The sequence below is a fragment of the Ensifer sp. SL37 genome (assembly GCF_026672675.1).
Classification (GTDB): domain Bacteria; phylum Pseudomonadota; class Alphaproteobacteria; order Rhizobiales; family Rhizobiaceae; genus Ensifer; species Ensifer adhaerens.
On record NZ_JAPPRN010000006.1, the window covers coordinates 612338 to 670008 of the forward strand.

Below are 57671 nucleotides of genomic sequence, written 5' to 3' on the forward strand. Positions count from 1 at the left end.
AGGGCATCATGCCGAGCAGGTTCGCCGTCAGGATGAACATGAACAGCGAGAACACCATCGGGAAGAACTTCATGCCGCCGCTGCCGGCACCTTCGCGCAGCATCGAGGCGATGAATTCGTAGGACATTTCCGAGACCGACTGCATGCGGGTCGGGATAAGACCGCGCTGCGACGTCGTCAGATAAAGAAAGCCTGCGGCAACACCCACGGTCGCAACCATGAACAGCGACGCATTGGTGAAGGAAAAGTCCATTCCGCCAATTTCGATCGGGACAATCTTATTGACCAGGAACTGGTGGGTCGGATCGTTTGACACCGCGCTTCTCTTTCGTTCTACCCGCCCGAGAGCGGAAACCGTTTTCTTCGGGGCAACGCCTCAGCGGGCGTCGCCGTCCTTCTTGTCATTCCCAGAACCGCCTCTTCCGGCTTCCGGTGTCGCCACCATACCGGCCGAGCGCAGCACATTCAGCACGCCAGCGCAGAAGCCGAGAAGCAGGAAGATAATCAATCCCCACGGCCCTGTACCCGCAAAGTGGTCCAAAAGATAGCCCAGAAACGCCCCGACAACGATGCCGGCGATGAACTCGCTCGAGAGCTTCATCGCCGCCGCATAACCTTTACGGCTTTCGGCGGCCCTGGCTTCCGCTACATCAGGCGTATTGGGCCTCTTGGCCTCAATCTTGTCGCCGAGCTGCTTCAGCCGCGCTTCCAGACTTTCTTCAGGTTTCTCCGCCACGTGGCTACTCCCTTGTCGTCCTTATCGGGTCTCAGACCGCGATTTCGGTCATACAATAGGCCTTCGCACAAGCCACGTTTCGGCCCCATTTGAAGTCGCGCGCAACATAGTTTTAGGCACCCGCATAGTCAAGGCGTGCAGGTCGCTTGATCGTGGACAATGTTTTCCATGAAATTCAATGGGTTAAGCACACGTTCATCGATCTTCGACAAGGTCGCGGCAGGATTCCGGCCGGAGACCGGCGGGAATCCCCCTTCCGCGTGTGCGCAGGAAAGGCGGCGGAATCGCGTCGGGCGCGGATCAGCTCCAGCCGCCGCCATAGGTGCGATAGAATATATGCATGCCGATCTTACCGACCCGCTTCATCGTCTTCGCCCACGGCGGATTGACGTAGGTTGCGTGGTAATGGGTGGCAGAGCCCACTTCCGGCAGCCAGATCTTGCCGGCGGTGACGGCCATGGCGACTTCCTTGGCGGTCTTCCAGTGCGAGCGGGAATAAATAAGGTCGCGGATCATGTCGCAGGCGAAGGAAAACTGGCAACGGTTGCGCCAGGCCTTGTTCTGATAAACAACGCCGCAGATGGTCTTCGGATAGGTGGGATTGCGCACGCGATTGAGAATCACTTGCGCGACGGCCGCCTGACCCTTGAGCGGCTCGCTACGGGCTTCGAAGTAGATGCCTTCAGCCAGGCAGGTCTGCTCTTCCTTGCTGAAGACCGACCCCGGCAATGCGGTGGCGGCCCAGGCGTGGTCGTCCGGCGCAATCTCGGGAATGAAGCGACCGGCGTTCCTGTCTTCGCGCAGGATCGAATCGAAGGGCGATTCACGCGCGTAGTCCGGCTCGAGCCGGACGTAAGCAGTCGCAAGAATGTCGGGGCGATCGTTGGTAACGAGCTTGGCCAGCATCGGCGAAACGCCGGGCTCCGCCTTTGGCGGCGTCTTCCGGTAGAAGGCGGTGGCGATCTCGATCTCCTTGCCTTCGATGCGGGACTTGGCGAAGACCATCTTCTCCCCCTCCCCCAGGCTTGGCTCTATCAGGGAGCTGGTGCGCTGCAGGATGGAGCCGGCGGAGAAATCCTTCGGCGGCGTTACGGGGGTCACGGCAACGACGCGACCCTTCTTGGCCTGACGGTTGACGCGGTCTTCGTCGGGCGTGCCCGAGTGCTTGGTTTCCGCGGTCAGCGCGACGCGGCTGCCGTCCGGCATGGTGATGCCGGCGCCGCCGTCAAGCGCGCCCGTGGTGACCGGATCGGCAAACACCATTTCGGCTTCGTGGATCGAGCCGGCCGGCGACGGCGTCATATACATGCGCCAGCGCTCGCCGCCCCGGTTGATGCCGGACAGGAAGGTCGCGAGGTCGGCATAGGCCGCAGACGAGGGAAAGCCGAGATAAAGCGCAAGGCCGATGATCGCGGGCGCCATCCAGGCGGACGGGTTCAGGCGAGACTTTAGACGTAGGTTCCGACTCTTACGCACCAACCGACTCCACGCAACGCTATCAGGCGGCACGGCTTCGCCCGCGCCGGCTATGCGCCAGCGTCGAGAATTCCGCGCGGGAAGATTAGACAATCAAGCAGCCGGACACTTCGCCGGGACTGCTCCGTTCGTGCTTTGAAAATGAAGCATTAACCTTGATGTTTGGTTAATGCGCGGTCGCTGAAAGGTGGATGCCCCCACAACGCAACGAAGCCGCCTCCCCATCGGAAGGCGGCTTCGTTGCGTTGTATATCCGGCCCATCCCGCGGCCCGGCCAAGGACCGGGCAAACGTCAGATGATCACGTGCGAGCCGAGTTCGACCACGCGGTTGGTCGGCAGGCGGAAGTAGTCCGACGGATCGATTGCCGCATTCGCAAGCGCGATGAACAACCGGTCCTGCCAGTGCGGCATGCCGCTCTCGGCATCGGGCACGAGCTTGCGGCGGCCGAGATAGAAGGACGTCGACATGATGTCGAACTTCAGACCCGACTTGCGGAAGAGACCGAGCGCCTGCGAGACGTTCTGCGTTTCCATGAAGCCGAAGCGCATTTCGAGCAATGTGAACCGGTCCGACAACGGCTGCATGCTCACCCGTTCCGACTTCGGCACCTTCGGCGTATTGGCCGTGCGGATCGTCAGGATGAAGTTCTGATTGTGCAGCACGTGGTTGTGCTTGATGTTGTGGAGCAGTGCGGCCGGCGTCGATTCCGGATCGCTCGTCAGGAACACGGCGGTTCCAGGCACGGCCACGGGCGCATGTTCGCTCTTGCGCTCGATCGACTTGATGAAGCTCGCCAGCGGAATGTCGATGTGGCGGGTCTTGGCGTGCAGGATTTCGGTGCCGCGCCGCCAGGTCCACATGATGATGATGAAGGTGGCGGCGATCAGCACCGGAACATAGCCGCCGTCGTGGATCTTCAGCATGTTGGCGCCGAGGAAGATGAACTCCAGCGCGAAGAGCGGCAACAGCACAGCGGCGGCCGCAAGCGCCGACCAGTTCCAGCGCATGCGCAGGAACTCGAAGGAAAGCACCGTCGTCACCACCATCGCGCCGGTCACCGAGATGCCGTAGGCGGTCGCCAGCGATTCGGACGAACCGAAGACGAAGACCAGCGCCATGACGCCGAACATCAGGAGCGTGTTGACGTTCGGCAGGTAGATCTGGCCCGTATGGGTCTCGGACGTATGGAAGATCGCCATGCGCGGCAGGAAGCCGAGGTGGATCGCCTGGCGCGTCAGCGAGAAGGCACCGGTTATCACCGCCTGGCTGGCGATGATGGTTGCCGCCGTCGCCAGAATGACCACTGGCAGCAGTGCCCATTTCGGGAACATCAGGAAGAACGGGTCGGACATCGCTTCCGGGTTCTTCAGGACGAAGGCGCCCTGGCCGAGATAATTGAGGGTCAATGCCGGAAAGACGATCAGGAACCAGGCCCACTGGATCGGCCGGCGGCCGAAATGGCCAAGGTCGGCGTAGAGCGCCTCTGCACCGGTCACCGTCAGGAAGACGGCGCCGAGCACGATGATGCCGACATAGCCTTCGCTGAGCATGAAGCTCACGGCGTAGTAGGGATTGAAGGCCTTGAAGATCGATAAGTCGTCGGAGATGTGCACGAAACCGATGCCGCCCATCACCAGGAACCAGACGAGCGTGATCGGACCGAAGAAGTTCGAGACCGCCGCGGTTCCCTTCGACTGCACCGCAAAGAGCATCAACAGGATGACCACCGCGATCGGCACGACATATTCCGACAGCGCCGGCGTCACCAGCTTCAGACCTTCGACCGCTGAAAGAACCGACAGCGCCGGCGTGATCATCGCGTCGCCGATAAAGAGCGCGGCACCGGCGATGCCCATGAAGAAGAGGATGGCGGCGTGGCCGTTGGCGGACTTCATCAACAGGGCAAGCAGCGACAGCGTACCGCCCTCTCCCTGGTTGTCAGCGCGCAGAAGAAACAGCACGTATTTGATCGTGACGATGATCGTCAGCGTCCAGATCATCAGCGAGATCAGGCCGATGATCTCCGCATCGGTCACACCGTCATGGGAAACCGGGCGCAACGCTTCGCGAAAGGCATAGAGCGGGCTGGTGCCGATATCGCCATAGACGACACCGATCGAACCAAGCCCGAGGACCAGCAGACGGCGCAGGTCCTTCGGCTCATGAGTGGAAGGGGCATGCGATTGGGTCATGCAAACCTACTGGCGTTCAAAGCCAGCCTTTCCAGCGGAAAAAGAAAAAGGGGATCACGGCCGATATCACCATCGCCGCGATCGCCCAGGGATAACCGAATTGCCATTCCAGCTCGGGCATGACGCGGAAGTTCATGCCGTAGACCGAGGCGACCAGCGTCGGTGGCAGAAGCACGACCGACGCGATCGAGAAGATCTTGATGATGGCGTTCTGCTCGACGTTGATCAGGCCGAGCGATGCATCGAGCAGGAAGGTAATGTTGCCGGAAATGAACCCGGCATGTTCGGACAGCGATTGGATGTCGCGCGAAATCGAGCGGCAGAGTTCGCGCGTTTCCTTGTCGTCCTGCACCTGCGGAACGGTGTAGACGAATGTCAGCAGGCGCGAGAGCGAGGCGAGGCTGTCGCGGGTCTTGGCGACCAGACGATGATGCCCGGCAACGTCGCGCAGGCGCGCCTCGAGAAAATGCGGCGGGCGGCGCTTGCCGGCGGCCTTGTCGCCGAAGACGGCGATCGACAGATCGTCGATCTTGGTCACGGCCTCTTCGAGAATTTCGGCGGTCCGGTCGGCGATCGTTTCCAGGAGCCGGGTCAAAACCACCGCGCCGTCTCGGCAATTTCCGGGGAAGCGGTGCATCGACGCCTTGAAGAGGGCGAAGGATCGGGGCTCGGCATAGCGGATGGTGACGAGCCGGCTACCCGCCAGGATAAAGCCGATGTCAGTCAGGCCGGGTATCTCCGTGTCCGAACGAAACACCAGTGACGCCGTCATGAACACGGCGTTCTCCTCGATATAGAGACGGCTCGAAGGCTCGATGTCCTTGAGGTCGTCGCGCGTCGGGATGGAAATGCCGAGCAGCTTTTCCATCATCAGATCTTCCGCCTTGTTCGGCTCGACCAGATCCAGCCAGATGAGGTCCGAACGCAAACTCTCGGGCGGATCGGCGGGCGTCAGGACGACGGCCGTGCCATCGGCGCAATAGCCGGTGATCATGCGAGCGTCCTCGTCATGCCAACCTTAGGGTCGAATGGAAGAGGCGAAAGGTCGTGCGCCACAAAATACCCACAATAGAGATCCATCGGATGGGACGTTCCGCCAGTCAGGACAAAGTCTTCAACTCAGTCATCGCGAGAGGCCAAGATCTCGGGCGAGAGGGCGTCAAGTTGGGCACCTTCGCAAGTGCGGCAAGGCATATGGCGCAACGCAAACGCAAAATCAATGCCCTCTTGCAATCCGGCACGCGGGCATGCGCCGCCAGTTCGGCGCCACCCTATAGCATGTTTGCTTAAATCAAAACCGAATCAAGGGCAAAACGATTCGTGCCCGGCAGCCGGGCAGAACCGCTTCGAGACAAACTACTCGAACACGATGTTCGGCGCGGCGCGGCTTTTGTCCTGCTGCGTGGCTGATACCTGTTCCCAGACCTTGGTCGCGATATCGCGGTAGACGCGCGCGACCTCGCCTGCCGGGTCGGAGGCGACCAGCGGCGTTCCCGCATCCGACGTCTCGCGAATTCCCATCGTCAGCGGCACTTCGCCGAGGAAGGGCACGCCGATGCGTTCTGCCTCCTTGCGGGCGCCGCCGTGCCCGAAGATGTCGTAGCGGTTTCCGGTGTCGGGCGCGACGAAGTAGCTCATGTTCTCGACGATGCCGAGCACCGGGACTTCCACCTTGCGGAACATGGCAAGCCCCTTGCGCGCATCGATCAGCGCCAGGTCCTGCGGCGTCGAGACGATGACGGCACCGGCAAGCGGCACCTGCTGGGCCATGGTGAGCTGGGCATCGCCCGTGCCCGGCGGCATGTCGACCACGAGCACGTCAAGATCGCCCCAGGCGACCTCGCGCAACATCTGCAGAAGCGCCGACTGGATCATCGGTCCGCGCCAGATCATCGCCACTTCCTCATCGACGAGGAAACCCATGGACATGACCTTGAGGCCGTAATTTTCCATCGGGCGGATGAGCCGGCCCTCGATCTGCTGCGGCCGGCCGGAAATCTTCAGCAGCCGCGGCATCGAGGGGCCGTAGATATCGGCATCGAGCAGACCGACTTTCAGGCCGTTTGCCTGGAGTGCCAGCGCCAGATTGACCGACGTGGTCGACTTGCCGACACCGCCCTTGCCCGAAGCGACGGCGATAATCGCGCCGACGCCGGGGATCCCCGCCTTGGCGGGCGGTCCGCCAGCCGGACGCGGGGCGTGGGAGTGGCCTGCATGGGACGGTGCCTGCGGCTGCGGGCGCTGCACCGGCGCGCTGCCTGCGGCCGCCTTGCGGTCGGCCGTCAGAGCGACCATTGCCGCGGTGATCCCGGGAATGTCACGCACCACGCGCTCGGCTGCAGCCCGCATCGGCTCCAGCTCCTTGGCGCGTTCGGCCGGCACGGTGATCGAGAAATAGGCCTTGCCGTCGGAGATGAAGACATCAGACACGAGCCCGAGGTCGACGATATTGCCTTCCATGCCCGGGCCACGCACCGTGCGCAACTTTTCAAGCACCACTTCTTTCGTGACTTCCGGCATCGCGCCCTCTCATTCTTTTGTTATCTCTTAGATAGTCGAGGCGGGGCGCTTCGCCAATGCGACATAACGGAAAAAGGAAGGGCCACCACCCGCCTCGGTGTCCGTACATCCGGGATCACCTTCAAGGCGGGCAGTGGCCCTTTCGGTCGCGACCTTCTTGGGCGCTGTCTTCTTTTTAGTCCCCTCTGGACATGCCAATAGAAATGCAGGATGCGTGCCAGTTTCAGATCTGGCGGAAATAAGCAGCAATTTCAAAAAGATAATCTCGACCGCCATGCATCGGCCGGCGATGGCATATGCCCAGTTTCTGAGCAACCGTCTGCAAATCGTCCAAGGATGGAGCAGATCGCCCAGATGACGGAACCTTGGCGACAGCATGCCGGGCTTCCCCAAGCTTCTTTCGATCGCATCAGGTCGAGGACATTCAGGAAGAGGCTTGCGGCGCAGGGCCGACTTGGGGCTAGCTGATGTAGCCCTTCTTCATCGCCTTCACGACCGCCTGGGTACGGTTGACGGCGTCGAGCTTCTTGGTCACGTGGTTGAGGTAGTGGTTGACCGTATGCTCGGAGAGCCCGAGGATGCCGGCGATCTCGGCGCTGGTCTTTCCGGCAGCCGTCCAGCTCAAACACTGGATCTCGCGCTCCGAAAGTGCTGCGCCGCTGCTCTTCCACACGGAGCCGATTTCGGCGAGGCGGTTATAGACATGGATTGCAATCATCTGCAGTTCCATGGTGACGGTCATCGGCAGTTCGACCAGCGGGCCCATCAGGATGACCGCGCCGCGGCCGCCCTCGGCGTCATGAACCGGGAAGTAGCTTGCCTGGAAGATACCGTTTTCGCGCAGCATCTCGATGTATTCGGCCGCAGATTCCGGTTTGCCGCCCTCTCCCTCCCAGGCTGCAAGCGTCACCTGGAACGGCGTCGTCGTCTCGCGCAGGCGGCGCACGCCGGTGCTGAAGCGCAGCATCGACAGGCTGTCATACTTGTTCAGCAGCTCGGCCGGCATGTTGGAGATGACGGTGCTCGCGGCGAGGCGCTCCACGTCGATCGAGGGGATCGAGCAGATCAGAAACGTCTTGAAGCCAAAAACCTGCGTGATCCGCCGCATATAGCGGATGATATCGAACTGGGTCTCAAGCTTTGCGATCTCGGACGCGAAATCGCCGCCCCGGGGCAGATCTGCGTCAGTCATCCCGGTCGTCATCGTATCCTGCATTCGCGCGTTCCATGGCATTCATCACGTATCAAATAGACCGAGCCGCCTGCCAATGCCAACAGATGATCGAAAATCCCTGCCGCTTCGACCCAAAAGTCTGTGTATTTCCCCTCGTGAAGGCCGATATTGCCATCAGCTCGCGCACGACGCGTGCCGGCGATCAGTTGATCAACCCGGCGCGCACGGCCTTTGCAACGGTCTGAACGCGATTGACCGAATCCAGCTTGCGCGTTGCCCGGTTGAGGTAGTGGTTGACGGTATATTCGGACAGCGCCAGAATTTTCGCCATTTCACTGGTGGTCTTGCCGGCGGCCGCCCAGCGCAGGCACTCGACCTCGCGGCGTGAAAGGCTTCCCGCACCGCGCTTGTCGCGATCGCGCACCTCCATGTATTTGCTGTAGAGCACGCCGGCCCAAAGGTTGAGCTCCTGAAGCTCGTCATTGGAAACCACGGGGCGGTCGCCGCCAAAGGCGATCGCGGCGCGGTGGCCGCTCGCATCGTGCACCGGCAGATAGAGGCCGCGCGGCATGTTCGCCTGCTCGAAGACGCAGACCGCCGCATCGCCCTTGCCGTCGGCTCGGCGGCGCGCAAGCTGGTGCGCGTCGTAGGTAAAGGGGATGGTGCTGCGCCGAAGCCGCTGGATCACCGGGCTGCCATTGATCAAGCCGGCACTGTCATAGCCTTTGAGAAAGGCGGCCGGGTAGTTCGTCATCAAGGCGTTGACGGACAGGCTGTTGCTCTCCGTTTCCGGAATGGCAAGCACCAGGAAACCACGGAAACCGTAGGAATCCGCAACCTGGGCGATCACGCGCCTGATATCCTCTTCGCAACAAATCGGCCCACGGATGGTTCGCCCATCAGGAAGCGCCAACGCCGACAAATTCGCGCTGAAATCGATCATCTTCCGCCCTTCTCCACATCCGGTTCCATGCGGGAACCGGCCGCTGACGCCGCATGAAGATCACGTCAAAAATTTATACCAATACCAAAAACGAACCAGACTAAGACCATCCACGAACCTGAGTCTGATATATTAAAGCTATCGAGCGAGACGCGCCACGTCCAGTCGATGTTTCTAATTTACCGTAAAGTGAATTCAAGGTCCACCACGGCCGGGCCCAAGACGGATCGCCGCGTCCTCGCCAACCGCTTGCGCCGCTGCCCGAACCGCTGCCGCCCAGGCCGACAATTGTTCCATGGTCACCCGATAGGCAGGCCCGGTTACCGACAGGCCGGCCGCAAGTTCGCTGCCGGGAATGAGGATAGGTGCTGCAACGCAGCGGATCTCCGTCTCATGTTCCTCGCGGTCGAAAGCGTGGCCGTCGCGCCGGATTTCCTCGATCTCCGCCAGCAAGGCGGCAGCCGAGCGATGGGTGTGCGGCGTGAAGGCGTGAAACTCGGTTCGGGCCAAAATACCTTCCAACTCCGGCTGTCCAAGCAAGGACAGCGCCGCCTTGCCGATGCCGGTGCAATAGGCCGGCGACGCCTTGCCGATCTGCGAACTCATGCGCACCGTCTGGCGACTCTCCACCTTGTCGACATAGACGATCTCGGTCTCGCGCAGGATGCCGAGATGCACGGTCTCGCCGGTCAGTTCGTGCAATCGCTGCAGGTGCGGCTCGGCAACATCGCGAAAGCGATTGGCGGACCAGGAGCGATAGGCCAGCGTCAGCAGCCGAAGGCCAGGCTCATAGGAGAGGTCGCGGCGCTGGATCAGCAGTCCTTCCTCGACCAGATGGCTGAGCAGCCGGTACAACGTGCCGCGCGGCTGGCCGGACCGGGCGAGAATATCGGTAAAACGCTGCGGGCCATCGGCGGTGACCACCGCTTCCAGGGCGGTGATTGCCTTGCCGAGCGTGCCCGTGCCAGCCTCCGCACGCACTTCGTCCCCTCCGCCTGCCGCTTCACCCGTCATCGTCGCTCGCTTGTTTGTTTCCGATTGCAGTCGCGCGATCGGGCGCGCGACCTTGACAAGGTAGACGCTTCGACGTGATAATTCCATATAATAAAATCAAGTTCCAAATAATGGAACAATTCTTCGCCATAGGACTGATCGGGGATACAGGAATATGCCGGTGCCGAAGGCACAATTTCATGATCTCAAAGACCGCGCGGTGCTGGTCACCGGTGGCGGTTCCGGCATTGGCGCAGCGCTTGTCGAGGGCTTCGTCGACCAGGGTGCACGGGTGGCCTTCGTCGATATCGACGAAAGGGCAAGCCTCGACCTCGTCGAACGGCTCGCCATCAAGGCAAGCACGGCACCGGTCTATATTCCCGCCGACTTGCGCGACATCGAAGCGGTAAAAAAGGCCGCGCAGACTGCGGCGGCCGCTCTCGGCGCGATCCACGTGCTCGTCAACAATGCGGCGCGCGACGATCGCCAGCCACTGGAAAGCGTGACCGAAGAGAGCTGGGACGAGAGCCAGGCGGTCAACCTCAGGCACCTCTTCTTCATGAGCCAGGCGGTTGCACCGCATATGCGCGAAGCCGGCGGCGGGTCGATCGTCAATTTCTCGTCGATCGCCTATCTGCTCAACATGGCCGAAATCCCGGCCTATGCGACGGCGAAAGCCGCGATCGTCGGCCTGACCAAATCGCTCGCCGGAAAGCTCGGCCAGGACAACATCCGCGTCAACGCGATCCTGCCCGGCATGATCGTCACCGAGCGCCAGAAACGGCTGTGGCTGAGCGACGCGGCAATCGCCGGCATGCAGGAACGGCAGTGCCTGAAGCGCAGCCTCACCGCCGACGATCTCGTCGACCCTTGCCTTTTTCTCGCGTCGGCGTGCTCGTCGGGCATGACCGCGCAAACAATGATCATCGATGGAGGCGCACTTTGATGACGGCAGCCTATTATGCCGCGGTCGACTGGGGAACCACGAGTTTCCGGCTGTGGATCATCGGCGAGGATGGCTCGGTGCTCGCCGAACGCCGAAGCGGCGAAGGCATGACCACGGCCAACAAGGCCGGGTTCCATGCGATCCTCGAAAAGCACCTGGCCGCCGTCGATGCGCCAGGCCACCTGCCGGCGATCATCTGCGGCATGGCCGGCGCCAAGCAGGGCTGGGTCGAGGCCGGCTATCTCGATACGCCGGCCGCGCTCGCCGATATCGCCTCCCATGCCGTGGCAGTGCCGGATCTCGATCGCGACATCCGTATCCTGCCGGGTCTGGCGCAGCGTGATCGGCGGCACCCGGATGTGATGCGCGGCGAGGAGACGCAATTGCTCGGCGCGGCAAGCGACCTCGGTCGCGGCCGGCATCTCGTCTGCATGCCGGGCACGCACAGCAAATGGGTGCGGCTCGAAGACGGCGCCGTCAGCGGCTTTTCCACCTTCATGACCGGCGAATTGTTCGACGTGATCTCCAAGCACTCGATCCTCAGCCACTCGATCGCCGACGCGCACGCGTTTACCGGCGATCATCCCGCCTTTGCGGCGGCGGTGGCCGAGGCACGCACAAATCCGGCGCTCGCCACCAGCCTGATCTTCGGCGCGCGCTCAGGCCAATTGCTGCACGGCGCAAGCGCGACCGACGCCAAGGCATTGCTGTCGGGCACGCTGATCGGCCTGGAGATCGCCGGCGCGCTGGCTTCAGCCAAGACGATCGACAGCATCTGCCTCGTCGCCTCCGGATCCCTTGGCACGCTTTATCAGGCCGCGCTCGAAAGCCTCGACTGCCCTCTTCAGGTGGTCGATGCCGACACGGCCGTCCGCTCCGGCCTTTCGACCGCCGCCCAGGCGATCTGGCCCCTCTGAACGAAAGACACGCTCATGACCCGCATTCCCTTTCCGTCGATGAAGTATCCGCTGATCGCGATCCTGCGCGGCCTCAAGCCCGAGGAAACCGCAGGCGTCGTCGGTGCCCTGATCGAGACCGGCTTCTCCGCGATCGAGATCCCGCTGAATTCGCCCGATCCGTTCCGCTCGATCGAGACGGCCGTGAAGATGGCGCCCGAGGGATGCCTGATCGGCGCCGGCACGGTGCTGACGACGGCACAGGTGGAACAACTCGCCGATGTCGGCGGCCGCCTGATGGTGAGCCCCAATGTCGAGCCGGCGGTGATTTCTCTCGCCGCCAAGAAGGGCATGGTGACCATGCCCGGCGTGCTCACCCCGACCGAGGCGCTTTCGGCCGCGGCGGCGGGCGCCACCGGCCTCAAGTTCTTCCCGGCAAGCGTGCTCGGCCCGTCCGGCATCACCGCGATCCGCGCGATCCTGCCGCCGGAGCTAGAAATCGCTGCCGTCGGTGGCGTTTCGGACGCGAATTTCGGCGACTATGCCAAGGCCGGTATCCGCAGCTTCGGTCTTGGTTCCAGCCTCTACAAGCCCGGCATGAGCGCGGCTGAAGTGCGCGAGCGCGCCGTTGCCACCATCAAGGCCTACAACGCCGTCTACGGAGCGCGCTGATGAGCGACACCATCCCCTTTTCCGGCAGCATTCTCTGCGAAGCGACGTCGATCCTCGGCGAAGGTCCGACCTATGACCCGGCCACCGGCACCGCTTGGTGGTTCAACATCAAGGGCCAGGAACTGCATGAACTGCACCTCGAAAGCGGGCGCAAGACCGTGCACGCCCTACCCTTCCTCGGCAGCGTGCTCGCCGTCATCGATCCGACCCGGCAGCTGATCGCCTCCGACCAGGGCCTCTTCATCAGGGATACGCGGACCGGTGCCTTCAGCCTGCTGACCACGCTTGAGGACGAACCCATCAATCGCTCGAACGACGGCCGGGTTCATGCGTCCGGTTCGCTCTGGATCGGCACCATGGGCCGCAGCGCCGAAAAGGGCTCCGGCGCGATCTATCACGTCGCCGGCAGCAAGGTGACGAAGCTCTATGCCGCCATCACCATTCCCAACAGCATCTGCTTCTCGCCGGATGGAACCGTCGCCTATTTCGTCGATACCGACATCAATCACCTGATGCGCGTCGATATCGACGCCGCAACCGGGCTGCCGAAAGGCGAACCGAGCCTGCTCGTCGACGGCAGTGGCGAAGCCGGCGGCATCGACGGCTCCGTGTGCGATGCCGACGGCCTGATCTGGAACGCCCGCTGGGGCAGCGGCTCAGTCGATGTCTACCGCCCCGACGGCGCGCGCATCGCGCGCTACGCCGTGCCGACGGGCCAGCCGAGCTGCACCGCCTTCATCGGAGCGAAGGCCAACCGCATGCTGGTGACATCCGCCTGGCAGGACATGGACGAGGCAACGCGTGCGGCGGACCCGCATGCCGGCAAGGCCTTCGATCTCGGCGTCAGTGTCAAGGGCCGGTTCGAACCGTCTTTCCGTCTCTGACCGGAAATTCTTGGCCGAGTAACTCTTGGCGAAGCGCCAATAAAAAGTCATACAATTCAGCCACGCGTTTGATCGCATGGTGAGGAGGAAGCTCGCATGAGCGACAAGAAGAAAGAACTGCGCAGCCGTCACTGGTACGGCGGCACCGACAAGGATGGGTTTATCCATCGCTCCTGGATGAAGAACCAGGGATTTCCGGACCACGTTTTCGACGGCCGCCCGATTATCGGCATTTGCAACACCTGGTCGGAACTCACGCCCTGCAACAGCCATCTGCGCATTCTGGCAGAGGGCGTGAAGCGTGGCGTGTGGGAGGCCGGCGGTTTCCCGGTCGAGTTCCCGGTGTCTTCGCTCGGCGAGACGCAGATGCGCCCGACCGCGATGCTCTTTCGCAATCTGCTCGCCATGGATGTCGAAGAGGCGATCCGTGCCTATGGCATCGACGGCGTGGTGCTGCTCGGCGGCTGCGACAAGACAACCCCCGGCCAGTTGATGGGTGCGGCGTCGGTCGACCTGCCGACGATCGTCGTCTCCTCCGGCCCGATGCTGAACGGCAAGTGGAAGGGCAAGGACATCGGCTCCGGCACGGATGTCTGGAAGTTCTCCGAGGCCGTACGCGCCGGTGATATGAGCATGCAGGAATTCATGGCGGCAGAAAGCGGCATGTCGCGCTCACCGGGTGTGTGCATGACCATGGGCACCGCCACCACCATGGCGTCGATCGTCGAGGCTATGGGCCTGTCGCTGCCGACCAATGCCGCGCTGCCGGCCGTCGACGCCCGCCGCATGGCACTGTCGCACATGACCGGCAAACGCATCGTCGAGATGGTGCATGAAGACCTGCGCCTGTCGAAGGTGCTGACCAAGAAGAATTTCGAGAACGGCATCATTGCCAACGCCGCCGTCGGCGGTTCGACCAATGCCGTCGTGCACATGCTGGCGATCGCCGGCCGCGCCGGCGTTGATCTCTGTCTTGAGGATTTCGACCGCGTCGGCAGCCAGGTGCCGTGCATCGTCAACTGCATGCCGTCCGGCAAGTATCTGATCGAAGACCTCGCCTATGCCGGCGGCCTGCCGGCGGTGATGAACCGCATCCAGCATCTGCTGCATGCCGACGCGCCGACGGTCTTCGGCGTGCCGATCAGCAAATACTGGGAAGATGCCGAAGTCTACAACGACGACGTCATCCGCCCGCTCGACAATCCGCTGCGGGCTGCCGCCGGCATTCGCGTGCTCAAGGGCAACCTTGCCCCGAACGGCGCCGTCATCAAGCCGTCGGCCGCAAGCGAGCATCTCCTCGTCCATGAAGGTCCGGCCTATGTCTTCGAGACGATCGAGGAGCTGAAGGCGAAGATTGACGATCCGGACCTGCCGGTGACCGAGGACACGATCCTTGTGCTCAAGGGCTGCGGACCCAAGGGCTATCCGGGAATGGCCGAGGTCGGCAACATGCCGATCCCGCGGCGCCTCGTCGAAAAGGGCGTGCGCGACATGGTGCGCGTGTCCGACGCCCGCATGTCCGGTACCGCCTTCGGCACCGTGGTCCTGCATGTCAGCCCGGAATCGAATGCCGGCGGGCCGCTCGCCATCGTCAAGACCGGCGACCGCATCCGCCTCGACGCGATGAAGGGCGAGCTCAACCTGATGATCAGCGAGGAAGAGTTTGCGACGCGCATGGCCGCCTGGCAGGCGCCGCCGCAGAAATGGACCCGCGGCTACTACAAGCTCTACCAGGACACGGTGCTGCAGGCCGACAAGGGTGCGGACCTCGACTTCCTCGTCGGCGGCAGCGGCAGCGAAGTGCTGCGCGAAAGCCACTGACGGCTTCGGACGCAGTTCGAGGCAGACGCGTTTCAAATACCCCGCCCGTCAGGCGGGGTATTTTTATCCGGCCAGGGAACGGGAGCCCAACGGCGAAAGCCTTGCGGCCGGCGAACGCAGTCGCGACCAGGTTTCAAAGCCGTAGATGGCGAGCCCGAGCGCAATGAAAAACTCCTTGTACTCGGTCGGGTCCCAAAGGCGCACGAGCGTGGAAGCCTGGAGAATGAACAGCTCCTGGATCGCGACGATCAGAATGGCGCCTGCCGTCAGCACGATGAACTCGCGCCAGTGCCCCGCCCTCAGCGCGATATCGGCGATCACCAGCAGTATGATCACGGTATCATCACCATCATCTGCGTCGGCAGCATGCTCCAGTTGTCGCTGTTGAAGGCGGCCATCGGGGCGCTTGCCGCCAGCACCAGCACGCTCGGGGCGAAAGCATCGAGCCGGCCAAGGCTGATGCTCTTGCGCAGATAGAGCCAGACGAAGGGCGCCAGCGTCAAAAGGAAGAAGCTGCCGGTGTAGTAGAGCAGTTCCGAGAAGCCGGTGGAGATGTTGTGCAGGTTCAATTCCTGCTGCTTGTTGAGCGCGAGCAGGCCCTCCGGCGTGGCGATACCGAAGACGCGCTGCATCCAGGATATCTCCTCCATGCCGACCACGAAGAAGCAAAGCGCCAGAAGCGCTGCAAAAGCCGCGGCCATCCAGGCGCGACGTCCCGTTCCTGAACGGGCCACGCGCAGTTGCCCGACGGCAGCAAACGCAAAGAAACCGCTGGCGATGAAGATCAGCAGGGCAGAGGCCCATTCGACCAGGCCGTCTTCACGCGCCAGAAGGCTGAAACCGAGGGGATCGGCAACGAACACCAGCGCCATCAGCACGGCGAGCATCCAGCCGGCGACACAAAGCCCAAGCTCGCGGCCGGACGCCAGCCGCAGCTCCGGCGCGCCCAGCCAGGCGGCATCGCGGGTAAAGCCCTGAACCGCCGCGAGTGACAGGCTCAGCGCCACCCAGGCATGCCAGAGATTGTAGGGCTCGACGCCAGGAACCCGTTCCGAAAAATAGCGCAGCCCAAAAAGATTGCGCTCGATCAGAACGAGGCCGGCCATCGCCAGAACGGAGAGCAAGGAAACAGAAAGAAAGCGGCGCGGCAAAAACATCGTGAAAACCATCCCGGGATAACAGGGTGACGACGCTGCGCGCTATTTCCTGCCATCTGCCAAGTATCGACAAGAACGCTCAAGAATTCATGAATGGCCCAAAGTACATAATTGATCACTAAAATACATATATTCGAAAAACAAAATACATGTCCGCGCGAGATTGCCGATAATCCTTGGAAAATCGCGGCGGAGGGTCACGTTCAGCGGCAACGGACCTTTCGACCTGAAACTTTGACTAATTTTTCCGGAACCGTTCGGGCTCCCGGGCGTTGACACCATATCACCGGCGCGGTCGACCTGGCGGCAGAAGCCAGGCCCGCGCCCTGATCGAAACGTCAAGGAAAGGCAGTTTGAGATGATCAAGAAACTCGTAACAACCGTCGCGGCCGGCGCGCTCTTCGCGGGTCTTACTGTCGCCCCGGTGGCTTTCGCGCAGGACGCAACCAAGCCGATGGAACAGCCGCAGACGATGCAGCCGGCGCAGCCCGCCCCGGACGCCATGGCTCCGGCCGATCAGGCTGAAACGAAGCCGCCGATCACGGAAACCAAGACCGCTGATATGGCGCAATCGGACGCCACCTATCTGACCGAGCAGGCAAGCGACCAGATCGCAGCCAGCACCTATATCGGCCAGAGCGTGTACAATGCCGGTGACGAAAGCATCGGCGAGATCAATGACCTGATCATGAAGAAGGATGGCGGCGTGGAAGCGGCCGTAATCGGTGTCGGCGGCTTCCTGGGTCTCGGTGAAAAGGACGTAGCGGTTCCGTTTGATCGCATCACGATCGCCGAGCAGCCCAACACGGACAAGCTGAAGCTGACGACCACCGAAACCGCCGATACGCTGAAGGCGGCTCCGGAGTTCAAGACGAAGGCGCAGCAGGTTGCCGAACAGAACGCCAACCAGCCGGTTGACACGTCGACGACCTCTTCGACCACGACTACTGCACCGGCGCAGCCGATGCAGCAGGGTACCGAACAGCCGCAGCAGTAACGTCGTAGCATTCCAAGCTGTTCAGTACGCCTTCCAACGGGCGGCGGTGCCAGGCACCGCCGCCTTGGCTTTGCGTCAGACGAGCACTCTGTCGCGTAGGGCATCGTAAATGCCCGCGTGGATGTTGCGGCTGGCGACGGCATCGCCGATGCGGAACATGTCGAAGCGGGCATCGAGGTTTTCTGCGGGGTGGTGTTCTCGCCGCGAAGCAGCGCCTTGTAATCGACGCCCCCCAGCTTCCGAGAAAGCAGCTCGAGTTCACGACAGAGGTCGTCCATCGGCACCGTGCCATGCTCGACCACCAGTGGCGCGACACGCCCCTTGATCGTTGCCTTGTCCGAAAAATCGGAACCGAGCGTCGCAACAAGGCCATTGCACTCCCGCCGAACGGATTTCACCCGCGTGTTGATCGTCACCCGGACATTGTGTTCGGCAAAGGCGGTCGCATAGGGCACATGGTTCATGCCCGCGACCTCGGGCGCGAACATGCGCTCGGGCGAGACGATCTGCTCGCCGCCGCCTCGCGCGATCAGCTCGGCCGCCATCATGCCGCTATAGGCGCCGTTGTCGTCATAGAGCGGCACCGGCCCCTCCGGCTTCACCGTCCCGGCGATGATATCCCAGCTCGACACGACGAGGTGGTCGGCTCAGGCGGTAAGACTGCAGCAGCGGATCTTTCGACGATGTCGTTTCCTGTTCCTTGAAAGGCGACCGAGAATGCCGGCTTCGTCAGTACCAAGCATCCGCCATGCTCTCCTTGCGGCGCGTGACATAATCGATCAGCGCCTCGTCGAGCGCCACATCCAGCGGCGGCGCTTCATATTCGGCAAGCGTCTTCTTCCAGGCGCGGTTGGCACGCGTCGCCATGTCGGTCTCGCCCTCCTCAACCCATTTCTCGAAGGGCTCGTTGTCCGAAAGGGCCGAATCCCAGAAGGCGGTCTGGTAGTTGCGCATGGTGTGGTCGCAGCCGAGGAAATGGCTGCCGGGACCGACCTGCAGGAAGGCGTCCATGGCCAGCGTGTTGTCGTCGACGACCACGCCGGCAAGATAGGCATGCAGCGCGCCGCAGAAGTCGGTGTCCATAACGAACTTCTCGTAGGACATGGCGAGCAGCCCATCGACGAAGCCGGCGGAATGCAGGATGAAATTCGCGCCACAATGCACCGCCGAGAGCATCGACATCGCGCCTTCCTGCATCGCCTGTGCATCCGGCAGCTTCGAATTGGAGAAATTGCCGGCACAGCGCAGCGGCAGGCCGAGCCGGCGCGCAAGCTGGCCGACGACCATGCTGCCGATCGCCGGTTCCGGCGTGCCGAAGGTGGGCGAGCCCGAGCGCAGCGACATGGACGACAGGAAGTTGCCGAAAATGACCGGGGTGCCCTTGCGCTCTAGCTGGGTCAGCGCACAGCCGGCAAGCGTCTCGGCATAGGACTGGGCGATGGCGCCGGCATTGGTGACCGGCCCCATGGCGCCGCCAAGGATGAAGGGCACAATGACCGCGGCCTGGTTTGCCCGCGCATAGGCGCGTAGCGACTTCGTCATCGTCCCGTCCCAGACGAGCGGCGAATTGACGTTGACGTTGCCGAGGATGACGCAGTTGCGATCGACGAAATCGCGACCAAAGAGAATGCGCGCCATCTCGATCGAATCTTCGGCACGGTCTTCCGCCGTGATCGAACCCATGAAGGCGCGGTCGGAATATTTGATATGGCTGTAGACCATGTCGAGGTGGCGCTTGTTGACCGGCACGTCGACCGGCTCGCAGATCGTGCCGCCGGAATGGTGCAGCCAGGGGCTCGACTGCGCCAGCTTGATCAGATTGCGGAAGTCCTCGATCGTGCCGTAGCGCCGGCCCTTGTCGAGGTCCATGACGAAGGGCGAGCCATAGGCCGGCGAGAAGACGACGTTGTTGCCGCCGATCTCGACATTGCGCGCCGGATTGCGGGCATGCTGGGTAAACTGGTGCGGCGCCGAGGCGACGATTTCCTTCAGCATGCCCGGTTCGAAGGTCACCCGGACGCCGTCGACCTTCGCGCCGGCCCTTCGCCAGTGATCGAGAGAAACCGGGTCGTCGCGAAACTCGATGCCGACTTCGGCAAGGATTCGATCGGCAATCGCCTCGATCCGAAGCAGGCTTTCCTCGCCGAGGATATCATAAGTCGGAATGTTTCTGGTGATGTAGGGAGCACCGAGGCTGCGTCCTGCGCCCTCGCGTCGGTTCGGCCGTGTGCCGCGTATCCGTCTCGGTGCCGCCGCGTCCGTTGCCAGTGCCGTCTCCATGCCTATATCCTCCCATCATCTCAGATGATGCTATGGGCGAAAAATTCCACTGTAACGCTGGAAAAATTCGATCCATGCTATAAGCGTGATTTATGGAAAACCTGCGCCGCCTGCTCCCGTCCGCCGCAAGCCTCATCGTGTTCGAGGCAGCCGGCCGCCACCAGAACTTCACCCGTGCCGCCAACGAGCTCGGCATGACCCAGGCTGCAGTCTCCTACGCCGTGCGCGGTCTTGAGGAACAGCTGGGCGTGCCGCTGTTTCATCGCGTGCACCGCGCGGTCGAGCTGACGGAAGCGGGCGAGAAGTTTCATGCCGACGTCTCCGTCGGCCTGTCGCGCATCCAGAAGTCGGCCGAAGACATTCGCGCCAAGGGCCGCGAGACCAACGTGACGCTCGCGGCCTCCACCGCCTTTGCCTCGATGTGGATGCTGCCGCGCCTCAACCGCATGCGCGAGGACCTGCCGGAAATCGATCTCCGGATCCAGACCAGCGTGCGCGACCTCGATCTGGAAGAAGAGCCGATCCCGCTCGGCATCCGCGGCGGCGACCCAAGCCATTGGCCGCGTTACCATGCCGCCCTGCTCGCCGACGAGGTGGTCAACGCGGTCGCCACACCCGCCTATATCGAGCGGCACGGCTTGCCGAAAACAGCCGCCGACCTGCCCCGGCACAACCTCATCCATCTGGAAGAGCCGGTCCGACGCGCCTGCGACTGGACCGAGTGGTTTGCGAGCGCCGGCCTTGCCTATCCCAAACAGGCCCGTCGGCTTTCGATCAACGACTATGTCCTGGTGATCCAGGCGGTGCTATCCGGCGAAGGCGTGGCGCTCGGCTGGGAACACTTGATCTATCCGCAGATCCGCTCGGGCGCGCTGGTTCCGGTCGCCGGACACGTGCTGAAGACGGGCCTTGCCTTCTACGTCGTCTGGCCGCGATCGCGCGAACTGAATGCGCAGGCCAAAAGGGTGCGTGACTGGCTGCTGGATGAGGGGCGGCGCGACCGTGCAGCGATGCCCGGCGCCGAGGACTAACCCGGATCAGGCCTGGGCGGGAAGATCGCGGTAGCGATCGGCAAGATAGCGCATCGTCGCCACCGCATCGGCGGGCTTTCCGTAGAAGTAGCCCTGCCCCAGTCCGCAGCCGAGCGCCTTCAGTTTCAGGGCTTCGGAAAAATCCTCGATGCCTTCGGCGACGACTTCGAGCTCAAGCCCCTCGCACATCGACACGATCGCCTTGATGATATGCTCCGAGGCACGATCGGCAGAAATGCGCGAGACGAAGGCCCGGTCGATCTTGACCTTGTCGAAGGAGAAGTCGCGTAGCCGGCCAAGGCTCGACTGGCCCGTGCCGAAGTCGTCGAGCGAGACGCGGACGCCGGCGGCGCGCAGTTCCGCAACGATCTTCTGGGCGATATCCGCATCGGCCATGACGGCCGTTTCGGTGATCTCCAGCTCCAGGCGCCGCGGGTCGAGGCCGATCTGGCTGATGATCGACAGCAGGCGCCGGCTGGTGGTCGGATCCGTGAGCTGCGCCGAGGAGAGATTGAAGGAGAGGAAGAGCTCCTTCGGCCAGGAAAGCGCGGCATGGGCTGCCTTGCGCAGCAGGACCTCGGCGAGCGAATCGATGAAACCACGCTCTTCGGCGAGCGGCACGAACACCGCCGGCGAGACATAGCCGAGATCGGCATCGCACCAGCGCGCCAAGGCCTCGAAGCCGACAACCGCGTCGTTGCGCAGATCGACGATCGGCTGGAAGTGCACGTCAACCTCGTTGGCGATGATGGCGTTGCGCAGCGCTTGCTCAAGCTGCGTCGCGCGCTTCATCTCCTGGGCGATCTCCTGCGAGTAGACGGTGATCTGCCCGCGGCCGCGGCGCTTCGAGCGATAAAGCGCGGTATCGGCGCTTTTCAGGAGGTCCTCGAATACCTCTCCGGCAAAGGGATAAACGGCGAAACCGAAGGAGGCGGACAGACGAACGTGACGGTCGCCGAGATCGAAGGGGGCCGACAGCACCTCCTTCAGCATCTGTCCGATCTTCTCGGCGCCCTTGCGCTCGAAGATCAGCGGCAACACGAAGGCAAATTCATCGCTGTCGAAACGGATGATCGTGGCGCCCTCGGGCGCGCAGGCCTTCAGGCGATAGGCCACCTGGCAGAGAATCTCGTCGCCCGCTTCCGGTCCGAACAGGTCATTGATCGGCTTGAAACCATCGATATTGGCAAGGCCGATGGTGAACGGGGCCGGGTCGCTGGCACGCTCCTCGGCGAGATCAAGGACACACTGGCGCAGGCAACGGGCGTTGCCGAGCCCCGTCAGTTGATCGACATCACCCCGGGCCGCAGGCGCCTCGCGGCCAACACGGTGGTAAGGAGTTTCCGCTGTCATCATCGCCGTCCCCCACTCATCTGGCAGGGATGGCGTGCGATCGAGCCTGCCGCCAGCGTGCGCCACGACGCAAACCGGCTGTGTCTTTCCGACACGACCGGGGCTTGGGCAACGAGGTGGATGCGAGGCATACGGATGGGGCTCTACACTTTAGCGGCAATTCGGGGCAGACGATCGCAATCGGCGGTTAACAATCCGATATCGTGCCGCTCCAAGATTTGCCATTGGCCTCCCCAATTCTAGCGAGTTGACACGCCTTTTACTCAACCTGCCGTTCGTACTGCCTTCACCGGCATGAATTTTCTCAACACCGCCTCGATCATATCGGGGCTCACCGGCTTCATGATGTGGTCGTCCATGCCGCATGCCTTGCATTGCTGCAGGTCGATATCCAAGGCCTGGGCGGTAACCCCGATGATCGGGGTTTTCTGTGCGCGTCCCTTTTCAGCCGACCGGATTGCGACGGTTGCGTCGAAGCCGTTCATGACCGGCATCGACACATCCATCAGAACAAGGGCCGGTTGCAGTTCGTGCCAGAGTTCGACGGCCTCGCGACCGTTGGCGGCGATCCGGTGCGAAACGCCGAGCCCCTCGAGGATCTGGGTGAAGACGAACTGGTTGATCTGGTTGTCTTCGGCAACGAGCACGTCGACCTGCGGAGCCGGCGGCGGCGGCGCGATCTCTTCGGCCTCGAACGACAGCGACCATTCCGGTTGCGGCGCGGCACCCGCGCGCTCGGAACAAACACGGAAGACTTCCGCAAGCACCGCCGCCCCGTCCTGATCGGCGGACACCGGGAGGATCGGGCTGTCGCGCCAGCCGGTAGCGATCTTCTGCCGCTCGGGGAAAGCCGCGTCGAGCAGCAGGATGTCGAGTTTCAGCCCCGCCTCGTCGACAGCAGCGCAGAAGGCGTGCAATTCGTCGACATCGCGAACGGCGCAGGCGTCGAGCCCGGAGCCGCGCAGCCGGGCGACAAGCCGCTCCTCCAGCGCTCGGTCGTCGGTCGCCAGAAGCACCCGCAGGCCGCGCGCCGGCAAGGTCTCGATCATCGACCCCGCCTCGACGAGCTGCTGGACATTCAGCGCCCGGAAAGGATCGTAGAAATTCTGCGCCGCGGCAAAAATGCTGTAGTCGCGGATCTGCAGGGCGACCTCGCCCGAGGGCTCCTCGCCGCCCTGATACCAGACGGCAATATCGGTCACGTCGTTCATGCAGGTGACGACGAAATGGCGGCCGGGCATGCCGACGCGGTACTTGCGGGTCAGCACCCAGAGGTCGCTACCGTCGGCACGCACGATGTGCTCGGCCTGCGAAAACGGTTTGCCGGTTTCAAGCACCATGCGATCGGACTGTTCGAAGCGCTCCGCCAGGTCGCTCTCGACCAGGTCCCAGGCTGAGCGGCCGAGGATGGCGTCCTGCGCCAGGTCATGGATCAGGCAGAAGGCCTTGTTGACTGCGATGTAATTGAGATTGCGATCCTTGACGCAGATGGGATTGGGCTGCGCGTCGAGGATCTGCTCGGTCAGTTCCACCCGCTCCAGGTCGGTCTGAAGCTGTTCGTCGCGCTTCTTCTGGTCGGAGACGTCGCTGATCGACAGGATGCCCATGCCGCTCGACAGGCGGCGCTTGCGCATCGAAACCCAGCGGGTGCGGCCGGCGCGCTCTACGCTCTCGTAGCGCTCGCGCCAATGCAGCGCCATGTGCTCGGCAATCCATTCCTCGCGGTTGGTGCGTCGGCGGCTGTTTTCCGGGACGGTGCCCGGACGGACACCGGTGTCATAGACGGCACCGAGGAAGTCCCTGAGCCGCGCGCCCGGCATCAGGGCTTCCGCTGGCACCGGGAAAAATTGCAGCATCGTGCGGCTGGCAAAGAGAATGGTATCGTCCCGGCTGCAGACAAGCACAGCGATGCCGAGTGCGTCGCAACTCGACTCAAGAATGACCCTGTTGATGTCCGCGCCGTTCGGCGCCCCATCGCTCATCGCACTGTCCTCACTCGCCTACCGCATGTGTCCCTGGATCGTCAGATCAGGGGGAACAGGCGGCCATCCAAAGTGCCACAACGGCCTGCCGCGTCTTCATAATGACGCGCGGCGCTGCAACGGCGGTTTCATTTCGGGACATGCTGGGGTGGCCTTGGCAGGCGTCTCTTCGAGCGGCGGGAGTGCGGCGTCCAGCTACGCCGCAAGGCTCAAAAGACAAAACCCGTGATCATTCAGGTTGTTGTGGAAAATCGCAGCAGAGTGTTAAGGGCCGATTAAACCCTCGATCATTTTTCAAGGGTAACGGCACCAAGCGCTCGCGACCGGGGACGAGATACCGTCCCCTCTTCCGTTTCCGCGGCGAATCCCGGAAAATGGGCCATGGCCATCAAGCAGCTTTCAGAAACCCTCATCAACCAGATCGCCGCCGGCGAAGTGATCGAACGTCCGGCCAGCGCCGCCAAGGAGCTGATCGAGAATGCGCTCGACGCCGGCGCGACCCGCATCGAGATCGCGACCGCCGGCGGCGGCAAGACGCTGCTGCGGGTCACCGACAACGGCTCGGGCATGGCACCTGGCGACCTCGAACTTGCGGTTCGAAGGCACTGCACGTCGAAGCTCGACGACAGCCTCTTCGACATCCGCACCCTCGGCTTTCGCGGCGAGGCCCTGCCTTCGATCGGCTCGGTCGCCCGGCTGTCGATCACGACGCGCACGGCCGGCGCCAGCGAAGGCGCGGTCATTGCGGTTACCGGCGGCAAAACCGAGGCGGTCCGCCCGTCGCCCGCCAACACCGGCACGGTCGTCGAAGTGCGCGATCTGTTCTTCGCCACCCCGGCCCGACTGAAGTTCATGAAGACCGAGAAGGCGGAAGCGGCGGCCATTTCGGAAGTGGTGCGCCGCATGGCGATCGCGTTTCCGGCGGTCCGTTTCGTGCTCTCCGGCAGCGACCGCTCGACGCTCGAATTCCCGGCAACCGGCGACGACCGGCTGGCGCGCATGGCGCAAGTGCTTGGCAAGGATTTTCGCGACAATGCGATCGAGATCGATGCGGCGCGGGAAGACGTCGAACTGACCGGCTTTGCCGGCGTGCCGACTTACAATCGCGGCAACTCGCTGCAGCAATATGTCTTCGTCAATGGCCGCCCCGTGCAGGACAAGTTGCTGCTGTCGGCGATCCGTGCCGCCTATTCCGAGACGATCCCGAGCGGCCGCTATCCGGTCGCCGTGCTGTCGATCACGCTCGACCCGGCGCTCGTCGACGTCAACGTGCATCCGGCGAAGTCTGACGTGCGCTTCCGCGACCCCGGCCTGATCCGCGGGCTGATCATCGGCGCGATCCGTCAGGCGCTGACGCGCGACGGCGACCGCGCCGCAACGACGGGCGCCCGCGGCATGATGCAGGCGTTCCGCTCTGGCGATTACCGCCCGCAGCCCTGGAGCGCCGAGACGTCGCCTTCCCGGCCGACACAATTCGACGCGATGCTGCGCCACCTCGGCGAGCAGCCGCAGGCAAGCTTTGCGGCATTTTCCGCCCCTTCGGCGCGCGTTGCCACCCCGTTCGAGCGGGAAATGCCCGTGCCGGCGCCGGAGGCCCAGCAACCGCCGCCGCCGCAATCGTTCCCGCTCGGCGCCGTGCGCGCCCAACTGCACGAAAACTACATCGTCGCCCAGACTGATGACGGCCTCGTCATCGTCGACCAGCATGCCGCGCACGAGCGGCTGGTGTTCGAGGCGATGCGTACGGCGCTGCATTCGCGGCCGGTCGCCGCCCAGGCGCTACTGATCCCGGAGATCGTCGACCTGCCCGAAGACGATTGCCACCGATTGATGGCCCATGCGGAGGAGTTCTCCCGCCTGGGTCTCGCGATCGAGCGCTTCGGCCCGGGCGCGATTGCGGTGCGCGAAACGCCGGCCATGCTCGGCGAAATGGATGCCGTCGGTCTCGTGCGCCAGCTCGCCGACGAGCTTGCCGAATGGGATACGGCAAGCGGGCTGACGAGCCGGCTCGAATATCTCGCCGCGACCATGGCCTGCCACGGATCGGTGCGCTCGGGACGACGCATGCGCACCGAGGAGATGAACGCGCTTTTGAGGCAAATGGAGGCGACGCCCGGCTCCGGCCAGTGCAATCACGGCCGGCCGACCTATATCGAACTCAAGCTCTCCGATATCGAACGGCTGTTCGGCCGGAGCTGATCTTCACGCCTGGCGAAATGCGACTGGCATTTTTCCGGACGGCGAGCTAGACCAGAGAACCAATAACGAAGACGGAAACAGGCGCCGAGCATGATGAACCGGTTTGAAGGAAGCGCTTCGCGCGAAGCGAAGATCCGTTATCTCGACGGCGACTTTCAGATCGTGCTCGCGGGTTCGCACGTGGTCTGCGCGATGACCGGCAAGATCATCCCCGTCGACGAACTGCGTTACTGGAGCGTCGCCCGGCAGGAGCCCTATGTCGACGCGGAAGCCTCGCTCGAGGCGGAAAAGCGCGCAGGCGCGCTGCCCAACCAGCGCCGCTAATCAAGCCCGGACACCAACAACGGCACTCCGGCGCCACGACCCGCAGGGCGCCGTTACTTAGCCGCGCCTTCGCGCAGCTTGCGGGCACGCGCCGCGGCAAGCGCCGTCTCGATGATCTTCTTCGGCGCCATCGGGTCGTCGAAGCGCACATCGATCTCGATCACCCTGCTCGCTGCGGCGAGTTCGGCGGCGCGGCCGTGGCCGGGCTCGAGGCGCACCAGATCCTTGGCGGTGGTAACGAGCTGGCAGCCGAGCGTTGCAGCCTGGTCGAGCAGATCGGCGATTTCGTCCTCGGAGAAATGGTGGTGGTCGGGAAAACTGCGGGTTTCCTCGATGACGGCGCCCGTCTCCCGAACGGTGCGGTAAAACTTCTCCGGATCGGCAATGCCCGCCCAGGCAAGCACCTTGACGCCATTTAGCGATCCGTCGTCGTGCCTTATGACGTCGGCTTCGTAGATCTGCTTGCCGGCGCGGGCGGCGCGACGGATCAGGGCGTCGGCCTCGGTGCCGTCACCGATCTTGAGCAGGGCCGTGGCGTGGCGGAGTTGGTTCGACAGTGGCGCCCGCACCGGGCCCGCCGGCACCAGATAGCCGTTGCCGATGCCGCGGCGGGAATCGATCACCAAAAGCGCGAAGTCGAAGGCCAGCCGCGCGCTCTGGAAACCGTCGTCCATGATGATGATGTCGACGCCTTCCTTCACCAGCCGACGAGCCCCATCGACGCGGCGGCGGCAGACGACGGTCAAGGCCTCCTTCGCCAGAAGCAACGGTTCGTCGCCGACGTCGCGGGCGCGATGATGTTCCAGATCGACGACGGTCGTCACGTCGAGCGAGCCGCCATAACCGCGGCTGAGGAATCCGGGCTTCAGCCCCTTTTCGCGGATGACGCGCGCAAGCGCGATGGAGGTCGGCGTCTTGCCGGCGCCGCCGACGGTGAAATTGCCGATGCAGATGACCGGGACCGGCACCGAGGCGCGCTGCGCGCGATCCATGCGCATGCCGGCAATCCGTCCGTAAACCCATGAGAACGGCCACAACGCGCGCGCACGCCAATCCGCCTTGGTCCACCAAAATGGCGGCGCTTCCGATACCATCTTCGTTCCGTGGCCTCCCGGCCGCTCAGGTCCTTCCGTTTCCGGGAGGGACGGTTTGTTCGCCGGTCGAAACCGGCAGATTGCGACAAAAAACGTCAGAACGGGAAAAAACACAAGCTATGGAGACCGATACGGCCACGGCAGGGGCGCTGAACCGGGCCGATCACGATGCAAAACTGAAGGCAATCGCGGCAAGCCGCTGCCGCAACTCGATCTAGAGGACAGCTTCGAGTTCGGTGATGTCCGAGAGGCAATGGTCGGAAGCCGCCGCAAGCGACTGGCGCGAGCCGGTACCCGTCAGGACGGCGACCGTCATGCCGACGCCGGCGCTGCGGCCCATGTGCATGTCGTGATTGTTGTCACCGACGACGACCACCTGCCGCGGCTCAAGGCCGGTCGCAGCACAAAAGCCAAGCACCATGCCCGGCTCCGGCTTGACGCCGTAGCCGCTGTCATAGCCCGCCACATAGTGTAGGTAATCCTCGAAGCCGAAGCGCTTTGCCGTTTCGCGGATCGAACGCTCGTTGTCGCTCGAGGCGACACCGAGGCGGTAGCCCTTGGCGTGCAGCCCGGCGAAGAAGGCGCCGAGATCGGTCACCGGCACGGCATATTCAGCCGAGCGCGCAAACAGGCCGTCAAGCAGGGTCGTCAGTTCGGCAATCGTGAAGGGCGCGCCCGCGCCGACGAAGCCGGTCGCGATCTCGACCGTGTTGCCTGCAGCAAGCAGGCTGTCGGGCAGCACGTGGCCGGTGTCGGCGTCCATGCCACCGGCTGCAAGCAGCGTGCGGGCCAGGGCCTCATCACCCTTTGCCGCGAGCCGCGCCAGTTCGTAGTTCACCGGCACCCAGCTCTTTGCGTAGTCGAGCAGGGTTCCATCCTTGTCGAACAGGATGCCGGCTATGGCTTTGGCTGCGGTCATGACGAGGCTTCGTCTCCTGCTGGATCAGTTGTCGGTCGGCGGATTGAGACGCGCCTTGACGACGAGCGGATTGATATAGGGCTCAAGTCCCTTCATCGTCGCCGACAGGGCACCGCGCATCTCTTGCACGGTTTCGAGGCCGGCATCGATCATCGAGCGACGCATGTCGTCGTTGGCGAGCAGATAGTTGACGCCCTTGGCCAGCATCTCGACGTCGCGCACGATCTTGGCGCTGCCGTTCTTGGCCAGCGTCTGATAGGTCTCGCGAAAGTTCTGGACGTTGCCGCCGGAAAGAATGGCGCAGCCGAGCATCGCCGGCTCCAGCGGGTTCTGACCACCCTCGGCAAACAGCGACCGGCCGACGAAGGCGACCTCGGTCAGGCGAAGATAGAGGCCCATTTCGCCGATCGTGTCGCCGAGGAAGATATCGACGTCGGGCGTCAGTGGATCGCGGCGCGTGCGCCGGGCGACCTTCAGCCCCTTGGCCGTCAGCGCCGCCTCGATGGCGTCGCTGCGATCGGGATGACGCGGAACGATGATCGTCAGAAGGCCGGTTCGCTCCTTGAGCGCACGGTGCACGACACCGGCGGCCGCCTCCTCGCCGTCGAAGGTCGAGATCGCCGCCCAGGTCTTGCGGGCGCCGATCTGCTGGCGATACTCCTTCAGCGCCTGCGGATCGTGTGGCGGCGCGTCAGTGTCGACCTTGAGATTGCCCGACACCATGACCGGCAGCGCACCGAGCGTGCGGAAGCGCTCCGCATCGACATCGGACTGGGCAATGACGAGCGCGAGATTCTCGAACAACGCGTCGGCGAGCGCCGGTCGGCGCTTCCAGCGCGCGAAGGTCCGGTCGGACATGCGCCCATTGACCAGAACCTGCGGAATATGGCGACGGCCGAGTTCCAGGATCGTCATCGGCCAGATCTCGGATTCGGCGATGATCGCCAGATCCGGCTCCCAATAGTTGAGAAACCGGCTGACGGCCGGCTTGAAATCGAGCGGGACATACTGGTGGATCACCGTCGACCCCAGGCGCTCGGCCACGACACGCGCCGAGGTCATCGTCCCGGTCGTCAGCACGACGTGGATGCCGCGCCGCCTGATTTCCTTGATCATCGGGATGACGGCGTTGGTTTCGCCGACGCTTGCCGCGTGGAACCAGACGAGGGGGCCCTGCGGCCGCGGCTCGCTGGCATGGCCGTAGCGCTCACGGCGGCGTGCCGGATCCTCCTTGCCCTTCGCCGCGCGAATGGCAAGGTAGGACCAGACGAGGGGATAGATGGCCGAGCCGATCCAGCGGTAGCTGGACAGCGCCAGGCGCGCGCGAAAGCTGCTCATGACAGGCCACCTTCCCCGGCCGTTCCGGCCCGGAGAGACTTAAGGGCGACTGGCATGCGGGTAAACACCGCGCATCCCGACCTCATCGGCATCAGCCGTTTTCCGGGTCGAGCAGACGGTGCATGTGGACGATGAAGTAACGCATGTGAGCGTTGTCGACGGTCATCTGCGCCTTGGATTTCCAGGCAGTCAGGGCGCTGTCGTAGTCCGGGTAGATGCCGACGATATCGAGCTTGTCCAGGTCGCGGAAATGTACGTCAGTCAGCGTGGTGAGTTCGCCGCCGAAGACGAGGTGCAGACGTTGTTTTTTCTCGGTGTCGTGAGCCATCGGACTTCCATTTATTCTTGTTGGGTGTGGGCGTTGATTTGAGGCATTCAGCCTCAAAGGTCAATGGGGCTCCATGGACCGCGATGCGGCGATCAGGCCCGGCAAGAGCGGCTTTGCCGCCGCGCAGAGAACCCCGTGAACGACAGTGGATCGATTGTAAGAGAGCGGCTGCGCATCGAGATCGGCCAGCGCGCCGCCGGCGCTCGCTAGAATGAGATCTGCTGCAGCCAGGTCCCAGTCGTGGGAGTTCTTCTTCACCAGCGTTCCGTCGATCCGCCCGTCGGCAACCATGGCCAACCGATAGGCAAGCGACGGCACATGCGGGATACGGGTAACGGCGCTGCGATAGGGCGCCGGAAGCTTGCCGATCGTGTCCTCGGCAGCCGCCAGATGCAGTGTTTCCCCGGGTTTTGCCTCGCGCACCGAGATTTGGGCACCGTTTTTCAGCGCACTGCCGCCTGCGACCGCCTCGAAGAGTTCATCGAGCGCCGGGGCATAGAGCACGCCGGCAACGGGCTGGCCGCGATGCACGACGGCGACGCTGACGCACCAGAGTTCCTTGCCGGCGATGAAAGCCCGCGTGCCGTCGATCGGATCGACGACGAAGACCGTTTCGCGCGACAGCCGGCTCAGATCGTCGTCCGTCTCCTCCGACAGCCAGCCGTAATCAGGCCGGGCCGCAAGCAAGCGCGTCTTCAGCACATCGTTTGCGGCAAGATCCGCCTCGCTTACCGGCGAGCGGCCTTCGTTCTTCCAGTGGACGTCGGGCGCCTTGCGGAAATAGCCGAGCGCGGTTTCGCCGGCGACAACCGCCGCGGCACGGATCACGTCGAGATCCGGCTTCCAGTCCGCGCCCGGTGGTGCTGTGTCAGACATTCAAAACCCCGTCAGCCCGCCTCTCCCTTGTCCGGAAGGCGGGATCGGCGCGGGCTTCCCGCGCCTGCTTTTCCAACGGCCTTGTCAGAGGCCGGCGAGCGTCATGCCCTCGATGGCGAGCGTCGGCGCCGCGACGCCGAACTTGCGGTCGATGTCGTCTGCCGGCGTCAGCGCCATGAACATGTCTTTGAGATTGGACGCGATCGTGACCTCCGAGACGGCAAAGGTCTGCTCGCCGTTCTCGATCCAGAAGCCGGAGGCGCCGCGGCTGTATTCGCCGGTCACCATGTTGACGCCCTGGCCGATCAGCTCGGTGACGTAGAAGCCGGTGCCAACCCCACGGATGAGATCGTCCCGCGAGATCGATCCCGGCTCGAGCGCCAGATTGGTCGAGGACGGATTGACCGTCGGACCGCCGCGCACGCCGCGACCGTTGGTCTGAAGCCCGAGTTCGAGCGCTGCCGATGTGGACAGGAACCAGTGGTTCAGCACACCATCTTCGACCATCGCCAGTTTCTCGCCGCTGACCCCTTCGCCGTCAAAGGGACGCGAAGAGGAGCCACGCACGATCAGCGGGTCGTCGGTCACGGAAAGACCCGACTTCAGGATCTGCTTGCCCATCATGTCGCGCAGGAAACTCGTCTTGCGGGCGACAGCCGCGCCATTGATGGCGCCGGCCAGATGGCCGACGAAGCCGCGGGCTATGCGTGGATCGAAGACGACGGTGACATTCTTGGCGGTCGGCACCTGGCGCGGATTGATGCGGGCGACCGCGCGCTCGCCGGCCAGGCGGCCGATTTCGTCGGCGTCGCGCAGGTCGGCAAAGAAGAGGCGGCTATCATAATCGTAGTCGCGCTCCATCTTGGTGCCCTCGCCGGCAATCGCGCTGACGGAGCGGCCAAAGCGGGTGGCCATGTAGGAGCCGGAAAAGCCATGCGAGGTGACGAGTACCAGTCCGCCCATGCCGGCCGATGCGCCAGCGCCGCTGGAATTGGTAACGCCCGAGACCGCAAGTGCCGCCTCTTCGGCGGCAAGCGCTGCCTCGGTCAGGGTTTCAGTGGAAACCGCCGTGGCGTCGAAAAGGTCGAGGTCCGGATAGGACTTCGCCAGCCGGTCGGCGTCCGCCAGCGCGGCGAAGGGATCCTCCGGCGAAGCCTTGGCCATGGCAACCGCGCGCTCGGCGAGCAGCTTCAGGTCAAAACCCGGATTGGCCGAAACGCTGGCGACACGCCGTCCGACAAAAACACGGAGCGAAAAGTCGTCGCTTTCGGAGGCTTCCGTCGCTTCGACCTTGCCGAGGCGGACGGCGACGGAGCGGGAGCGCCCGCGCACCACCACCGCGTCCGCCGCATCGGCGCCGGCCTTGCGGGCGAGGTCCACGAGTTCGGATGCGCGTTTTTCGAGGTCGGCAGAATCGATCGTGTCTGACATGGTGTGGCCTTTCATTCCTGCCCCATTTATTGTGCGGCGAAGCAGGCATCAAGGGCATCGACCCGATTCCCGCTCAAACACCGCAAATGAAGCGCTCTCGAAAGCTCCGCTTGGGGGCCGGGTTCAGCAACAGTGAAAGCCTGAGGCATGGCAACGACACCGATCATCTATTCCCAGGCCCTGATGCTGCTCGGTGGCGCAGTGATCGCCGCTCCCATCTTCAAGCGGCTCGGGCTCGGCACGATCCTCGGCTACCTTTCGGCCGGCGTGCTGATCGGACCTGTCGCCCAAAGCATCACCGAGGGCGAGCAGATCCTGCACGTCTCGGAACTCGGCGTCGTCTTCCTGCTCTTCATCATCGGGCTCGAACTCAAGCCTTCGCGCCTCTGGCAGATGCGGCGCGACATCTTCGGCCTCGGCACGGCGCAGGTGCTGCTGACAGGCATCCTGCTTTCCTACGCCATCTATGCCCTCGGCCTCCTCGATCATGGCGGCAGCATCATCGCCGGCTTCGGACTGTCCCTCTCGTCGACGGCATTCGCCATGCAGATCCTCGACGAGGGCAACGACCGCAATACGCGCTACGGGCAACGCGCCTTTTCGATCCTGCTGCTGCAGGATCTCGCGATCGTGCCGCTTCTGGCGCTGATCCCGCTGCTGGCGGCACAGGCGCCCGAGGACACCACGCCGCCGCTCGAGGATTTCGCCATCGCCACCACTGCGATCGTCGTGCTCTTCGCTGCCGGGCGCTACCTGGTGAATCCGCTGTTCCAGCTCATAGCTCGCACCGGCGCACGCGATGTCATGATCGCCGCCGCACTGCTTGTGGTCATGGGGGCGGCGACCATGATGCAGCTCGCCGGATTGTCGATGGCCATGGGTGCCTTCCTTGCAGGCGTGTTGCTGGCCGAGTCCTCCTACCGCCATGAACTCGAGGCGGATATCGAGCCGTTTCGCGGTATCCTGCAGGCGCTGTTTTTCATGGCGGTCGGCCTGTCGCTAGAGCTCGGCGTCATCGTCGAGCGCTACCAGCTGATTATCATCGCCGTGCCGCTGCTGATGGCACTGAAGAGCCTGGTTCTCTATTGGCTCTGCCGCTTCACCGGATCACATCACAATGACGCCGTGCGCATCAGCCTGCTTTTGCCGCAGGGCGGCGAGTTCGGCTTCGTGCTGTTCACGGCGGCGGCAAGCGCCGGCGTCTTCTCGGACGGCAACGCCTCGCTGCTGGTCGCGATCGTGACCCTGTCGATGGCGCTGACGCCCCTTGCCTCCATGCTCGCGCCGAAATTGATGCGCGAGCAGGACGAGATGGACGAAGAGATCGAAGAAGACTTCGATGGCGCCAATGCCGATGTGCTGATGATCGGCTTCTCCCGCTTCGGCCAGATCGCCGCCCAGATCCTGCTTGCCGGCGGTCGCGATGTGACGATCATCGATCATTCCGCCGCGCGCGTGCGCCAGGCCGCGACCTTCGGCTTCCGGATTTACTTCGGCGACGGCAACCGTCTCGACGTGCTGCGCGCCGCGGGCATCGAACGGGCCAAGATCGTCGCCGTCTGCACCCAGAAGAAGGAAACGACCGACCACATCATCGACCTCGTGCAATCCGAATATCCGAATGCCCGCATCTACGCCCGCTCCTACGATCGTCTGCACACGCTGGAACTGCGCGCCAAGGGTGTCGACTACGAGCTGCGCGAGACCTTCGAGTCCGGCCTGCTCTTCGGCCGCAAGACACTGGAGGCACTGGGGGTCGGCGACGACGAGGCGATCGCGATCATGGACGACATCCGCAAGCGCGACGAGGCGCGCCTCGTGCTACAGGAGGCCGAGGGCATCACCGCCGGCCGCGACATGCTGCACTCGCGGCCTGTGCGTCCGGAGCCGCTGGTCAAGCCGAAGCGCGAGGTCGACCATTCGCAAGAGACTGGCGAACGGATCCTCCCGGGCCTTCCCGCGGACGAGCGCGAAAGCGCCTAACCGCTCACGCTGCGACGGCACGCGCCGTCATTGCCAAGGTTGTTCAGGCCCCAAGCTTCAAACACCAAGGTTCAGGTGAGCCTTGGCGCTGTCATCCGCTCTTCGAGTGCGCGCTTCAGTTCGTCCTTGATCGCAGCCGTTGCGTTCAGCACGTCCTGGGCGCGCAGGAAATCCATCACGCGGTAGCGGCCGACATCGGGACGCAACAGGATGTCCGGCGCCCCCTCCTTCAGCTTCATGGCGATGATCGACTGCATCATCAGCTGGCTCGCGCCGAACAGGCTGTCGATCCGGCTCGGGATCGCCTTGCCGTCGCCATCCGGCCCGCCGACGACATCGACCGCAATGACGATATCGGCAAGGCCGCGCAGGTGATCGAAGGGAATGGGATTGTAGATGCCGCCGTCGATCATGACCCGCCCGTCGATCCGGACCGGCGTGAAGATCGCCGGCAGCGCCGCAGACGCAGCCAGGGCCTTGCGGAGGTCGCCCTTCTCGCAGATCTTCTCCGTCTGACCGTAATAGTCGGTGGCGACTACCTTCAGCGGGATTTCGAGGTCGGAGAATTTCTGCGGGATGGCCTCGGGCAGGAAGGCCTTGAGCACCCGCTCGACATTGAACTGGCCGAAACGGAAGCCGCTCGCCATCGCTTCGGAAAGGCTCGACGGCCGCAATTGCCACAGGCGGTTGACCACTTCGCGCCGGTGGCCGACGGTGGAAAGCGTATGGGCCCGGATCTCTTCGCCGCGCAAACCCGCCGCCATGCCGGCGCCCATGATCGCACCGATCGACGAGCCCGCGATCGCGACCGGCCGAATGCCGAGTTCATCCAGTGCCTCGATGACATGGATATGCGCAAGACCGCGGGCGCCGCCACCGCCAAGCGCCAGCGCGACGGTGGGCCGCGCCGGGGCCCCTGCCGATCCATGCGTCATCGAAAGATCCTGCTTCATCGGCATGCCTCCGCGCTGGGCGGGTTGAGAAAATGGCGTCGTCCGGCTGAGCCTATCCCGTCAACTCAACCGAAATTACGGCATCAGGCTCCGCGAAACCGATAGAAATGCATGCGCGTGTCGCCGAACACCCTGACGTCGAGGTTTTCGAAGACGGCGACCGGCGCCGGCTGGACATCTGCCCGCTCTTCGAGGATCACCAGCGCGCCGGGCACCAGCCAGTTGCCGATGGCAGCCGACTCCAAGGCCTTTTCGCCCAACCCCTTGGCATAGGGCGGGTCGGCGAAGACGAGATGAAACGGCTCCATCGTACCGACGCCGCCAAGGCTGGTGGCGTCGCGCCGGAAGACCTTGGCCCGGCCCTGCAGGCCGAGCGTCTCGACGTTGGTCTGGATCAGGCCCCTGCCCTCGACGCCCTGCTCGACAAAGAGCGCATGCCGGCATCCGCGCGACAGCGCCTCGAAGCCGACGGCGCCGGTGCCCGCGAAAAGGTCGAGCACACGCGTGCCGTCGAGCGCGTCCGGATAGGAATGGCTCAGAATGTTGAACAGGCTTTCGCGCGTCCGGTCCGTGGTCGGCCGGATATCGTTGGACTTGGGGGTCGCCAGGCTGCGACCCCGAAACTCCCCGCCGACGATCCGCACGACCGCTTAGTTTCCTCTGCCGCGCGGCTTACCGCCGCCAGCCGGGCGCCCGCCGCCGGAACGACCAGGGCCGCCGGGGCGTCCACCGCCGGGCTTGCCGCCACCAGGCTTACCGCCGCGCGGACCGCCGGAGCGTTCACCGAAGGATTTTCCGCCCGAGGGCTTGCCGCCGAACGACTTGCCGCGAGGCTTGTCGCCAAACGGACGGTCGCCACCTTCGCGACGCGGCGGACGGTCACCGTCAGCGCGTGGAGCCCGCGGCTTGTCGAACCGGCGATCACCGCCGTCGCTGCGAGCCGGACGGTCACTGAACGAACGCTCACCGCCTTCGCGACGCTGCGGACGATCACCGTCGGCGCGTGGCGCCCTCGGCTTGTCGGAATAGCTGCGCGGTCCGCCTTCAGAACGGGGACGGTCGCCGCCGTCACGGCGCGCAGGACGGTCACCGTGATCGCGCGACCTGCGGTCACCCGCGTCGCCCGACTTGCGCCGGCCGAAACCGCCATCGCGGCCCTCGTCCTTGCCGCGACGGGCAGGTTCGCTGGCACTGATCCATTCGCCCTCGTCGTCGCGACGCTTGACCGGCGCGGCAGAGGCCGGACGATCGGCGCGGTCGAAGTCTCTGTGCGGGCCACCCTTGCGGTCCGGGTCGAACTTGCCGGTCGTCTTCGTCGCCAGACCATCCTTGTTGCGGCCGTAGCGCTTGGACTTAGGCGCGCTTTCCGGACGCTCGCGACGGGCGGACTTCTCGGTGGCATCGCCATCAACGGACTTCGGCTTCTTTTCGGCGAGCGGGCGGGCGCCCGGCGCCATCCAGACATTGGCCGTGCGGGCGCGCTGAGCCGGCGCGCGCTTCGGCCGATCCTCGAACTTGGCGTCGCGGTCTTCGCGCGGGCCACCCTTGCCGCGGGCACCATCCTTGCCACGACCACCACCGTCGCGGCGGTCGTCACGACGGGTGTCCAGACGAGAAAGGGCACGCTCGCGCTTGTCCTCCGGCTTTTCCCAGCGGTTGTTGCGCTCCGGCCTGCGCGTGTCGGCGGCGTCGTCTTCAGCCTCACCGGCAACGGTCGCCGCCTGATCATTGTAAAGCGGCGCGTCGAAGTTCGCCTTGGCGTCCTCGATCAGGCGCGGTCCCAATTGGTCGCGCAGCGTGCGTCCGCGAATTTCCTGGACGTGTCCCTCCGGCAGTTCGCCGAGCTGGAACGGGCCGTAGGAGATGCGGATCAGGCGGTTGACGTCGAGGCCGAGCGCGCCGAGCACGTTCTTGATTTCGCGGTTCTTGCCTTCGCGAAGCCCCATCGTGATCCAGACGTTCGAGCCCTGGACGCGGTCGAGCGTCGCTTCGATGGCGCCGTACAGCACGCCGTCGACGGCGATGCCGTCCTTCAGCTTGTCGAGCGCTTCCTGATCGATCTCGCCATGGGCGCGCACGCGGTAACGGCGCAGCCAGCCGGTCGACGGCAGTTCGAGCACGCGGGCAAGGCCGCCGTCATTGGTGAGAAGCAGCAGGCCCTCGGTGTTGATGTCGAGGCGGCCGATCGACAGAACCCGCGGCAGCTCGTCCGGCAGGTTCTCGAATACGGTCGGACGACCCTCCGGGTCGGCATTGGTGGTCACCAGACCGGCCGGCTTGTGATAGAGCCAGAGGCGCGTGCGCTCGATACCGCGGATCGGCTGGCCATCGACCTCGATCGCATCGGCGAGCGTCGCGTTGACCACGGGCGTGTCGAGGATGACGCCGTTGAGCCTGATGCGGCCTTCCATGATCATGCGCTCGACGTCGCGACGCGAGGCAACGCCGGCGCGCGCCAGGATCTTCGAGATGCGCTGCGGCTCGTCGGCGGCCGCTGCAGCCGCTGCCGGGCGCTCCCGGGCCGGACGCGAAGCGCCGGCCTTGGGATCAGACGTCTTTGCGTCGAAGCCCCTGCCGGGGCCCTTGGCACCGAAAGACTTCGGGCCGGAAGCCTTGGCTCCTGCAGCCTTTTTCGGCGCAGCGCCCTTCTTGTCGGCGAAATGCGGTTTCTTGTCCCGGCCAGCGGACTTGCCGCCAGGCCGCGTGGGCTTGTCTTTGGATGTCATTTGTGTTGCCTGCCTTTTGCGGCTGTCCTATCAGGTCGCGGCCCGTGGGTTAAGAGAAATTATTGTTTGAGCGATGGCTGAGACGACACGCTTCATGGATGCGGCCCTTGAAGAGGCCCGCAAGGCTGCCGAACGCGGCGAAGTGCCGATCGGCGCCGTGGTGGTTTTCGACGGCCGCATCATCTCGCGCGCCGGCAATCGCACCCGCGAGCTCAACGACGTGACCGCCCATGCGGAGATCGTCGCCATCCGCGAGGCTGCCGCCGTTCTCGAGGACGAAAGGCTGACCGGCGCCGATCTCTACGTCACGCTCGAACCCTGCACCATGTGCGCGGCGGCGATTTCATTCGCCCGCATCCGTCGCCTCTATTACGGCGCAGACGACCCGAAGGGCGGCGCGGTCGACAGCGGTGTGCGCTTCTTCGGCTCGCCCACCTGCCACCATGCGCCCGATGTCTATTCGGGCATCGCCGAGCGGGAAGCCGCCGATATCCTCAGGGATTTCTTTGCCGGCAAGCGGTGAGACCCCTTAACGTCTTCAGTCGGCGGCGAAGCTCTCGAGCGCGACACCCGAAAGGCGGTAGCGCGTCCACTCGGACATCGGCTCTGCGCCGACCGATTCGTAGACGCGGATCGCCGGTTCGTTCCAGTCGAGCACACTCCATTCGAAGCGCCCGCAGCCTTCCTCGACGGCAATCTTTGCCAGATGCTTCAGGAGCATCTTGCCGGCGCCGGAGCCGCGGCAATCCGGGGTGACGTAAAGATCCTCGAGGTAAAGACCCTTGCGCGCCTGCCAGGTGGAATAGTTGTAGAACCACATGGCAAAACCAGCCGGCTTGCCATCCTTCTCGCAGATCACCGCGCGGGTGATCGCACCGGGACCGAAGAGCGAGGCCTGCAGCATCTCGACCGTCGCCTCGACGGCGTCGGGCTCCTTCTCGTAGATGGCAAGTTCGGTGATGAAGCGCAGAATGGTTTCGGCGTCTTCCGGGCGGGCGTCGCGAATGCTGATGGTCATGGCTCAGGCGCTTCTCAAGCAGTTCCAGCAGCCAAGCAAACGCGCTTTCGACCGGAACTGCATAGATCCAAGGGAGAGAGGCATTTCGCCGTTCAAGGGAACGGCGAGAACGGGTTTAGAAGGGCCAATACCACTTGGAGCCGGTATTCTTGATCTGCGCCTCCTTCTTGCGGCGGCGCTCCTTGTCCTTCTCCGGCTCGCCGAGATCGGTCTCGGTACCCTCGGGCAGGCGGCGGTAATCGAGCGGCGGATCGCTCAGGAAGCGGCGCTTGTCGGAATAGGCGCCCATCTCGATCTTGCGCCCTTCACGATAGGCCTCCTGCTGCTCCTTTGCAGAGAGCCGGCGACCGTTGGCGCTTGCCTTGGCAAGCGGCGAGACATAGTTCGGGTTGTTCTTGTTGGCGTCGGCCTCTTCACGCAGGCGGTTGCGCACCTCTTCCGGAGACTCGACCCATTCCGGGTTCCCCTCGCGGCTGGCGAGCGACTTCTGCGGCTCGACGAGCGAGGCCTGCTGGGCCGACGGCGGCAGGACGAGACCCGGACGCGGCTGGTACTTGACCGGATCCCGCTTCGGCGGGCCGAAGCTTGCGACGCTGCCGAGGTCGTCCATGAGCTGTTCGCCGGCGGTCTTGTCCGTGCCGTAGGTCGGGCCGCCGATGCAGCCCGTAAGCACCAGGCCGCTCGTCAAAATGGCGGCCACGCTGGCAAACACTCGCAACTCTCGCGTCATTTCCATGAGATTCCTTCCAGCCGGCCACCAGTCAGCGCGGCCACTCAAGCGCCCATGGCGGAGAAATCCGCCAAATTTCGGGCAGGTTTTACCGGATGAACGCAAGGAGTGCAATTCATCCGGTAACAATGCGTTAAGCCTTGAAACCAAGCTCGCGCAAGGCAGCGGCATCCCGGGCGGACACGTCCGGGTAGAGTGCATCAGAACCGACATCGGTCGTGATCCGCCAGGAGCGAGCACATTTCTGGCCTTCGGCAAGCTTCGGCACGACGCTGACCTTGGCCACGTCAGCCAGCCGGAACGCGTCGGCCGGACCTTCGGTGGTCTCGACAGTGATCCCCGAGGTGATGCAGATCTCGGCGAAATCCTGGCCTTCCAGCGCCTTCAACAGCTCCGGATCGGCCACGTGGACGACCGGTGCGGCTTCCAGCGACGAGCCGATGCGCTTGTCCTTGCGTTCGATCTCGAGCGCGCCGGTGACGACGGTGCGGACCGCACGGATCTTCTCCCACTTGGCTTCGAGCGCATCGTTCTTCCATTCCGCCGGGATCGCCGGGAACTGTTCGAGGTGCACCGAGACCGCATCGGGCTTGCGCGACAGCCAGGCCTCTTCGGTCGTAAACGGCAGCATCGGCGCCAGCCACAGCACGAGGCAATCGAAGAGCTTGCGGATGACGGCGAGTGCCGCACGGCGGCGCAGGCTCGACGGCGCGTCGCAGTAGAGCGCATCCTTGCGAACGTCGAAATAGAAGGCCGAGAGCTCGACGTTCGAGAAATCGATCAGCGAACGGGCGATCTTCTTGAAGTCGAAGGCGTCGTAGCCTTCGCGCACGACCTGGTCGAGTTCGGCCAGGCGATGCAGCATCAGCTTTTCGAGTTCCGGCATCTCGGCATAGGCAATGTCCTCGCCCTTGTCGTGGGCGAGCGTGCCGAGCATCCAGCGGATCGTGTTGCGCAGTTTGCGATAGGCGTCGATGTTTGTCTGGATGATCGTCTTGCCGAGGCGCTGATCTTCCCAATAATCCGTCGTCATCACCCACAGGCGCAGGATGTCGGCGCCGGCATCCTTCATCACCTCTTGCGGGGTGACGGTGTTGCCCTTGGACTTCGACATCTTCTCGCCCTTCTCATCCATGGTGAAACCATGGGTGACAACGGCGTTGTAGGGTGCGCGGCCGCGCGTGGCGCAGGCTTCGAGCAGCGAGGAATGGAACCAGCCGCGATGCTGGTCCGAACCTTCGAGATAGACGTCGGCCGGCCACTTCAGGTCCGGACGGTCTTCGAGCGTGAAGGTATGGGTCGAACCGCTGTCGAACCACACGTCGAGGATGTCCATGACCTGATGCCACTTGGCATGATCGTGGTCGTTGCCGAGGAAGCGATCCTTGGCGCCTTCGGTGAACCAGGCATCGGCACCTTCCTGTTCGAAAGCGTCGAGGATGCGAGCGTTGACGGCCTCGTCGATCAGGATCTCGCCCTGATCGTCGGCAAAGATCGCGATCGGCACGCCCCAGGCGCGCTGACGCGAGAGCACCCAGTCCGGACGTCCCTCGATCATGGCACGCAGGCGGTTCTGGCCGGCGCCCGGAACGAAACGGGTGTCGTCGATGGCGGACAGCGCGCGCGAACGCAGGGTCGTGCCATCACCAAAGGCCTTGTCCATGTAGACGAACCATTGCGGCGTGTTGCGGAAGATCACCGGCTTCTTCGAGCGCCAGGAATGCGGATAGGAATGCTTGAGGCGACCGCGAGCGAAGAGCGCGTGACGGGCGATCAGCGCCTTGATGACGCGATCGTTGGCGTCGCCCTTCTTGCCCTTGTCGTCGATGACGCGGCCGGCGCCACCTTCGGCGTCCGGGCCGAAACCATGGGCGTCAGCGGTGAAGTAGCCGGCGTCGTCGACCGTGAACGGGATCGCCGAGGAGATGCCGCGGGCTTCGAGCGCGCGGGCATTGTCCATCCAGGCATCAAAGTCCTCGCGGCCGTGGCTCGGGGCCGTGTGCACGAAGCCGGTGCCGGCATCGTCGGTCACGTGGTCGCCGTCGAGCAGCGGCACCTTGAAGGCGTAGCCGCCGCCCAGACCGTGCAGCGGATGGGCGCAGGTCACGGACGACAGTTCATCGGCCTCGAGGTCGCGAACGAAGTTGAAGGTGAGCTTCGCCTTGGCGGCAGACTCATCGGCCAGGCGCTTGGCAAAGATCAGCTTCTCGCCCGGCTGGGGGCCGAAATCGTTCTCGGCGGTCGCCACTTCGTAGAGGCCATAGGCATAACGCGACGAGTAGGCGATGGCGCGGTTGCCGGGGATGGTCCAGGGCGTGGTCGTCCAGATCACGACGAAGGTGCCGGCAAGGCTGTCGGGACCTTCGGTGACCGGGAACTTCACCCAGATCATGTCGCTTTCGACATCGGCGTATTCGACTTCGGCTTCGGCAAGTGCCGTGCGCTCGACGACCGACCACATGACAGGCTTAGAGCCGCGATAGAGCTGGCCGAGCTTGGCGATCTTCATCAGTTCGCCGGCGATGCGCGCTTCGGCGTGGAAGTTCATCGTCGTGTAGGGATTGTCGAAGTCGCCCTCGATGCCGAGACGTTTGAACTCCTCGGCCTGGACCTGGATCCAGCCGGCGGCGAAATCGCGGCATTCCCGACGGAATTCGTTGACCGGAACCTCGTCCTTGTTCTGGCCCTTCTCGCGGTACTTCTCCTCGATCTTCCACTCGATCGGCAGACCGTGGCAGTCCCAGCCGGGCACGTAGTTGGCGTCGAAACCGCGCATCTGGAACGAGCGGTTGATGACGTCCTTGAGGATCTTGTTCAGCGCGTGGCCGATGTGGATGTTGCCGTTGGCATAGGGCGGGCCGTCGTGCAGCACGAACTTGTCGCGGCCGGCAGCCGATGCGCGCAGCTTCTTGTAGAGGCCCATCTTCTGCCAGCGGGCCACCGTTTCCGGCTCCTTCTGCGGCAGGCCTGCGCGCATCGGAAATTCCGTCTGCGGCAGATAGAGGGTCGAGGAGTAGTCGATCTTTTCAGCGGTGTCGGTCATGGTTTTTGCAATCGCTTCTTCGCGCGAACGGCCGCGCATACGAAATGGGCTCGGTATCGAGAGATGACTGGGGCGTCGGAAACGCCGAAATCCCGGACCTTCCGGCTGATCACAGCACGCGGAAGGCCGGGCCAATAATTCGCTGATCGATGATCAATCGACGGTGCCGGGTCATGGTGGCCGGTTGTTTAAGGCGTTTTCGGCCTTTTGAAAAGGTCCGCCGCCGCGCGAAGACCGAAATCTTTTATCGGGCGAAGTTGAGCTTGCGGTCGATGTCGCCGAGTGGCGTGACGCCGGAAAGCAGCGCGCGGGCCTCGGCCTCGTCCTGCCGGATCTGCGCCACCAGCGGATCGAGGCCATCGAATTTCAATTCGTCGCGCAGGTGACCGAAGAAAGTCACGGCGCAGACTTCGCCATAGAGATCGCCGGAGAAGTCGAAGACGAAGGTCTCGAGCAGCGGTTCGCCGTCGCTGTCGACCGTCGGCCGGCGCCCGAAACTGGCGACCCCGTCGTAAAGCGAGCCGTCGGGACGACGGAAGCGCACGGCGTAGATGCCGGGTCGGAGTTCCACCTCGGGTGCAAGCCGCATGTTGGCGGTGGGGAAACCGAGTTCGCGACCGAGCTTCTTGCCGCCGATCACCTCGGCTTCGACGAGATAACGGTAGCCGAGCATGCCCGCGGCCTGGGCGACATCGCCTTCGCCGAGCAGCGCGCGGACATAGCTCGACGAGATGACGGATGCATTTTCATCACGGAAGGCATCGACCAGCGTCACACCAAACCCGTTGTCGCCGCCTGCCGCCATCAGAAAGGCAGGCCCGCCTTCGCGGCCCTTGCCGAAATGAAAGTCGAAACCGGTCACCACATGCGAGGCATGCAGCCATTCGAGCAGGATGCGGTGGATGAAATCCGAGGCGGAAAGCTGAGAGAAGGTACGGTCGAAGGGATATTCGATGACGGCGCCGAAGCCCATGCCTTCGAGGATGCGCGCCTTCAGCGGCGCCGGCGTCAGCCGGAAGACTGGAGTGTCCGGGCGAAAAACGGTTCGCGGATGCGGCTCGAAAGTCAGGACCAGCGCGGGCACGCCGCGCGACTTGGCCTCCTCCAGCGCCCGGTTAAGGACCGACTGGTGGCCGCGGTGAACGCCATCGAAATTGCCGATGGCGACGACACCGCCGCGCAAGTGCTCCGGAAGCGGATCACGGGTCTCGTTGCGATGAAAAACCGTCATCTCCGTCTTCCCGTCAGGCGAGCCGTGGCATCCAGTATTTCGGCGAGGCGCCCTCCTTCTTGAGGAAGGCGGCAAGCTTCGCCTCGTCGGTCCGGCTTTCGTTCATGTATTCCTGGGCGTGGATACCGGCGCTGATATAGAGCAGATCCAGGCCCGCGTCCTGCGCGCCCTTGACGTCCGTCGGCATGCCGTCGCCGACGGCGATGACACGGGTCAGGTCAATCGCTCCGCGCGCGGCCTTCGCCTCGCCCAGGGCGGCGCGATAGATCGCGATATAGGGTTTGCCGGCGATGCGCGCCTCGCCACCCAGCTCTTCGTAAAGCTTGGCAATCGCACCGGCGCAGGGGATCAGCCGGTGACCACGCTCGACGACGAGGTCCGGGTTGGCGCAGATGAACGGGATCTTGCGCTTGGCAAGGCCCGTCAGGGTCGCGCGGTAATGCTCGGGCGTTTCGGTCTCGTCGTCATAGAAGCCGGCGCAGACGACCGTCTCGGCATCTTCCGAGGAAACGATCTGCGTCCCCAGCCCCTCGAGCAGGGGCAGGTCGCGCTCGGCGCCGATGAAGAAGATCTTCTTGTCGGCGGCAGCGATCAGCGCCCGGGTCACGTCGCCCGAAGTGACGATCCGGTCATAGGCTTCGTCGGGCACGCCGAGACTGCGGATCTGCACCTTCACCATCGGGCTCGGGCGCGGTGAATTGGTGATGAGCACGACGGTCAGTCCGGCGGCGCGCGCCTCGGCCAATGCTTCACAGGCGGACGCGAAAGCCTGCACGCCGTTGTGAAGCACGCCCCAGACGTCACATAAAACGACATCGTAGCGCTTGGCGATTTCGCGAAAACTGTTGATCCTTGCGGCCATCCTGGCTTCCTGCAAACACGGTTTCCGGCTTGCATGGCAAGGAAGGCAGGAGATTACAAGTCTCGTCTCCCGAAAAAGGCGCACCCTCCCAAGGATTCCGGCGGTGTCGAGAACCAGGAAAAATGCACTGCAGATGCGGCCCGCCGCGCAGAAGCACATTGTCGTGGTTATCAACCGTCAAAATCCCGCCCATGCCACTCATCGACGCGATCGCCCACATTTCGCCAAGAATGGGGCTAGGCTGCCTGTGCCCGCGCCTGCTGCGCCCGTCCGGGGCACCTGCCGTCAGCAAAAAATCTAGGCGCCGATCCTTGACTCACCCCATACCCAAGCTTATCTCGGCATCGCTAGCACTCGATAAATGAGAGTGCTAACACCCATCCATCGGGTCGATCAGCGATCCGTAATGTCATTTGATCGAGGGATTAGACTAATGGCAAGCACCAACTTCCGCCCGCTGCACGACCGCGTCGTCGTTCGCCGCGTTGAGTCTGAAGAGAAGACCAAGGGCGGCATCATCATTCCGGACACCGCCAAGGAAAAGCCGCAGGAAGGCGAAATCGTCGCCGTCGGTTCGGGCGCCCGTGACGAAAGCGGCAAGGTCGTTGCCCTCGACGTCAAGGCTGGCGACCGCGTTCTGTTCGGCAAGTGGTCGGGCACCGAAGTCAAGATCAACGGCGAAGACCTTCTGATCATGAAGGAAGCCGACATCATGGGCATCATCGGCTGATCAGCCGGCGTCCACCCCTTTTCATGACAACCAATGGGCAATGAGCCCGGGAGTTTTCTCTAATGGCTGCAAAAGAAATCAAGTTCGGCCGCACCGCGCGCGAAAAGATGCTGCGTGGCGTCGACATCCTCGCTGACGCCGTAAAGGTCACGCTCGGCCCGAAGGGTCGTAACGTCATCATCGACAAGTCCTTCGGCGCTCCGCGCATCACCAAGGACGGCGTATCGGTCGCCAAGGAAATCGAACTCGAAGACAAGTTCGAAAACATGGGCGCCCAGATGGTCCGCGAAGTTGCTTCGAAGACCAACGACATCGCCGGCGACGGCACCACGACTGCAACCGTTCTTGCCCAGGCGATCGTTCGCGAAGGCGCAAAGGCTGTTGCTGCCGGCATGAACCCGATGGACCTGAAGCGTGGTATCGACCTCGCTGTCACCGAAGTTGTCAAGGATCTCCAGGCCAAGGCCAAGAAGATCAACACTTCGGAAGAAGTTGCACAGGTCGGCACGATCTCGGCCAACGGCGAGCGTCAGATCGGCCTCGACATCGCTGAAGCGATGCAGAAGGTCGGCAACGAAGGCGTCATCACGGTTGAAGAAGCGAAGACCGCCGAAACGGAACTCGAAGTCGTCGAAGGCATGCAGTTCGACCGCGGCTACCTGTCGCCCTACTTCGTCACCAACCCGGAAAAGATGGTCGCTGACCTCGACGACGTCTTCGTTCTCCTTCACGAGAAGAAGCTCTCGAACCTCCAGGCCATGCTCCCGGTTCTCGAAGCTGTCGTTCAGACCGGCAAGCCGCTCCTCATCATCGCTGAAGACGTCGAAGGCGAAGCTCTTGCAACGCTCGTCGTCAACAAGCTGCGTGGCGGCCTGAAGATCGCTGCCGTCAAGGCTCCGGGCTTCGGCGATCGCCGCAAGGCCATGCTCGAAGACATCGCCATCCTGACGGGCGGCACCGTGATCTCCGAAGACCTCGGCATCAAGCTCGAAAACGTCACGCTCGACATGCTCGGCCGTGCGAAGAAGGTTTCGATCTCCAAGGAAAACACGACGATCGTCGACGGCGCCGGCCAGAAGGCCGACATCGAAGGCCGCGTTGCCCAGATCAAGGCCCAGATCGAAGACACCACCTCCGACTACGACCGCGAGAAGCTGCAGGAACGTCTTGCCAAGCTCGCTGGCGGCGTTGCCGTGATCCGCGTTGGCGGCTCGACGGAAGTCGAAGTGAAGGAAAAGAAGGACCGCATCGACGACGCTCTCAACGCGACGCGCGCTGCTGTTCAGGAAGGCATCGTACCGGGCGGCGGCGTTGCCCTTCTGCGTTCTTCCGTCAAGATCACCGTCAAGGGTGCAAACGACGACCAGGAAGCCGGCATCAACATCGTTCGTCGCGCTCTGCAGGCTCCGGCCCGCCAGATCGCTGAGAACGCTGGTGACGAAGCCTCCATCGTTGTCGGCAAGATCCTCGACAAGGACCAGGACAACTTCGGCTACAACGCCCAGACCGGCGAATACGGCGACATGATCTCGATGGGCATCATCGACCCGGTCAAGGTCGTTCGCACCGCCCTTCAGGACGCTGCTTCGGTTGCCGGCCTCCTCGTCACGACGGAAGCCATGATCGCCGAACTGCCGAAGAAGGACGCCCCGGCTGGCATGCCTGGCGGCATGGGCGGCATGGGCGGCATGGACATGATGTGATAATGGCGACAGCCTTATCGCAGCATCGTCCATAAAGCTTCGCCCATGCACTTAAAGTGGTTCAGCGCGTCAAGCGCGCTGAACGGGCGGCATGGACATGATGTGATAATGGCGAAAGCCTTATTGCAAGGATCCATCCGGATCGGAAAGGCGGCCTTCGGGTCGCCTTTCTTGTTTTTTATCAATGCCACTCATCGCCGGAGAGCATCTGCCGAACAGTCGGCAGGAAAAAACCCATCGGTTGTAGTCAAGCTTCAAAAAACCGTTGAAGTCGAAAAAAAACGAACTATAACAGCGCCCCAAGTGAGCGAAGATTGAGGGGAGACTGGGCGGCACACTTAAGGCAAACAGGCAATCGCCGGGGCTTTTTCGTATTCGCTGCCCATCCGGAAATTCTTCGAGACTATACCTAAAGAATAAAAGTATTTAATCGCAAATTAAGCCGACACTCTCCTTCGAAATAATTTCGCCGGCGAGATCCACTACCATCTATAGACCTTTCTACTTGAGAAAACACCCACATCACGTGGCGTGCGCTCTCGTATTGGTCATGTCGGACGCAGTTTGCACATTGGGACGCGTTTCCCTGGGGCGCCGAAGGCAGCTCCGGGAACTCTGCTGGGGTAGACCGTGTTTAAGATCACCAGAGCAAATTCCGCTCCCCTCGGCTCTTCGGGACATCTGCATCCGGGCCTACCGCATCATGAATTCATGGAGCAGTTTTGCGTCTCGGAGGGGTGGTCCGGCGACCTGTCGACGGGCCTGTTCCGGCTCGGCGAGAAGGCGGCCGCGATCCATGGTCTGCGTGACGGCGAGTGCGGCCTTCTGAACTTCGTTCGCTGCTACGATCCGGCCGATCGCAATCACGTGCTCGAACTGTTCGAACAGGCGGCAACGAGCTGCTCGTCTTTCTGCTTTTCGACGACGATCGCGCTGGAGGAGTCCGGCCAGAAGCAGCCGCTATTCTGCATCGGAGAATCCTCCGGCCTCGAACAGCGCTATTCCGGCATGATCACCGGCATCTTTTTCTTTCCACGCTTTCTCGTGGAAGTCGCGGGTCGCGCGCTGCTGCGCCAATAAGCCCGCCCCTGCCCGCGCACGGGCCCGAGTGTAGAGAACCCTCGATCACATATGGCCGCCGCAACCGCCTCATGGGCGATTGCGGTGAAGGGTGCGGCAGAGACGCGGACGTACGGCTCAGGCTGCCGCCGCGTCGTCCTTGCCCGTGAAGAGCACCGTGATCGGCGCCGGGCGACCGAGCAGATAGCCCTGCGCCTCGTCGCAGCCCTCGGCTTGCAGGATATCGAGCTGCTTCTGCGTTTCGACGCCTTCGGCAAGGACAGGCACGGACAGGCTCTGGCCGAGCGCAAGAATGGCGCGCACGATCGCCTTGGCCTGCGGGCTGCCTTCCACTTCCCACATGAAGCTCCGGTCGAGCTTGATCTTGTCGAAGGGGAAGGACCGCAGCGTCTCGAGCGACGAATAGCCGGTCCCGAAGTCGTCGATCGCGATGGTGACGCCCAGTTCCTTGATCTGGCGCAGCGTCAGCAGCGCCCGCTCCTTGTCGTCGATGATCGTCGATTCCGTGATTTCGAGCTCCAGCCGGTTCGGGTCGAGACCCGTGTCGGCAAGCACGTCCTGAACCAGACTGACGATGTCGCCGTTGGCAAGCTGGACCGGCGAAAGGTTGACGGCAATCTTGTGACTGCTCTCCCAGCCCGCCGCCTCGCGGCAGGCCTCGCGCAGCACCCATTCGCCGATCGGCAGGATCGCGCCGCATTCCTCGGCAAGCGGGATGAACTCGCTCGGAGGCACCATGCCGCGTTCCGGATGGCTCCAGCGCAGGAGCACCTCGTAGCCGATGACGGCGCCGCTCATCACAGACTTCTGCACCTGGTAGTGCAAGGCAAGCTGCTTCTTCTCGACCGCGTCCCAGAGATCGTTGGCAAGCGCGCGCCGCTGGCGGGCAGCTTCATCCATCGACACCTCGTAGAAGCAGACGGTCTGGTTGAGGGCGGCCTTCGCCCGGTACATCGCAAGGTCGGCATTGTTGATCAGCGTGTCGGCCGTCTCGGCATCCTGCGGATAGATCGCGACACCCATGCTGCCGCCGGACTTGAGCTCGAAATCGCCAAAGCGCATTTCCTCATGCAGGCTCTTCTCGATCCGGCGCAGGAAGTCGTTGAGTTCGGAGAGTTCCTCGAAGCGCTTGACCGCCGCGAACTCGTCGCCACCGAAGCGCGCCACGAACTCGCCCTCCTGCAGAAGGCCCTTCATGCGCTGGGCGATCGTCACCAGCACGAAGTCGCCAGCGGCGTGACCGTGCAGATCGTTGACTTCCTTGAACTTGTTGAGGTCGATGCCGATGACGGCGACCTTGCGGTTGAACCAGGCGGCCGCGTCCAGCTCCTCTTCGAGATAGCTGCTGAACTGCAGCCGGTTCGGCAGCCCCGTGAGGCTGTCGTGGCGGGCAAGGAAGGTAATCTGCTCCTCGGTATCGAGCCGCTCGGTGATGTCCTCATAGGTGCTCACCCAGCCGCCATCGGGCAGCGTGCGATGCTTGGTCAGGATCGAGCGGCCGTTGACGAGCTTTTCGACGATATCGCCGCCGCCATTGCCGACCATTTCGATCCGGTGCTTCTGGTAGAGCTCCTCGGCCTTGGTCCGGGCCATCTCCGGATCTGTGTAGATGCGGGCAAAGACGATATCGAGGATTTCGCGGAAGGTCAGCCCCTTGCCGGCGAGTGTCTCGGAGAAGCCGAAGATCTCTCGGCAGCGACGGTTGGAGAGCAACAGCCGGTCGCTGCTGTCGAACAGGCAGATGCCCTGCGACATGTTTTCGAGCGCGACATCGAGATTGTTGCTGACTTCGGCGATACGGTCGGCGTCAAGCTTCGCCTTGGTGATGTCCTTGACGATCTTGATGAAGCCAGCGTGCTTGCCGTCGTCGTCCATGAAGGGGTCGAGCACCACGTGAGCCCAGAACCGGGACCCGTCCTTGCGATAGCGCCAGCCTTCGTTCTCGTACTTACCATCGGCCAGTGCGACCTCGAGCGCCCGCTGCGGTACGCCGTCGCGCTGATCCTCCTGCGAGTAGAAGCAGGCGAAATTCTTGCCGACGATTTCCTCGCCCTTATAGCCCTTGTTGGCCTCGGCGCCGGCGTTCCAGCTGGCGACGCGGCCGTCGGTGTCGAGCATATAGATAGCGTAGTCCTTCACGCTGCGCACGAAGCGGGCGAATTCCCGTTCGGCAGCAGCGGCGGAAAGCTCGGCATGATGGGCGAAGCCGGCGGCGATCAGCACCATCGACAGCAGGAAGAAGGCGGTGCCGGCGATGACGAAGGCAAGCAGATGCGGCTGGATCATGCCCGCATGGGTCGGCGTCAGCAGATCGGCCTCGATCGTGACCGCACCCATGGCGGTGAAATGCAACGCGACGATCCCGAGCGTCATCAGCAGGGTGGCAAGGATCTTCGCCTTCAGCGGCTTGCCGACACTGGCGATCGTGCGCAGAGCGGCGATGTCAAACAGCGAGCCGACGACCACGGAGGCGACGACCAGTGCCGCATTCCAGCGGATGCTGCCCGGCACGTCGAGCGCCGCCATGCCAAGAAAATGCATGCAGGCGACGCCGCCGCCGAGAACGAAGCCGCCAGCAATCCAGCCGAGGCGGTCCTGAACATGGGTCGCGATCAATAGGGCCGTCGTGGTGAGGATGATGGCAACGGCCAGCGACAGGCCGGTGAGATCCATCTGGTAACCGAGGACGACGCCGGGATCATAGGCGAGCATGGCGATGAAGTGGGTCGCCCAGATGCCGAAGCCGCTGGCGATGCCGGCGGCCGTCGCCCAGATCGCTTTCGCCTTGCCCGAGGAGCCGCGGGCGCGCTGCAGCAGCGTTACTGCTCCGTAACTCGCGAGAAAGCACACAAGTGCCGCCAAAACGACCAGTCTGGGATTATGCTCTACCACCAGGCATGTAAGAACCTTGAACATCGCCAATCGCCTAAATCAAATTCTGTCGGGAAACGAGACCTCTCGCCTCCACTTAAGCTGCCTGTGTTGGCGTCAGGTGATTTAAGGAAGTGATAAATCGAGGCTCTGCCGGGCAATTGCCCAGCAAGACAATAGTTTCGTCGTTAACGAATTTTGAAACCACGCCGCCTTCAAGTTGCAGCCTGCCAAAAAGCGCCGCCTGACGTGGTTCGCCGCCTAGGCTTGCGACAGCAGCGCCTTGAGGTCGGATTGGGGATCGGCGATGACGGCCCGGTCAGGATTGATGCCGCTCTCCAGTAGCTTCTTGCCGGTCACATAGGCCTTGGCGTCGTTGATCGCATCGACGGCCACCAGGCGCCCCTGCCGGAAATACCAGACCGACACGCTGCCTTCGCGCTGGCCGGGCCTGACGATGGTTTCGTCGTGGCCGAGCCCGAAGCCGGCGATCTGCAGCTTGACGTCGTACTGGTCCGACCAGAACCAGGGCTTGGGATCGTAAGGGGCATCACTGCCGGCAAGGATAGCCGCGACCGCTTCGGCCTGATCAACGGCATTCTGCACCGACTCCAGCCGGATGCGCAGATCCTCGAAGGGAAGAACGGCGCAATCACCCATCGCGAAGACCGCCGGATCGGAGGTGCGGCCATGCGCGTCGACGACGATGCCGTTTGCGGTTTCGAGCCCGGCGTCGTGGGCCAGGCGATCATTGGCGGTCACGCCGATGCCGACGATGACGACATCGACCGGCAACGTGGAACCATCGGAGAGTTCCGCCGCGGTGACACGGCCATTGTCGCCGACGAGGCGGTTGAGACCGGTACCCTCGCGAATATCGACGCCGCGACCACGATGAATGTCGCGCACGAGCCCCGACGTCGCCGAGGAGGCAACACGCTGCAGGATGCGGTCGGCCATTTCGATGACCGTGACGTCCAGGCCGCAGGTGCGCGCGACGGCTGCCGCTTCAAGACCGATGTAACCACCGCCGATGACGAGCGCGCGACGGCCGGGCTTCATCTCCTCGGCAAGGCGGTCGGCATCCCTGAAGTCGCGAACGACGAAGACACCCTCGAGATCGCCGCCGACCGAGGCCGGCAGCCGGCGCGGCGTGGCGCCGGTTGCAAAGGCCAGCACTTCATAGTCGAGCGATGTGCCATCGCTGAGCATCACGTGTTTGCCGGCCCGGTCGAGCCCGATCACGGTCGTTTCGAGGCGCACGTCGACAGCGTGCTCGCCGTACCAGGCTTCCGGCCGGTAGAGCAGGCGGTCGAGGCTCATCTCGCGCAGGAGATACTTTTTGGAGAGCGGCGGGCGCTGATAGGGCAGGCTTGCTTCGGAGGCGACGATGGTGATCGGCCGCTCGTCCTTGAGCGCACGGAGCTTCGCAACCAGAGCAAAGGCGGCCTGACCGCCACCGACAACAACAAGCCTTCCGGACACGCTTCCCACCTGCCTTTATTCATCTGTACAACAAGGCCTAGCCTTCCGCCCGAGCTTCGTCAACTCTGGCACAGGCCACGCCGTTTGCTATTCCTTGCGCGGCACGTCCATGCCCTTTTGAGCCGCCGGGCGCGACAGGCCGCGCTCGACCCAGGCCATCACCTTGGGGAAGCTCTTGTAATCCAGGACCTCGGCACCGCCATAGAATCTGCGCGCGCCTTCGACCCAGGGATAGGTGGCGATGTCGGCGATCGTGTAATCGTCGCCCATCAGCCATTGCCGCCCTTCAAGGCGGGTTTCAAGCACGCCGAGCAGCCGCTTGGCTTCGTCACGGTAGCGCTCGACGGGGTAGGAATTGTTGGCGACCTTGTCGGCGGCGAACTTGAAGAAGTGACCGAACTGGCCGAACATCGGACCGACGCCGCCCATCTGGAACATAACCCAGGCGATCGTTTCGTAGCGGCCGGCCGCGTCGGCAGGCAGCAGCTTGCCGGTCTTTTCAGCGAGATAGATGAGGATCGCGCCGGACTCAAACAGCCCGATTGGCTTTCCATCCGGGCCGTTGGGATCGATGATCGCCGGGATGCGGCCGTTGGGGTTGAGCGAGACGAACTCCGGCGACTTCTGGTCATTGGTATCGAAGGCGATGCGGTGCGGTTCGTAGGGCAGGCCCAGCTCTTCGAGCGCGATCGAAACCTTCACGCCGTTCGGCGTCGGCAGCGAATAGAGCTGGATGATATCAGGGTTTTTCGCAGGCCAGCGCTTGGTGATCGGAAAGGCGGACAGATCGGCCATGAAGGTCTCCTGGAACGGAACAGCGGGAAGCGGCAGAAACACCGCACGCAGACTTACATAGGAGCGGAGGGCGCGCCTTTTGAGGGCCCTACTTTATTTTTGTAACCGGCGGGATCGTCAAGACCGGCCTGCCCCGTTCGCAGCGTCAAAGGACGCTACGAACGGCCGCGATAATCCGTGCCACCACAGGATCGCCGTCGTGAGCCGCCTTGCGCGCCCGAACCAGGCAAGCTTCGGAACGCAGGATCACACCATCGGTGAGTATCTTCAGATGGTTTGCCTTCAACGTCGAACCGGTCGAGGTGATGTCGACGATGATGTCGGCGGAACCAGAGGCCGGCGCGCCTTCGGTCGCCCCGAGGCTTTCGACGATGCGGTAAAGCTGGATGCCGTGGCTGCCCGAGAAATGGTTCTGCGTCAGCCGCCAGTACTTGGTGGCGATCGCCAGACGGCGACCATGGCGGGCACGGAAATCGGCGGCAACGTCGCCAAGGTCGGCCATGGTGTCGACGTCGTACCAGACCTCAGGCACCGCGACGACGACGTCGGCATGACCGAAGCCGAGACGGGCGCAGAACTCGACGCGCGCATCGGCGTTGGCAAGCCCCTCGCGCACCAGGTCTTCGCCGGTTACGCCGAAATCGATTGAGCCGTTGCCGAGCTCGCGCGAGATTTCCGACGCCGAAAGAAACGCAATCTCTACATCATCAGCACCTTCGACGCGGCCGCGATAGGAGCGGTCGTTGCCGACGGCAACGATCTTCAGGCCGGCGCGTTCGAAGATCGCCGAGGCGTCATCCTTCATCCGCCCCTTGGACGGCAAGGCGATAGTGATGGTCATTGGGCGCCTCCTTCAGAGGCAATCGCCTTTTCGATGCGGTCGAGCCAGAGCGAGAAGCCGACGGCCGGGATATGCTCGCGGGCGCCGAGCAGGGTCAGCAGCCGATCGAAGCGGCCGCCGCCGGCAAGAACGGCATGCGTTCCGGCAAGCTCAACCTCAAAAACCAGGCCAGTATAATAGTCGAGCGGACGACCGAAGGCCGCTCGATAACGAATGGCGCCGATGTCGGAACCTGTCTTTGCAAGTGCGGCGACGCGGGCATCGAAACGGACGAGCGCATCATCGATCTTGAGGCCGGATTTCTGCGCGAAAGCGAAGAGTGCGGCCGGCGCATCGGCAAGCGGCACGTCGAGCGCCAGGAACGCGGCGACCTGATCCAGCGTCCTGCGGTCGAGCCGCGTGTTCGCCAGTTCCATCTTCTCCTTCAGCCGGCGCGCAATATCCTGCGGCGAACGGCTAGCGTTGGTCGAATAGCCGGTCGCTTCCATCGTTGCGGCGACATGCGCGACGAGACGGTCCTCGTCTTCGAGCAGGCCGTCCATCGACAGCCGCACGACTTCAGGACCGAAGACGCCGACCGTGCGCGGATGGGCGAGCTCGGTCAGAAGCTTCTGCAGGTGCTTCTGGTCGCCGAAGGCGTGGATCAGCCGCTTCTGCCAGCCAGCCGGCAGGCCACAAGCGCCGACGACGGCTTCAAACACGGCCTGGTCGCCAAGCGTCACGCTGAGAGACCGGTCCGGCACCCGGTTGGCGACGATGCGCATCGCGTCAGAGACGGCGCGCGCATCGGCTGCCGCCGTATCGGTGTCGCCAAGATCCTCGATGCCGGCCTGGTAGAATTCGTTGCCGCCTTCGCGGCGCTGGCGGAAGACCTCGCCGAGATAGGCATAGCGCTTCGGCGTTCCGGTCACCGCCTCGATATGGCGGAGACAGACGGGAATGGTGAATTCCGGCCGCAGGCACAGGCTCTCGCCGGTCTCGCTCTCGGTCATGAAGATGCGGCGGCGCAGATCCTCACCAGCCATGGCGAGGAAAGGCTCGGCCGGCTGGATCACCGGAGTGTCGACACGCAGCGCGCCGAGGCTTTCGAAGTCGGCAAGCAGCGCATCGGCAAAGGCGGGCAGATTGATGAGGGCCATAGTCGTCAGCCCCTTGCCCGATCCTCGGCCTGTGCCGCCAGCATCTCGCGTACCTTTTCGACCAGTTCGGCCGTCGGCACGGAAACCTGGGCCACGCGCGCCTCGCGCCAGGCCGCATTGTCCTCGATCTCACCCGACAGGCGCTTGCCCTCGATCAGATCCTTGATCTGCACGACACCGGCGGCGCGCTCGTCGCCACCCTGGATGATGGCGAGCGGCGAGCCACGGCGGTCGGCATATTTCAGCTGATCGCCAAAGTTCTTCTTGTTGCCCTGGTACATTTCGGCGCGGATGCCGGCATGGCGGAGCTGCTGCACGAAACGCTGGTAATGGCCCATCGCCTCTATGTCGCGGTCCATGACGCAGACGACAACAGGCGCGAGCACGTCAGATGCACCCAGCTTGCCGAGGTTCTTCAGCGCCGTCATAAGGCGGGAAACGCCGATCGAGAAACCGGTCGCCGGGACCGGCTGCCCCATGAAACGCGACACGAGACCGTCGTAGCGACCACCACCGCCGACCGAACCGAAGACGACCTTTTCGCCCTTCTCGTTGGTGACGGCAAACTGCAGCTCGGCCTCGAAGACGGGGCCGGTATAATATTCGAGACCACGCACGACCGAGGGGTCGATCTTGATGCGGTCAGCCTCGTAGCCGGCGCTCAGGACCAGGCTGCGGATGGTGTTGAGTTCCTCGACACCTTCGCCGCCTTTGGCGGTGCCTGAAACGAGCGCCGCCAGTTCGTCGGCACTTTCGGCATAATTCTGGATGCCGACGAAGAACAGGACCTTGTCGATCTGCTCGCCATTGAGGCCCGCACCCTTGGTGAAGTCGCCGCTTTCGTCCTTGCGGCCTTCGCCGAGCAGGAGCCTGACGCCTTCGGGGCCGAACTTGTCGAGCTTGTCGATGGCGCGCAGCACCGTCAGGCGGGCATTGACCTTGTCGTCGCCGCCAAGACCGATCGCCTCCATGACGCCGTCGAGCACCTTGCGGTTGTTGACGCGGATCACGTAGTCGCCGCGCGCAATGCCAAGGGCTTCCATGGTGTCGGCCATCATCATGCACATTTCGGCGTCCGCCTGGACGCCGGCGGCACCGACGGTGTCAGCATCGAACTGCATGAACTGGCGGAAGCGGCCCGGGCCAGGCTTCTCGTTGCGGAAGACGTAGCCGGCGCGATAGGTGCGGAACGGCAGCTGGATCTCGTTGAAGTTCTCGGCGACGTGACGGGCGAGCGGCGCCGTCAGGTCGTAGCGCAGAGACATCCACTGATCGTCGTCATCGGTCAGCGAGAAGACGCCTTCGTTCGGCCGGTCGCTGTCGGGCAGGAACTTACCGAGCGCATCGGTGTATTCGAACAGCGGTGTTTCGACCGGGTCGAAACCATAATGCTCGTAGACCGCCCGGATCTTGCCGATCATTTCGTCCGTCGCGCGGATATCGGCAGCGGAGCGATCGACGAAGCCGCGCGGAAGACGCGCCTTGAGCTTCTGCGGTTTCTTCTGTTTCTCGGTCATGGGAGCATTCCGGACTGTCTCTTGTTGGCTGCTTTCCCTATCGGATCAAGTGGGGGGCGGCAAGGGTTTGCACCGCGCAAAGCGTTCGCCCGGGCCATGCGCCGGCGCTTTGCGTCAAAGCCTAGCACGGGTGAGCTTCGCGTCATCGGGATTGACACGCACCATCGCGACGCGTCGGGGAGGACTTGACCTCAACCACAAGGCGCATTAGACGATATGCAATCACTAAAAGTTTATCGCCTGACCGATCGACGACGTTCCGGCTGCACCGATGATCGTCTATCTTCGCGGCCAAGGGCCGAGTACCTACAAACGAGTTTTCGATGCAATGACTGCATCGGGAAAACACTTCAATGGCAAACAACGCATCGAAGCGCCTTGCGGCAGTGGCGGTCTCCGG

Annotated in this window: 50 protein-coding genes (1 of these 50 cut by a window edge); 15 read left to right on the top strand and 35 right to left on the bottom strand. The window is 63.4% G+C overall.

What is annotated here, in order from left to right; all coding sequences use genetic code 11:
* The 10 genes from OVA00_RS15180 to OVA00_RS15225 form a co-directional block, all read right to left on the bottom strand.
* Positions 1–316 carry the 5' end (the start) of a F0F1 ATP synthase subunit A gene (locus OVA00_RS15180; RefSeq protein WP_043620932.1) on the bottom strand. 437 nt of this gene lie to the left of the window's left edge, so 316 of the gene's 753 nt are visible here — the first part of the coding sequence; its start codon is at positions 314–316; its stop codon lies off the left edge, out of view.
* A 60-nt stretch (positions 317–376) separates the two neighbouring features.
* Positions 377–736, bottom strand: a complete 360-nt coding sequence (locus OVA00_RS15185) for an AtpZ/AtpI family protein (RefSeq protein ID WP_034801042.1) — start codon at positions 734–736, stop codon at positions 377–379.
* A 300-nt stretch (positions 737–1036) separates the two neighbouring features.
* Entirely contained in the window at positions 1037–2158 is a 1122-nt protein-coding gene (locus OVA00_RS15190; RefSeq protein WP_112975943.1) for a cell wall hydrolase, read from the bottom strand.
* Positions 2159–2504: 346 nt separating this feature from the next.
* Positions 2505–4406, bottom strand: a complete 1902-nt coding sequence (locus OVA00_RS15195; protein WP_034801041.1) for a potassium transporter Kup — start codon at positions 4404–4406, stop codon at positions 2505–2507.
* A 16-nt stretch (positions 4407–4422) separates the two neighbouring features.
* Positions 4423–5400, bottom strand: a complete 978-nt coding sequence (locus tag OVA00_RS15200) for a magnesium transporter CorA family protein (RefSeq protein ID WP_034801039.1) — start codon at positions 5398–5400, stop codon at positions 4423–4425.
* Between the two features lie 362 nt (positions 5401–5762).
* The gene (locus OVA00_RS15205) at positions 5763–6926 is read right to left on the bottom strand and encodes an Mrp/NBP35 family ATP-binding protein (protein ID WP_034801037.1); all 1164 of its coding nucleotides are present in this window, start codon (positions 6924–6926) and stop codon (positions 5763–5765) included.
* Positions 6927–6953: 27 nt separating this feature from the next.
* Complete coding sequence (locus OVA00_RS15210; protein WP_162732968.1) at positions 6954–7304, bottom strand: hypothetical protein; 351 nt, start codon at positions 7302–7304, stop codon at positions 6954–6956.
* Positions 7305–7386: 82 nt separating this feature from the next.
* Positions 7387–8160 (bottom strand): LuxR family transcriptional regulator, encoded by a 774-nt coding sequence (locus OVA00_RS15215; protein ID WP_051659571.1) that lies wholly within the window; start codon positions 8158–8160, stop codon positions 7387–7389.
* 142 nt (positions 8161–8302) lie between these two features.
* Positions 8303–9043 (bottom strand): LuxR family transcriptional regulator, encoded by a 741-nt coding sequence (locus OVA00_RS15220; protein ID WP_034801035.1) that lies wholly within the window; start codon positions 9041–9043, stop codon positions 8303–8305.
* Positions 9044–9238: 195 nt separating this feature from the next.
* A complete protein-coding gene (locus tag OVA00_RS15225) occupies positions 9239–10057 on the bottom strand; it encodes an IclR family transcriptional regulator (RefSeq protein WP_268089274.1) in 819 nt (272 codons plus the stop codon).
* Between the two features lie 154 nt (positions 10058–10211).
* Here OVA00_RS15225 and OVA00_RS15230 point away from each other — a divergent pair, with 154 nt between their 5' ends.
* The 5 genes from OVA00_RS15230 (at position 10212) to OVA00_RS15250 (ending at position 15255) form a co-directional block, all read left to right on the top strand.
* Entirely contained in the window at positions 10212–10982 is a 771-nt protein-coding gene (locus OVA00_RS15230; RefSeq protein WP_268089275.1) for an SDR family NAD(P)-dependent oxidoreductase, read from the top strand.
* Entirely contained in the window at positions 10979–11899 is a 921-nt protein-coding gene (locus tag OVA00_RS15235) for a 2-dehydro-3-deoxygalactonokinase (RefSeq protein ID WP_192339100.1), read from the top strand. The genes OVA00_RS15230 and OVA00_RS15235 overlap by 4 nt, the downstream gene beginning before the upstream one ends.
* Positions 11900–11914: 15 nt before the next feature.
* Positions 11915–12550 carry a 2-dehydro-3-deoxy-6-phosphogalactonate aldolase gene (locus tag OVA00_RS15240; RefSeq protein ID WP_060602126.1) on the top strand — a complete coding sequence of 212 codons (636 nt, stop codon included), beginning with the start codon at positions 11915–11917 and terminating at the stop codon, positions 12548–12550.
* The gene (locus OVA00_RS15245; protein ID WP_268089276.1) at positions 12550–13434 is read left to right on the top strand and encodes an SMP-30/gluconolactonase/LRE family protein; all 885 of its coding nucleotides are present in this window, start codon (positions 12550–12552) and stop codon (positions 13432–13434) included. Before OVA00_RS15240 ends, OVA00_RS15245 begins: the two co-directional genes overlap by 1 nt.
* 96 nt (positions 13435–13530) lie before the next feature.
* Complete coding sequence (locus tag OVA00_RS15250; RefSeq protein ID WP_034801023.1) at positions 13531–15255, top strand: IlvD/Edd family dehydratase; 1725 nt, start codon at positions 13531–13533, stop codon at positions 15253–15255.
* A 63-nt stretch (positions 15256–15318) separates the two neighbouring features.
* Here OVA00_RS15250 and OVA00_RS15255 read toward each other — a convergent pair whose 3' ends face one another.
* Complete coding sequence (locus tag OVA00_RS15255; RefSeq protein WP_268089277.1) at positions 15319–15591, bottom strand: hypothetical protein; 273 nt, start codon at positions 15589–15591, stop codon at positions 15319–15321.
* Entirely contained in the window at positions 15588–16412 is an 825-nt protein-coding gene (locus OVA00_RS15260; RefSeq protein ID WP_268089278.1) for a hypothetical protein, read from the bottom strand. The genes OVA00_RS15255 and OVA00_RS15260 overlap by 4 nt, the downstream gene beginning before the upstream one ends.
* Positions 16413–16770: 358 nt before the next feature.
* On the opposite strand from OVA00_RS15260, the gene OVA00_RS15265 reads away from it, so the two are divergent.
* Together OVA00_RS15265 and OVA00_RS15270 are read left to right on the top strand one after the other, a co-directional pair.
* Positions 16771–17409 carry a PRC-barrel domain-containing protein gene (locus OVA00_RS15265; protein ID WP_089044734.1) on the top strand — a complete coding sequence of 213 codons (639 nt, stop codon included), beginning with the start codon at positions 16771–16773 and terminating at the stop codon, positions 17407–17409.
* A gap of 290 nt (positions 17410–17699) precedes the next feature.
* A complete protein-coding gene (locus OVA00_RS15270; RefSeq protein ID WP_268089279.1) occupies positions 17700–18113 on the top strand; it encodes a hypothetical protein in 414 nt (137 codons plus the stop codon).
* Between the two features lie 25 nt (positions 18114–18138).
* Here the strand turns inward: OVA00_RS15270 and OVA00_RS15275 are convergent, their stop codons facing one another.
* Positions 18139–19689 (bottom strand): trimethylamine methyltransferase family protein, encoded by a 1551-nt coding sequence (locus OVA00_RS15275; RefSeq protein WP_268089280.1) that lies wholly within the window; start codon positions 19687–19689, stop codon positions 18139–18141.
* 92 nt (positions 19690–19781) lie between these two features.
* Here OVA00_RS15275 and OVA00_RS15280 point away from each other — a divergent pair, with 92 nt between their 5' ends.
* Entirely contained in the window at positions 19782–20720 is a 939-nt protein-coding gene (locus OVA00_RS15280) for a LysR substrate-binding domain-containing protein (RefSeq protein WP_112770497.1), read from the top strand.
* A gap of 6 nt (positions 20721–20726) precedes the next feature.
* Here the strand turns inward: OVA00_RS15280 and OVA00_RS15285 are convergent, their stop codons facing one another.
* Positions 20727–22073: a putative bifunctional diguanylate cyclase/phosphodiesterase gene (locus OVA00_RS15285; protein WP_051659581.1), complete on the bottom strand. Its 1347-nt coding sequence runs from the start codon at positions 22071–22073 to the stop codon at positions 20727–20729.
* Between the two features lie 263 nt (positions 22074–22336).
* Positions 22337–24055, bottom strand: coding sequence for a response regulator (locus tag OVA00_RS15290; protein WP_268089281.1), 1719 nt, complete (start codon positions 24053–24055; stop codon positions 22337–22339).
* A gap of 381 nt (positions 24056–24436) precedes the next feature.
* On the opposite strand from OVA00_RS15290, the gene mutL reads away from it, so the two are divergent.
* On the top strand, positions 24437–26254 hold the full coding sequence (gene mutL, locus OVA00_RS15295; RefSeq protein ID WP_268089282.1) for a DNA mismatch repair endonuclease MutL: 1818 nt from the start codon (positions 24437–24439) through the stop codon (positions 26252–26254).
* Positions 26255–26344: 90 nt separating this feature from the next.
* Positions 26345–26578 carry a DUF2093 domain-containing protein gene (locus tag OVA00_RS15300; RefSeq protein ID WP_034801006.1) on the top strand — a complete coding sequence of 78 codons (234 nt, stop codon included), beginning with the start codon at positions 26345–26347 and terminating at the stop codon, positions 26576–26578.
* Positions 26579–26631: 53 nt separating this feature from the next.
* On the opposite strand, the gene lpxK is transcribed toward OVA00_RS15300, so the two are convergent.
* The 6 genes from lpxK to OVA00_RS15330 all read right to left on the bottom strand — a co-directional run bounded on the left by lpxK (position 26632) and on the right by OVA00_RS15330 (position 32564).
* Positions 26632–27672, bottom strand: coding sequence for a tetraacyldisaccharide 4'-kinase (gene lpxK, locus OVA00_RS15305; RefSeq protein ID WP_090294872.1), 1041 nt, complete (start codon positions 27670–27672; stop codon positions 26632–26634).
* Positions 27673–27886: 214 nt separating this feature from the next.
* Entirely contained in the window at positions 27887–28591 is a 705-nt protein-coding gene (locus tag OVA00_RS15310) for an HAD family hydrolase (RefSeq protein ID WP_060602093.1), read from the bottom strand.
* Between the two features lie 24 nt (positions 28592–28615).
* Complete coding sequence (gene waaA / locus OVA00_RS15315) at positions 28616–29929, bottom strand: lipid IV(A) 3-deoxy-D-manno-octulosonic acid transferase (protein WP_060516417.1); 1314 nt, start codon at positions 29927–29929, stop codon at positions 28616–28618.
* 91 nt (positions 29930–30020) lie between these two features.
* Positions 30021–30257, bottom strand: a complete 237-nt coding sequence (locus tag OVA00_RS15320; RefSeq protein ID WP_043620984.1) for a DUF4170 domain-containing protein — start codon at positions 30255–30257, stop codon at positions 30021–30023.
* A gap of 60 nt (positions 30258–30317) precedes the next feature.
* Positions 30318–31133 carry a 3'(2'),5'-bisphosphate nucleotidase CysQ gene (locus OVA00_RS15325; protein WP_268089283.1) on the bottom strand — a complete coding sequence of 272 codons (816 nt, stop codon included), beginning with the start codon at positions 31131–31133 and terminating at the stop codon, positions 30318–30320.
* 84 nt (positions 31134–31217) lie between these two features.
* Positions 31218–32564 carry a TldD/PmbA family protein gene (locus OVA00_RS15330; RefSeq protein ID WP_268089284.1) on the bottom strand — a complete coding sequence of 449 codons (1347 nt, stop codon included), beginning with the start codon at positions 32562–32564 and terminating at the stop codon, positions 31218–31220.
* A 147-nt stretch (positions 32565–32711) separates the two neighbouring features.
* On the opposite strand from OVA00_RS15330, the gene OVA00_RS15335 reads away from it, so the two are divergent.
* Positions 32712–34547 carry a monovalent cation:proton antiporter-2 (CPA2) family protein gene (locus OVA00_RS15335; protein ID WP_034800989.1) on the top strand — a complete coding sequence of 612 codons (1836 nt, stop codon included), beginning with the start codon at positions 32712–32714 and terminating at the stop codon, positions 34545–34547.
* A gap of 71 nt (positions 34548–34618) precedes the next feature.
* Here OVA00_RS15335 and OVA00_RS15340 read toward each other — a convergent pair whose 3' ends face one another.
* The 3 genes from OVA00_RS15340 to OVA00_RS15350 form a co-directional block, all read right to left on the bottom strand.
* Complete coding sequence (locus OVA00_RS15340) at positions 34619–35500, bottom strand: patatin-like phospholipase family protein (protein ID WP_060529841.1); 882 nt, start codon at positions 35498–35500, stop codon at positions 34619–34621.
* Positions 35501–35583: 83 nt separating this feature from the next.
* Entirely contained in the window at positions 35584–36144 is a 561-nt protein-coding gene (rsmD, locus tag OVA00_RS15345; protein ID WP_034800983.1) for a 16S rRNA (guanine(966)-N(2))-methyltransferase RsmD, read from the bottom strand.
* Positions 36145–36150: 6 nt separating this feature from the next.
* On the bottom strand, positions 36151–38226 hold the full coding sequence (locus OVA00_RS15350) for a pseudouridine synthase (protein WP_268089285.1): 2076 nt from the start codon (positions 38224–38226) through the stop codon (positions 36151–36153).
* A 73-nt stretch (positions 38227–38299) separates the two neighbouring features.
* Here OVA00_RS15350 and OVA00_RS15355 point away from each other — a divergent pair, with 73 nt between their 5' ends.
* On the top strand, positions 38300–38749 hold the full coding sequence (locus OVA00_RS15355) for a nucleoside deaminase (protein ID WP_060516423.1): 450 nt from the start codon (positions 38300–38302) through the stop codon (positions 38747–38749).
* Positions 38750–38764: 15 nt separating this feature from the next.
* On the opposite strand, the gene OVA00_RS15360 is transcribed toward OVA00_RS15355, so the two are convergent.
* From OVA00_RS15360 to OVA00_RS15380, 5 genes are all read right to left on the bottom strand, one after another.
* A complete protein-coding gene (locus OVA00_RS15360; protein ID WP_060516425.1) occupies positions 38765–39244 on the bottom strand; it encodes a GNAT family N-acetyltransferase in 480 nt (159 codons plus the stop codon).
* 115 nt (positions 39245–39359) lie between these two features.
* Positions 39360–39980, bottom strand: a complete 621-nt coding sequence (locus OVA00_RS15365; protein ID WP_060516427.1) for a hypothetical protein — start codon at positions 39978–39980, stop codon at positions 39360–39362.
* Between the two features lie 127 nt (positions 39981–40107).
* Positions 40108–43017: an isoleucine--tRNA ligase gene (ileS, locus tag OVA00_RS15370; RefSeq protein WP_060516569.1), complete on the bottom strand. Its 2910-nt coding sequence runs from the start codon at positions 43015–43017 to the stop codon at positions 40108–40110.
* 244 nt (positions 43018–43261) lie between these two features.
* Positions 43262–44248 (bottom strand): bifunctional riboflavin kinase/FAD synthetase, encoded by a 987-nt coding sequence (locus OVA00_RS15375; protein WP_034800973.1) that lies wholly within the window; start codon positions 44246–44248, stop codon positions 43262–43264.
* Between the two features lie 13 nt (positions 44249–44261).
* Positions 44262–45110: a TIGR01459 family HAD-type hydrolase gene (locus tag OVA00_RS15380; protein ID WP_034800971.1), complete on the bottom strand. Its 849-nt coding sequence runs from the start codon at positions 45108–45110 to the stop codon at positions 44262–44264.
* 433 nt (positions 45111–45543) lie between these two features.
* Between OVA00_RS15380 and groES the strand changes: the two genes are divergently transcribed.
* The 3 genes from groES (at position 45544) to OVA00_RS15395 (ending at position 48623) form a co-directional block, all read left to right on the top strand.
* On the top strand, positions 45544–45840 hold the full coding sequence (groES, locus tag OVA00_RS15385; RefSeq protein ID WP_004675403.1) for a co-chaperone GroES: 297 nt from the start codon (positions 45544–45546) through the stop codon (positions 45838–45840).
* A 62-nt stretch (positions 45841–45902) separates the two neighbouring features.
* Complete coding sequence (groL, locus tag OVA00_RS15390; protein WP_034800965.1) at positions 45903–47543, top strand: chaperonin GroEL; 1641 nt, start codon at positions 45903–45905, stop codon at positions 47541–47543.
* A 630-nt stretch (positions 47544–48173) separates the two neighbouring features.
* Positions 48174–48623, top strand: a complete 450-nt coding sequence (locus OVA00_RS15395; RefSeq protein ID WP_034800963.1) for a hypothetical protein — start codon at positions 48174–48176, stop codon at positions 48621–48623.
* A 117-nt stretch (positions 48624–48740) separates the two neighbouring features.
* Here the strand turns inward: OVA00_RS15395 and OVA00_RS15400 are convergent, their stop codons facing one another.
* The 6 genes from OVA00_RS15400 to hisS all read right to left on the bottom strand — a co-directional run bounded on the left by OVA00_RS15400 (position 48741) and on the right by hisS (position 57271).
* On the bottom strand, positions 48741–51539 hold the full coding sequence (locus OVA00_RS15400) for a bifunctional diguanylate cyclase/phosphodiesterase (RefSeq protein ID WP_034800961.1): 2799 nt from the start codon (positions 51537–51539) through the stop codon (positions 48741–48743).
* 216 nt (positions 51540–51755) lie between these two features.
* Positions 51756–52979, bottom strand: a complete 1224-nt coding sequence (locus OVA00_RS15405; RefSeq protein WP_268089286.1) for an NAD(P)/FAD-dependent oxidoreductase — start codon at positions 52977–52979, stop codon at positions 51756–51758.
* Between the two features lie 87 nt (positions 52980–53066).
* On the bottom strand, positions 53067–53774 hold the full coding sequence (locus OVA00_RS15410) for a glutathione binding-like protein (protein WP_060584061.1): 708 nt from the start codon (positions 53772–53774) through the stop codon (positions 53067–53069).
* A gap of 145 nt (positions 53775–53919) precedes the next feature.
* Complete coding sequence (hisG, locus tag OVA00_RS15415; protein WP_043618363.1) at positions 53920–54615, bottom strand: ATP phosphoribosyltransferase; 696 nt, start codon at positions 54613–54615, stop codon at positions 53920–53922.
* Positions 54612–55754 carry an ATP phosphoribosyltransferase regulatory subunit gene (locus tag OVA00_RS15420; RefSeq protein ID WP_268089287.1) on the bottom strand — a complete coding sequence of 381 codons (1143 nt, stop codon included), beginning with the start codon at positions 55752–55754 and terminating at the stop codon, positions 54612–54614. Before OVA00_RS15420 ends, hisG begins: the two co-directional genes overlap by 4 nt.
* Positions 55755–55759: 5 nt before the next feature.
* Complete coding sequence (gene hisS, locus OVA00_RS15425) at positions 55760–57271, bottom strand: histidine--tRNA ligase (protein ID WP_060584058.1); 1512 nt, start codon at positions 57269–57271, stop codon at positions 55760–55762.
* Positions 57272–57671: the final 400 nt, after the last annotated feature.

Bases quoted from the DNA above. Each gene is read 5' to 3' on its own strand.
- OVA00_RS15225 (WP_268089274.1), bottom strand. From the start codon at position 10,057: ATGACGGGTGAAGCGGCAGGCGGAGGGGACGAAGTGCGTGCGGAGGCT.
- OVA00_RS15220 (WP_034801035.1), bottom strand. From the start codon at position 9,043: ATGATCGATTTCAGCGCGAATTTGTCGGCGTTGGCGCTTCCTGATGGG.
- OVA00_RS15270 (WP_268089279.1), top strand. From the start codon at position 17,700: ATGCTCGACCACCAGTGGCGCGACACGCCCCTTGATCGTTGCCTTGTC.
- OVA00_RS15360 (WP_060516425.1), bottom strand. From the start codon at position 39,244: ATGACCATCAGCATTCGCGACGCCCGCCCGGAAGACGCCGAAACCATT.
- OVA00_RS15190 (WP_112975943.1), bottom strand. From the start codon at position 2,158: ATGGCGCCCGCGATCATCGGCCTTGCGCTTTATCTCGGCTTTCCCTCG.
- OVA00_RS15285 (WP_051659581.1), bottom strand. From the start codon at position 22,073: ATGACAGCGGAAACTCCTTACCACCGTGTTGGCCGCGAGGCGCCTGCG.
- OVA00_RS15380 (WP_034800971.1), bottom strand. From the start codon at position 45,110: ATGGCCGCAAGGATCAACAGTTTTCGCGAAATCGCCAAGCGCTACGAT.
- OVA00_RS15410 (WP_060584061.1), bottom strand. From the start codon at position 53,774: ATGGCCGATCTGTCCGCCTTTCCGATCACCAAGCGCTGGCCTGCGAAA.
- lpxK (WP_090294872.1), bottom strand. From the start codon at position 27,672: ATGGTATCGGAAGCGCCGCCATTTTGGTGGACCAAGGCGGATTGGCGT.
- OVA00_RS15265 (WP_089044734.1), top strand. From the start codon at position 16,771: ATGATCAAGAAACTCGTAACAACCGTCGCGGCCGGCGCGCTCTTCGCG.
- hisG (WP_043618363.1), bottom strand. From the start codon at position 54,615: ATGACCATCACTATCGCCTTGCCGTCCAAGGGGCGGATGAAGGATGAC.
- OVA00_RS15320 (WP_043620984.1), bottom strand. From the start codon at position 30,257: ATGGCTCACGACACCGAGAAAAAACAACGTCTGCACCTCGTCTTCGGC.
- OVA00_RS15335 (WP_034800989.1), top strand. From the start codon at position 32,712: ATGGCAACGACACCGATCATCTATTCCCAGGCCCTGATGCTGCTCGGT.
- OVA00_RS15200 (WP_034801039.1), bottom strand. From the start codon at position 5,400: ATGATCACCGGCTATTGCGCCGATGGCACGGCCGTCGTCCTGACGCCC.
- OVA00_RS15420 (WP_268089287.1), bottom strand. From the start codon at position 55,754: ATGGCCCTCATCAATCTGCCCGCCTTTGCCGATGCGCTGCTTGCCGAC.
- OVA00_RS15260 (WP_268089278.1), bottom strand. From the start codon at position 16,412: ATGTTTTTGCCGCGCCGCTTTCTTTCTGTTTCCTTGCTCTCCGTTCTG.
- OVA00_RS15230 (WP_268089275.1), top strand. From the start codon at position 10,212: ATGCCGGTGCCGAAGGCACAATTTCATGATCTCAAAGACCGCGCGGTG.
- OVA00_RS15240 (WP_060602126.1), top strand. From the start codon at position 11,915: ATGACCCGCATTCCCTTTCCGTCGATGAAGTATCCGCTGATCGCGATC.
- OVA00_RS15340 (WP_060529841.1), bottom strand. From the start codon at position 35,500: ATGAAGCAGGATCTTTCGATGACGCATGGATCGGCAGGGGCCCCGGCG.
- OVA00_RS15400 (WP_034800961.1), bottom strand. From the start codon at position 51,539: ATGTTCAAGGTTCTTACATGCCTGGTGGTAGAGCATAATCCCAGACTG.
- OVA00_RS15355 (WP_060516423.1), top strand. From the start codon at position 38,300: ATGGCTGAGACGACACGCTTCATGGATGCGGCCCTTGAAGAGGCCCGC.
- OVA00_RS15275 (WP_268089280.1), bottom strand. From the start codon at position 19,689: ATGGAGACGGCACTGGCAACGGACGCGGCGGCACCGAGACGGATACGC.
- OVA00_RS15280 (WP_112770497.1), top strand. From the start codon at position 19,782: ATGGAAAACCTGCGCCGCCTGCTCCCGTCCGCCGCAAGCCTCATCGTG.
- OVA00_RS15205 (WP_034801037.1), bottom strand. From the start codon at position 6,926: ATGCCGGAAGTCACGAAAGAAGTGGTGCTTGAAAAGTTGCGCACGGTG.
- OVA00_RS15245 (WP_268089276.1), top strand. From the start codon at position 12,550: ATGAGCGACACCATCCCCTTTTCCGGCAGCATTCTCTGCGAAGCGACG.
- OVA00_RS15290 (WP_268089281.1), bottom strand. From the start codon at position 24,055: ATGAGCGATGGGGCGCCGAACGGCGCGGACATCAACAGGGTCATTCTT.
- mutL (WP_268089282.1), top strand. From the start codon at position 24,437: ATGGCCATCAAGCAGCTTTCAGAAACCCTCATCAACCAGATCGCCGCC.
- waaA (WP_060516417.1), bottom strand. From the start codon at position 29,929: ATGAGCAGCTTTCGCGCGCGCCTGGCGCTGTCCAGCTACCGCTGGATC.
- OVA00_RS15250 (WP_034801023.1), top strand. From the start codon at position 13,531: ATGAGCGACAAGAAGAAAGAACTGCGCAGCCGTCACTGGTACGGCGGC.
- OVA00_RS15310 (WP_060602093.1), bottom strand. From the start codon at position 28,591: ATGACCGCAGCCAAAGCCATAGCCGGCATCCTGTTCGACAAGGATGGA.
- OVA00_RS15325 (WP_268089283.1), bottom strand. From the start codon at position 31,133: ATGTCTGACACAGCACCACCGGGCGCGGACTGGAAGCCGGATCTCGAC.
- OVA00_RS15215 (WP_051659571.1), bottom strand. From the start codon at position 8,160: ATGCCATGGAACGCGCGAATGCAGGATACGATGACGACCGGGATGACT.
- OVA00_RS15330 (WP_268089284.1), bottom strand. From the start codon at position 32,564: ATGTCAGACACGATCGATTCTGCCGACCTCGAAAAACGCGCATCCGAA.
- OVA00_RS15365 (WP_060516427.1), bottom strand. From the start codon at position 39,980: ATGGAAATGACGCGAGAGTTGCGAGTGTTTGCCAGCGTGGCCGCCATT.
- groES (WP_004675403.1), top strand. From the start codon at position 45,544: ATGGCAAGCACCAACTTCCGCCCGCTGCACGACCGCGTCGTCGTTCGC.
- hisS (WP_060584058.1), bottom strand. From the start codon at position 57,271: ATGACCGAGAAACAGAAGAAACCGCAGAAGCTCAAGGCGCGTCTTCCG.
- OVA00_RS15350 (WP_268089285.1), bottom strand. From the start codon at position 38,226: ATGACATCCAAAGACAAGCCCACGCGGCCTGGCGGCAAGTCCGCTGGC.
- groL (WP_034800965.1), top strand. From the start codon at position 45,903: ATGGCTGCAAAAGAAATCAAGTTCGGCCGCACCGCGCGCGAAAAGATG.
- OVA00_RS15210 (WP_162732968.1), bottom strand. From the start codon at position 7,304: ATGCTGTCGCCAAGGTTCCGTCATCTGGGCGATCTGCTCCATCCTTGG.
- OVA00_RS15300 (WP_034801006.1), top strand. From the start codon at position 26,345: ATGATGAACCGGTTTGAAGGAAGCGCTTCGCGCGAAGCGAAGATCCGT.
- OVA00_RS15375 (WP_034800973.1), bottom strand. From the start codon at position 44,248: ATGACGGTTTTTCATCGCAACGAGACCCGTGATCCGCTTCCGGAGCAC.
- ileS (WP_060516569.1), bottom strand. From the start codon at position 43,017: ATGACCGACACCGCTGAAAAGATCGACTACTCCTCGACCCTCTATCTG.
- OVA00_RS15195 (WP_034801041.1), bottom strand. From the start codon at position 4,406: ATGACCCAATCGCATGCCCCTTCCACTCATGAGCCGAAGGACCTGCGC.